General features: G+C 61.7%; 54 protein-coding genes and 3 pseudogenes (1 of these 57 only partly in view). 34 read left to right on the plus strand and 23 right to left on the minus strand.

Annotated features, from left to right (window positions below; genetic code table 11):
• From ABM562_RS09915 to ABM562_RS09925, 3 genes are all read left to right on the plus strand, one after another.
• On the plus strand, positions 1-845 hold the 3' portion of the coding sequence (locus ABM562_RS09915) for a TrkH family potassium uptake protein (protein WP_460421737.1). The gene continues 610 nt to the left of window position 1, outside the view; only the last 845 of its 1,455 coding nucleotides appear in the window; the start codon falls outside the window, past its left edge; its stop codon occupies positions 843-845.
• A gap of 465 nt (positions 846-1,310) precedes the next feature.
• Complete coding sequence (locus ABM562_RS09920) at positions 1,311-2,870, plus strand: GGDEF domain-containing protein (RefSeq protein WP_460421740.1); 1,560 nt, start codon at positions 1,311-1,313, stop codon at positions 2,868-2,870.
• 448 nt (positions 2,871-3,318) lie between these two features.
• Positions 3,319-3,687 (plus strand): histone-like nucleoid-structuring protein, MvaT/MvaU family, encoded by a 369-nt coding sequence (locus tag ABM562_RS09925; protein ID WP_460421742.1) that lies wholly within the window; start codon positions 3,319-3,321, stop codon positions 3,685-3,687.
• A gap of 1,508 nt (positions 3,688-5,195) precedes the next feature.
• Here ABM562_RS09925 and ABM562_RS09930 read toward each other — a convergent pair.
• Both ABM562_RS09930 and ABM562_RS09935 read right to left on the minus strand, forming a co-directional pair.
• A complete protein-coding gene (locus tag ABM562_RS09930; protein WP_460421744.1) occupies positions 5,196-6,449 on the minus strand; it encodes a tyrosine-type recombinase/integrase in 1,254 nt (417 codons plus the stop codon).
• 303 nt (positions 6,450-6,752) lie between these two features.
• Positions 6,753-6,881 (minus strand): annotated as a pseudogene (locus tag ABM562_RS09935) (integrase); the annotation flags it as partial.
• Between ABM562_RS09935 and ABM562_RS09940 the strand changes: the two are divergent.
• A pseudogene (locus ABM562_RS09940) lies at positions 6,882-7,226 on the plus strand (tail tape measure protein); the annotation flags it as partial.
• Between the two features lie 605 nt (positions 7,227-7,831).
• Here the strand turns inward: ABM562_RS09940 and ABM562_RS09945 are convergent.
• Positions 7,832-8,269, minus strand: coding sequence for a hypothetical protein (locus ABM562_RS09945; protein ID WP_258579046.1), 438 nt, complete (start codon positions 8,267-8,269; stop codon positions 7,832-7,834).
• 8 nt (positions 8,270-8,277) lie between these two features.
• Positions 8,278-8,619, minus strand: a complete 342-nt coding sequence (locus ABM562_RS09950; RefSeq protein ID WP_460421746.1) for a hypothetical protein — start codon at positions 8,617-8,619, stop codon at positions 8,278-8,280.
• 150 nt (positions 8,620-8,769) lie between these two features.
• Here ABM562_RS09950 and ABM562_RS09955 point away from each other — a divergent pair, with 150 nt between their 5' ends.
• Positions 8,770-9,195 (plus strand): hypothetical protein, encoded by a 426-nt coding sequence (locus ABM562_RS09955; RefSeq protein ID WP_148708550.1) that lies wholly within the window; start codon positions 8,770-8,772, stop codon positions 9,193-9,195.
• A gap of 162 nt (positions 9,196-9,357) precedes the next feature.
• Here ABM562_RS09955 and ABM562_RS09960 read toward each other — a convergent pair whose 3' ends face one another.
• Together ABM562_RS09960 and ABM562_RS09965 are read right to left on the minus strand one after the other, a co-directional pair.
• A complete protein-coding gene (locus ABM562_RS09960) occupies positions 9,358-9,834 on the minus strand; it encodes a GNAT family N-acetyltransferase (protein WP_346617612.1) in 477 nt (158 codons plus the stop codon).
• Between the two features lie 56 nt (positions 9,835-9,890).
• The gene (locus ABM562_RS09965) at positions 9,891-10,145 is read right to left on the minus strand and encodes a helix-hairpin-helix domain-containing protein (RefSeq protein WP_346617611.1); all 255 of its coding nucleotides are present in this window, start codon (positions 10,143-10,145) and stop codon (positions 9,891-9,893) included.
• A gap of 357 nt (positions 10,146-10,502) precedes the next feature.
• Here ABM562_RS09965 and ABM562_RS09970 point away from each other — a divergent pair, with 357 nt between their 5' ends.
• The 7 genes and pseudogenes from ABM562_RS09970 to ABM562_RS10000 form a co-directional block, all read left to right on the plus strand.
• On the plus strand, positions 10,503-10,949 hold the full coding sequence (locus tag ABM562_RS09970; protein WP_233674297.1) for an HIT family protein: 447 nt from the start codon (positions 10,503-10,505) through the stop codon (positions 10,947-10,949).
• A 189-nt stretch (positions 10,950-11,138) separates the two neighbouring features.
• Positions 11,139-11,915: an N-acyl amino acid synthase FeeM domain-containing protein gene (locus ABM562_RS09975; protein WP_233674298.1), complete on the plus strand. Its 777-nt coding sequence runs from the start codon at positions 11,139-11,141 to the stop codon at positions 11,913-11,915.
• Between the two features lie 38 nt (positions 11,916-11,953).
• Positions 11,954-12,352: a nuclear transport factor 2 family protein gene (locus ABM562_RS09980; protein ID WP_043859797.1), complete on the plus strand. Its 399-nt coding sequence runs from the start codon at positions 11,954-11,956 to the stop codon at positions 12,350-12,352.
• Between the two features lie 69 nt (positions 12,353-12,421).
• A complete protein-coding gene (locus ABM562_RS09985) occupies positions 12,422-13,084 on the plus strand; it encodes an iron-containing redox enzyme family protein (protein ID WP_115087697.1) in 663 nt (220 codons plus the stop codon).
• A 134-nt stretch (positions 13,085-13,218) separates the two neighbouring features.
• Positions 13,219-15,051, plus strand: coding sequence for a long-chain-acyl-CoA synthetase (locus tag ABM562_RS09990; RefSeq protein WP_115087696.1), 1,833 nt, complete (start codon positions 13,219-13,221; stop codon positions 15,049-15,051).
• Between the two features lie 233 nt (positions 15,052-15,284).
• Positions 15,285-15,500, plus strand: coding sequence for a hypothetical protein (locus ABM562_RS09995; RefSeq protein WP_460421749.1), 216 nt, complete (start codon positions 15,285-15,287; stop codon positions 15,498-15,500).
• Positions 15,501-15,660: 160 nt separating this feature from the next.
• Positions 15,661-15,798, plus strand: a pseudogene (locus tag ABM562_RS10000) (hypothetical protein); the annotation flags it as partial.
• Here the strand turns inward: ABM562_RS10000 and ABM562_RS10005 are convergent.
• Both ABM562_RS10005 and ABM562_RS10010 read right to left on the minus strand, forming a co-directional pair.
• Complete coding sequence (locus tag ABM562_RS10005) at positions 15,748-15,936, minus strand: hypothetical protein (protein ID WP_167458909.1); 189 nt, start codon at positions 15,934-15,936, stop codon at positions 15,748-15,750. The pseudogene ABM562_RS10000 and the gene ABM562_RS10005 overlap by 51 nt on opposite strands.
• A 347-nt stretch (positions 15,937-16,283) precedes the next feature.
• Positions 16,284-16,910: a histidine phosphatase family protein gene (locus tag ABM562_RS10010; RefSeq protein WP_460421751.1), complete on the minus strand. Its 627-nt coding sequence runs from the start codon at positions 16,908-16,910 to the stop codon at positions 16,284-16,286.
• 73 nt (positions 16,911-16,983) lie between these two features.
• Between ABM562_RS10010 and ABM562_RS10015 the strand changes: the two genes are divergently transcribed.
• Positions 16,984-17,166, plus strand: a complete 183-nt coding sequence (locus tag ABM562_RS10015) for a hypothetical protein (RefSeq protein WP_134063268.1) — start codon at positions 16,984-16,986, stop codon at positions 17,164-17,166.
• 40 nt (positions 17,167-17,206) lie between these two features.
• Positions 17,207-17,887, plus strand: a complete 681-nt coding sequence (locus ABM562_RS10020) for a hypothetical protein (RefSeq protein ID WP_134063266.1) — start codon at positions 17,207-17,209, stop codon at positions 17,885-17,887.
• A 23-nt stretch (positions 17,888-17,910) separates the two neighbouring features.
• On the opposite strand, the gene ABM562_RS10025 is transcribed toward ABM562_RS10020, so the two are convergent.
• Both ABM562_RS10025 and ABM562_RS10030 read right to left on the minus strand, forming a co-directional pair.
• Complete coding sequence (locus ABM562_RS10025) at positions 17,911-18,888, minus strand: tetratricopeptide repeat protein (protein ID WP_233674300.1); 978 nt, start codon at positions 18,886-18,888, stop codon at positions 17,911-17,913.
• Between the two features lie 33 nt (positions 18,889-18,921).
• Positions 18,922-19,347 carry a hypothetical protein gene (locus ABM562_RS10030; RefSeq protein WP_134063262.1) on the minus strand — a complete coding sequence of 142 codons (426 nt, stop codon included), beginning with the start codon at positions 19,345-19,347 and terminating at the stop codon, positions 18,922-18,924.
• Positions 19,348-19,646: 299 nt separating this feature from the next.
• On the opposite strand from ABM562_RS10030, the gene ABM562_RS10035 reads away from it, so the two are divergent.
• The gene (locus tag ABM562_RS10035) at positions 19,647-20,636 is read left to right on the plus strand and encodes a hypothetical protein (protein ID WP_460421754.1); all 990 of its coding nucleotides are present in this window, start codon (positions 19,647-19,649) and stop codon (positions 20,634-20,636) included.
• 110 nt (positions 20,637-20,746) lie between these two features.
• Positions 20,747-21,079, plus strand: coding sequence for a hypothetical protein (locus tag ABM562_RS10040; protein ID WP_134063258.1), 333 nt, complete (start codon positions 20,747-20,749; stop codon positions 21,077-21,079).
• Here the strand turns inward: ABM562_RS10040 and ABM562_RS10045 are convergent.
• The 5 genes from ABM562_RS10045 to ABM562_RS10065 all read right to left on the minus strand — a co-directional run bounded on the left by ABM562_RS10045 (position 21,076) and on the right by ABM562_RS10065 (position 26,289).
• Complete coding sequence (locus ABM562_RS10045) at positions 21,076-21,420, minus strand: hypothetical protein (RefSeq protein WP_115087687.1); 345 nt, start codon at positions 21,418-21,420, stop codon at positions 21,076-21,078. The genes ABM562_RS10040 and ABM562_RS10045 overlap by 4 nt on opposite strands.
• Positions 21,421-21,503: 83 nt before the next feature.
• A complete protein-coding gene (locus ABM562_RS10050; protein ID WP_460421756.1) occupies positions 21,504-22,676 on the minus strand; it encodes a helix-turn-helix transcriptional regulator in 1,173 nt (390 codons plus the stop codon).
• 140 nt (positions 22,677-22,816) lie between these two features.
• The gene (cysN, locus tag ABM562_RS10055; RefSeq protein ID WP_460421758.1) at positions 22,817-24,709 is read right to left on the minus strand and encodes a sulfate adenylyltransferase subunit CysN; all 1,893 of its coding nucleotides are present in this window, start codon (positions 24,707-24,709) and stop codon (positions 22,817-22,819) included.
• Positions 24,709-25,653: a sulfate adenylyltransferase subunit CysD gene (cysD, locus tag ABM562_RS10060; protein WP_275670885.1), complete on the minus strand. Its 945-nt coding sequence runs from the start codon at positions 25,651-25,653 to the stop codon at positions 24,709-24,711. The genes cysN and cysD overlap by 1 nt, the downstream gene beginning before the upstream one ends.
• 165 nt (positions 25,654-25,818) lie before the next feature.
• Positions 25,819-26,289 carry an SRPBCC domain-containing protein gene (locus ABM562_RS10065; protein ID WP_115087683.1) on the minus strand — a complete coding sequence of 157 codons (471 nt, stop codon included), beginning with the start codon at positions 26,287-26,289 and terminating at the stop codon, positions 25,819-25,821.
• Between the two features lie 206 nt (positions 26,290-26,495).
• On the opposite strand from ABM562_RS10065, the gene ABM562_RS10070 reads away from it, so the two are divergent.
• Genes ABM562_RS10070 through ABM562_RS10085 form a run of 4 tightly spaced genes read left to right on the plus strand, consistent with a single transcriptional unit; the run spans position 26,496 to position 30,579 of the window.
• Positions 26,496-27,611 carry a DUF1214 domain-containing protein gene (locus ABM562_RS10070; protein ID WP_134063252.1) on the plus strand — a complete coding sequence of 372 codons (1,116 nt, stop codon included), beginning with the start codon at positions 26,496-26,498 and terminating at the stop codon, positions 27,609-27,611.
• Positions 27,608-28,777, plus strand: a complete 1,170-nt coding sequence (locus tag ABM562_RS10075) for a sulfotransferase family protein (RefSeq protein WP_460421761.1) — start codon at positions 27,608-27,610, stop codon at positions 28,775-28,777. Before ABM562_RS10070 ends, ABM562_RS10075 begins: the two co-directional genes overlap by 4 nt.
• Before the next feature lie 32 nt (positions 28,778-28,809).
• Positions 28,810-29,598, plus strand: coding sequence for an SDR family oxidoreductase (locus tag ABM562_RS10080; protein WP_115087680.1), 789 nt, complete (start codon positions 28,810-28,812; stop codon positions 29,596-29,598).
• Between the two features lie 12 nt (positions 29,599-29,610).
• Entirely contained in the window at positions 29,611-30,579 is a 969-nt protein-coding gene (locus ABM562_RS10085; RefSeq protein WP_115087679.1) for a DHH family phosphoesterase, read from the plus strand.
• Between the two features lie 57 nt (positions 30,580-30,636).
• Here the strand turns inward: ABM562_RS10085 and ABM562_RS10090 are convergent, their stop codons facing one another.
• Positions 30,637-32,016 carry a DUF1329 domain-containing protein gene (locus ABM562_RS10090; protein ID WP_115087678.1) on the minus strand — a complete coding sequence of 460 codons (1,380 nt, stop codon included), beginning with the start codon at positions 32,014-32,016 and terminating at the stop codon, positions 30,637-30,639.
• A gap of 23 nt (positions 32,017-32,039) precedes the next feature.
• A complete protein-coding gene (locus ABM562_RS10095; RefSeq protein ID WP_134063248.1) occupies positions 32,040-33,617 on the minus strand; it encodes a DUF1302 domain-containing protein in 1,578 nt (525 codons plus the stop codon).
• Positions 33,618-33,874: 257 nt separating this feature from the next.
• Between ABM562_RS10095 and ABM562_RS10100 the strand changes: the two genes are divergently transcribed.
• Positions 33,875-35,611 (plus strand): FAD-dependent oxidoreductase, encoded by a 1,737-nt coding sequence (locus ABM562_RS10100; RefSeq protein WP_115087676.1) that lies wholly within the window; start codon positions 33,875-33,877, stop codon positions 35,609-35,611.
• Positions 35,612-35,622: 11 nt separating this feature from the next.
• Positions 35,623-36,501, plus strand: coding sequence for an SDR family NAD(P)-dependent oxidoreductase (locus ABM562_RS10105; protein WP_115087675.1), 879 nt, complete (start codon positions 35,623-35,625; stop codon positions 36,499-36,501).
• Positions 36,502-36,619: 118 nt separating this feature from the next.
• On the opposite strand, the gene ABM562_RS10110 is transcribed toward ABM562_RS10105, so the two are convergent.
• The 6 genes from ABM562_RS10110 to ABM562_RS10135 form a co-directional block, all read right to left on the minus strand.
• Positions 36,620-38,191, minus strand: a complete 1,572-nt coding sequence (locus tag ABM562_RS10110) for a FadD3 family acyl-CoA ligase (protein WP_115085947.1) — start codon at positions 38,189-38,191, stop codon at positions 36,620-36,622.
• A gap of 66 nt (positions 38,192-38,257) precedes the next feature.
• Positions 38,258-39,004, minus strand: coding sequence for an SDR family NAD(P)-dependent oxidoreductase (locus tag ABM562_RS10115; protein WP_115085948.1), 747 nt, complete (start codon positions 39,002-39,004; stop codon positions 38,258-38,260).
• A gap of 99 nt (positions 39,005-39,103) precedes the next feature.
• Positions 39,104-40,195 (minus strand): ferredoxin--NADP reductase, encoded by a 1,092-nt coding sequence (locus ABM562_RS10120; protein ID WP_115085949.1) that lies wholly within the window; start codon positions 40,193-40,195, stop codon positions 39,104-39,106.
• A 13-nt stretch (positions 40,196-40,208) separates the two neighbouring features.
• Positions 40,209-40,964 carry a glucose 1-dehydrogenase gene (locus tag ABM562_RS10125; RefSeq protein WP_134063242.1) on the minus strand — a complete coding sequence of 252 codons (756 nt, stop codon included), beginning with the start codon at positions 40,962-40,964 and terminating at the stop codon, positions 40,209-40,211.
• Positions 40,952-42,631, minus strand: a complete 1,680-nt coding sequence (locus ABM562_RS10130; protein WP_460421765.1) for an FAD-binding protein — start codon at positions 42,629-42,631, stop codon at positions 40,952-40,954. The genes ABM562_RS10125 and ABM562_RS10130 overlap by 13 nt, the downstream gene beginning before the upstream one ends.
• A 9-nt stretch (positions 42,632-42,640) precedes the next feature.
• The gene (locus tag ABM562_RS10135; protein ID WP_115085952.1) at positions 42,641-43,156 is read right to left on the minus strand and encodes a flavin reductase family protein; all 516 of its coding nucleotides are present in this window, start codon (positions 43,154-43,156) and stop codon (positions 42,641-42,643) included.
• A gap of 218 nt (positions 43,157-43,374) precedes the next feature.
• Here ABM562_RS10135 and ABM562_RS10140 point away from each other — a divergent pair, with 218 nt between their 5' ends.
• From ABM562_RS10140 to ABM562_RS10195, 12 genes are all read left to right on the plus strand, one after another.
• Positions 43,375-44,559: an acyl-CoA dehydrogenase family protein gene (locus ABM562_RS10140; RefSeq protein ID WP_460421766.1), complete on the plus strand. Its 1,185-nt coding sequence runs from the start codon at positions 43,375-43,377 to the stop codon at positions 44,557-44,559.
• 126 nt (positions 44,560-44,685) lie between these two features.
• Positions 44,686-45,807: an LLM class flavin-dependent oxidoreductase gene (locus ABM562_RS10145; RefSeq protein WP_115085954.1), complete on the plus strand. Its 1,122-nt coding sequence runs from the start codon at positions 44,686-44,688 to the stop codon at positions 45,805-45,807.
• 153 nt (positions 45,808-45,960) lie between these two features.
• Positions 45,961-46,860, plus strand: coding sequence for a VOC family protein (locus tag ABM562_RS10150; protein WP_115085955.1), 900 nt, complete (start codon positions 45,961-45,963; stop codon positions 46,858-46,860).
• 11 nt (positions 46,861-46,871) lie between these two features.
• Entirely contained in the window at positions 46,872-47,753 is an 882-nt protein-coding gene (locus ABM562_RS10155; RefSeq protein ID WP_115085976.1) for a CoA transferase subunit A, read from the plus strand.
• A 12-nt stretch (positions 47,754-47,765) separates the two neighbouring features.
• Positions 47,766-48,569 carry a CoA-transferase subunit beta gene (locus ABM562_RS10160; RefSeq protein ID WP_115085956.1) on the plus strand — a complete coding sequence of 268 codons (804 nt, stop codon included), beginning with the start codon at positions 47,766-47,768 and terminating at the stop codon, positions 48,567-48,569.
• A 39-nt stretch (positions 48,570-48,608) separates the two neighbouring features.
• Entirely contained in the window at positions 48,609-49,481 is an 873-nt protein-coding gene (locus tag ABM562_RS10165; RefSeq protein ID WP_115085957.1) for an enoyl-CoA hydratase, read from the plus strand.
• 2 nt (positions 49,482-49,483) lie between these two features.
• The gene (locus ABM562_RS10170; protein ID WP_115085958.1) at positions 49,484-50,551 is read left to right on the plus strand and encodes an NAD(P)H-dependent flavin oxidoreductase; all 1,068 of its coding nucleotides are present in this window, start codon (positions 49,484-49,486) and stop codon (positions 50,549-50,551) included.
• Between the two features lie 11 nt (positions 50,552-50,562).
• Positions 50,563-51,318 (plus strand): enoyl-CoA hydratase family protein, encoded by a 756-nt coding sequence (locus ABM562_RS10175; protein WP_115085959.1) that lies wholly within the window; start codon positions 50,563-50,565, stop codon positions 51,316-51,318.
• A gap of 10 nt (positions 51,319-51,328) precedes the next feature.
• The gene (locus tag ABM562_RS10180; RefSeq protein WP_134063414.1) at positions 51,329-52,495 is read left to right on the plus strand and encodes an acyl-CoA dehydrogenase family protein; all 1,167 of its coding nucleotides are present in this window, start codon (positions 51,329-51,331) and stop codon (positions 52,493-52,495) included.
• 10 nt (positions 52,496-52,505) lie between these two features.
• Complete coding sequence (locus tag ABM562_RS10185) at positions 52,506-53,561, plus strand: acyl-CoA dehydrogenase family protein (RefSeq protein WP_460421767.1); 1,056 nt, start codon at positions 52,506-52,508, stop codon at positions 53,559-53,561.
• A gap of 22 nt (positions 53,562-53,583) precedes the next feature.
• Positions 53,584-54,732 (plus strand): acetyl-CoA C-acetyltransferase, encoded by a 1,149-nt coding sequence (locus tag ABM562_RS10190; RefSeq protein WP_115085962.1) that lies wholly within the window; start codon positions 53,584-53,586, stop codon positions 54,730-54,732.
• A gap of 30 nt (positions 54,733-54,762) precedes the next feature.
• Positions 54,763-55,638, plus strand: coding sequence for an SDR family oxidoreductase (locus tag ABM562_RS10195; protein ID WP_258579061.1), 876 nt, complete (start codon positions 54,763-54,765; stop codon positions 55,636-55,638).
• Positions 55,639-55,850 lie beyond the last annotated feature (212 nt).

A 55,850-nucleotide genomic window follows, 5' to 3' on the forward strand; every position in this document is an offset into this window, starting at 1 on the left:
GAATGACACCGTTTGAAGCGGTCAACCACGCAATGTCGTTGATTTCCACTGGCGGATTCTCAACTTCTGACACCTCACTTGGGCATTGGACGCAACCTGCGATTCACTGGGTGGCGGTGGTCGTCATGATTTTGGGTAGCCTACCCTTCACATTGTACGTCGCGACGTTGCGTGGCCATCGGCGTGCGCTACTAACAGATCACCAAGTAAGGGGATTTGTCGGGTTCTTGATTGTTACCTCGCTGGCTGTGGGCACGTGGCTATGCTTCCACAGCGACTACGGGTGGTGGGATGCATTTCGTATTGTGGCTGTCAACGTGACTTCCGTCGTCACGACCACTGGAGTCGCGGTTGGGGATTACACCCTGTGGGGCAGTTTTGCTGTTCTTCTGTTCTTCTATCTGACCTTTGTTGGCGGGTGCTCAGGCTCGACTGCAGGAGGTCTTAAAATATTCCGCTTTCAGGTTGCTGCCGTCCTGCTTGTGAGTAACTTGAAGCAATTGATTCATCCGCGCGCGGTGATCCAGAAGAAATACAACGGGCATCCGATTGACGAGGAGATCGTACGCTCACTTTTGACATTCTCTTTTTTTTTCACCATCACCATTGCCATTATTGCGTTAGGCTTGGCCCTGATTGGACTGGACTGGACGACGGCTTTGAGTGGCGCCGCCACTGCTGTGTGTAATGTTGGGCCGGGAGTGGGGTCGATCATTGGGCCTGCCGGTAATTTCTCGTCACTACCTGATGCGGCGAAATGGCTTCTGACCATTGGCATGCTCCTAGGGCGGTTGGAAATTCTGACGGTGTTGGTGATGGTAACGCCTGTATTCTGGAAGTATTAGTTGCTCCAACAATTGCGAATTGTATGGGGAGGCCCAGTTGATGTTCGCTCAGAAGTGACTGTTTACTTCTGCGAAAGCAAGTATTCTTCAAGCTTCTATGGGTTATAGATGTATACAATGACAGCGCGTTTAGTGACGGAGGTGAATACAGGATTCTGAATGATGCCCTTCTTAGCAAGCAAGGCCTGGGGGCATACGCGGATACCTCACCGATACGCTGATAAGGCATCGCTTAGTCTAACTGTACACTGCTTTGCGAATGTGGGTCATTTCATGATGGAGTGAACACGTTGAGAGGGTGTAGTGTTGGTGACATGTGCCTGACGGTGCAGAGGTGTCGAATCTAAGCAGTTTTGGATAGACCTTCAGTGGGCCTAAAAATACTACGTTGGCAATGGCAAATTGGCATTATTCATTGCGAGCTACCATAATGGTTTCACGCGATTTTGTATCCACGGAGACACAATGAAGGAGCAGTCCAGCCTCAACCAGGACAAAAGGCTAGAGCAGCTCATAGCCTATGCCCGGCTGGCGGCTTTTATTGTGACAACAATAGGTGTAACCGTGCTCTTGGGGTGGGGGCTAGATGTGCCATTACTCAGGACTGTGTTTCCTGGCTGGACTGCGATGGTGGTCAACACCGCCAGTGTGCTTACGGTACTAGGGGTAGGGCTATGGTGCACCATCCAAAGATCGTCTATGGCAGCTCACTTAGTCAGGCGATGTTGTGCTGCCTTGGCGATATTGGTTGGCGGGCTTACGGCAGCCGAGCATTTCCTATCGATTGATTTGGCTATTGATCTGCTACTTCCCTTTGAGCTTCAACGCGCCCAGTCGGCTCCATTTCCGGGAAGGATGGCTTTCGCAAGTGCGTTGTGCTTTCTGCTTTCGGGGATTGGGCTGCTATTTGATGACCGCCCATTATTGCCGCAGTTCTTCGCATCTTCAGCGCTTCTTATAAGCCTGATAGCGCTCATTGGCTATTTGTTTGATGCAAGTGCGCTTTACTCGGTCGGCCTCTATAGCTCGATGGCCATCCACACAGCCATTGCGCTTATCTTATTCAATACGGGGCTATTAGCTATTCAGCAACATTCGGCCTTTGTTAGTTTGCTTGTAAGTGATACTGCGGGTGGCGAGGTTGTGAGAAATATGCTGATCAGCGTTCCTGCGGTTGTTCTCGGTATCGGTAGTGCGTTGTTGGCTGGAGAAAGATTAGGGTACTACGACAAGCATTTTAGCTTGGCATTAATGGCGACTTTAAGCATCACCATACTCGTTGTGGTGATACTGAGAACGGCCAAGCATCTACATCGACTTGATAAGTCAAGAGAAAGTGCCCAAGCACAGTTGGCGGCTTTGAATGCTGCTCTTGAGTTACGAGTGGTGGAGAGAACCTGTGAGCTTGAAGCAGCTAACGGAAAACTCATGGATGAAATATCGTATCGGCAAAAAGTCGAAGATGAGGTTCGACGGCTTTCGCTAACGGACGAGCTAACCGGACTGCATAATCGAAGGAGTTTTTTTCTGTTAGCTGAGCAAGCCATGCACTCGGCACGCAGAAATGATAAATCTTGTTTGTTATTTTTTATTGACCTTGACGGCCTTAAGAAACTTAATGACCTCAACGGCCATGAAGCTGGCGATTTGGCTATAATTGCTGCCGCGCAGGTGCTCAAGGCGGCGTTCCGAATGAGTGATGTTGTCGCTAGGATCGGTGGTGATGAATTTGTAGTCTTGGCTGTCGACGCAGGAGAGTCAGCTGGTGCTCTCTCGGGGCGTGTGCAGGAGCTGGTTGAAGAGTTCAATGGTAGTAACCGATGCCGTTACCCTATTGGTCTGAGTATCGGCGCTGTCCATTGCTCCTCAAGAGAGCTAAGAACTTTGGGAGAGCTGCTTGCCAAAGCGGATGCGGCGATGTATCTCAATAAGCAACGTCGGTGCCAGCATCAATTGGAAGATGGTACGAGTGAAGCTAAGAGTGAAAAGAATACACGTGCAGAATCGGTGCAACTGCCTAGCTAACTCTTTCTGTGGGTTGAGCGCATGTACGTAAAATGTAAGAAATGGCAAATTAGCGTTTTTCGCAGGAATGTCCAGTATTAGCCAGGTATGAAGAAGTTTGAGCATGCAGAGAAAGTTCTTGTGAGTGATGCGCTTTTCCATACTTTTAAAATTTCTGAGCGGGAGCGATCTCAGACCTGGCTGCAAATTAAGAAGGCATCTCCGAAAAGGCTTGTCGAGATGCCTTTGAAAACTGTTTTGTGCAGAAAGCCATTGTGCTACTGGGAAGCGCGGACGACGTCTGCTTACCTACTCTCTTGGAGTTTAGCCCGCCTATCTCGATTGCCAGGCTGATCAAAAAGTTTGCCCGCTCTGCAATCGGGATGTCTAAACGCTGATGCATTTGGTCAAAATCGTTTAAGATGGCGTAGCCCCTAATCAATTCTCATTCCTTGAAGGAATCCTACCTATGTCCCGCTTAGCAGAATTTCGTCAGCTCGAGCAGCAACTGGCTTCTCAGCTCGCCGAGCTTGAAGCACTAAAAGGCAGCTCCGAGCTGAAGAAGGAAATCGAATTTGAGACCAAATTGCGCGACCTGCTGGCAAAGTATGGATTCAACCTGCGCGACATCATCAATATTCTCGATCCGCAAGCTAGCCGCCGAACTGTCGCACCTGTGGACGCTGAGAAGACGCCTCGCCGGCCGCGTCAAATGAAGGTCTACAAGAATCCGAGCAACGGTGAGGTTATCGAGACCAAAGGTGGAAACCACAAGTTGATTAAGGAGTGGAAGGCCAAGTACGGCGCAGGGGAAGTTGAGTCCTGGTTGGTAAAGTGAAGACCTAACTGGTGCATTAAGCCCGAAGTACAGTTGAAATTTAGCCTTCTGGCGCCATCAAAGGGTCGACGCTAGTCCGATCAGGTCTATCGCACGTACGCCAGATCCAGTTGTGAGCAACCTCGCCGCATTTATCGCGTTCTGAGGCATGTTGTTTGCGGACTGATGCGAGCGAGGGCTTGATTCGATTGGCCTTGATTGGCAGTATTCGGGGCCTGCGATCCATTGTCAGTCCTCCATCCCTCTCAATTTGGGGGCTGCGTAGTAGGAAGCGCAGATGACCCGGCCTTGTACCGGGTTTTTTGTTTCAAATGTAAAAAGAAAAACCCGGCGCAAGGCCGGGTTCACTTCTCCTACGTCATCCCAGCTTCGTGGATGGATGGGGAACGGGCTGGATAACGTATTGAGGTCGATGATGCACTCAGCATCGCAGGACGGCAACCAATTCAAATATCATCGATGACAAAGAAATTCATGACCGCTGAACTTTTTGCTGAAACTCCTCCAAGGATTTCATCTGGGTCTCAGACTCCTGCCGCAAACGCTCAATCTCCTTCGCCGGCGCAGAGGAGTTCCGCGCATCTTGGTATCTGCACAGTGCATCCAATGCCGATTGGATCAGACGCTCGTTCGCTATGTTCAACTCCTCATGAACCATGGATCATCACCTCTCAAGCATCTCAAGGGTAGTATAGTGCTCCGAATTCCAGCATGGAGGGCAGGGGCCTGATGGTAAGCGGCTGTAAGCGTCCGGCGAAGTCATCTACCCGATCCCAGCTGTAAGCACGATGATGGTCATCTGCTCACAATTGGCATGCACTAGCGCTATCATAGGTGCATTACTAGCTCTCGGACGCTCAGGACTTCCCATTGAGAACTATGGCATCGAGCAGTCCAACCTCTCATGGGAGGTCTTAAAACTCGGCGAGAAAAGGCCGTGTAATGCGATGTGCGCCTATGGCTCCAGTCGTCAGTCGGAACGTCCTCTTACTGCTGTTACGTGCGGGGGTAGTGGCGAGGTTTTGGTGGTCTGGCCAGCAGAGACAGCTCTGAGGCACGTCAGTGGTGTAGGAGGTGTTCATTGTTCGCCTTTGAGTTCTGACGCTTAACGGCAGCGCTGATCATAGGCATTTGTATTGATTGATTTTTCATGAACTTATCCGACTATCAGTTAGTCGTTTAGGCGGGCACGCGTCTCGATAAACTGGTCTGACCAGGTGGTAACTTTGGTTATAAAGCATAATTTGTCGCAAAAAAACTCAATTTGTCTGCAAATCCAAGGTCGCTTAGGCGTACACGTGCAATGTATGGTATTACCGGTCTAACCAGTTTTTTAAGCTTCGGAACGATGACCATACGAGTGCCCGTTGAAACCGCGTAAATGAGTCCAGAATCAAGGTTATCCCTGTTTAAGGATCGTTGAACACTCTTAGATTTCAACGGCTCGGAATCCCTATGCGAGTCTCGTTTCCTTCTTGGAAACCATCGTAGTCTTCTCCACACAGCTGTCAGGTTGATTTGCAGCCTGAAAGTGCATAGCACGCCCACGCCTCCATTAGTTGCTTACGTTTTTCCAAAAGGTCGCCCCTTCTGTACGCTGCTTCCGTCGCATTACTGATTTTGTGCGCCAGCGCCATCTCAGGAACGATGTTGGCAAAATGGGTTGTTTCGGCGGCCCAGTCTCTGAAACTCGACCGAAATCCATGCATGGTGATGACTTCGCCCGCTTCGTTACGCCAGCCTGGCCCGTCGTTCTTCACCGATATCTCATCCATCCCCCGGATCTTCTGAAGCATGGCCATGTTGGAAAGTGGGCGGCCAACAGTACGACCGGGAAAGAGCAGTTCGCTATTGCTCTTATTCTTGAGACTGCGAAGCGTTTCTAGAGCAGCCTTCGATAGCGGGACTCGATGCTGGCGGCCGGCTTTCATTCGGGTGGCAGGGATGGTCCAGACCTCATCTTCGAATTCGACCTCGCCCCAACGACCACCTAGAACCTCGCTGGTGCGCAGGGCGCACAACACTGTAAGCTTGACTGCGATTGAGCTGAGGTCCGTGGATGTGTTGAGAGCTTTCATGAAGGAGGGAAGTTGCTGCCAGGCTAGTGCTGCATGATTCCCTCGGTTTGCCAGCCTTCTTCGGGGTAGTAACTTGTCAAGGTGTCCTCGCCACTGAGCCGGGTTTTCGCCTGTGCGCATCCGGCGCGCTTTTGCCGCATCTAAAACAAGCTCTAACCGATTTCTTACCCTTGCAGCTGTTTCAGGTTTTTGGGTCCATATCGGATTCAAGATTTGCAGGATGTGATCCGTTTCAATCTCGTTCACAGGCATGTTCCCTACGATGGGAAAGGCGTACGTGGAGAGTGTGTTAGTCCACTGCTGCGCATGTTTGGCATTCTTCCAGCCAGCTCTATGGGCTTCGATGTAGTCTTCGGCTACTTCCCTGAAGACCTTGGCGGGAGGCGCTGATTCTTCCTCGCGGGGACTGGAAAGTTGCTGCCTCATTAGCACAGGATCTGCCCCGTCTTTGACTATTCTCCTCGCCTGGCTGGCTGAGTCCCGGGCCTGAACGAGCGTGATTTCGTTCACGGTACCCAACCCCATGTCCCTGGATTTTCCATTCAATTTGAACCGGTAAATCCAGCTTCCGCTGCCGACAGCCGACACCTTCAGGTACAACCCGTGACCATCGCTGTGCATAGCTTTCTCGCCCGAGCGCAACAACCGCGCCACTGACTTCACCGTTAACAGGTTCGATTTCATTCGTCCTCCTCATTTCCAGCCCATACTCCAGCCCATACTTTGGACCCTGGCTAGGGTTGGCCTTCAATCTGCCTTAGTGGAAGATGGTAACGCTAGATGCCTGATTTAGAACCGCTATTCGTCGGTCCAGCGTGCAGCAGTGGAAGTCGTTGGAAGGCTATTTGGCGGACTACGCTTCCGCCACTTTCAAAGCCCTGATTAGTCAGGGCTTTTTGCGTTTCTGGGGTCTAGAAAAGCCCTTGCGGAACCCGCCTAAATACCCAAGTGTTCCATAACTATTATGGATGTGTTCCAAAACTCCTCCTATTTTGAAGGCTTCGCGATGGCGCCTACGCGCCTGTAAACGCGCTCTGTGATGTCGCCCTTGGTGTGCCCCAATAGCAGGCTGGCGTCCTCAATATCCTTGATTTCCGATGCTGCCTTCGGGCGGATACCGGAGCGGAGGATGCCGGGGATGCGCTGATGGATATGGTGACTGGGTTCGCCAAGGCAACTATCGGCGCCCTGGCTGACATGGCCGCTCAATGGCTGGTGTACCAAGCCGTGCAACTGATCGTCGGCAAAACCACGCAATCCACTGCCGGCATGGCCCTGGTAGCGAATGCACAGGCGGCATCGTTCCAGGCGCAACTCGCGGCATACGCCTCGACTGCCGCCATTCCAATGATTGGCCCCGCAGCGGCACCAGCAGCTGCGGCTGCGGCAGCTGCTGCTACCGCACCGATGGTTGCTGGTGTGGCCTCAACCGCATTCGCGGCGAGACACCAGCACGCATAGGTGTGGCGCGGTATGGTCGCCTTGTTCGAACTCCAGAGCGACGCTGGATCGCGGCCCACTTCGTGTTCTAGGCGGCTGGAACGAGCCACACGCTGATTACTCGTTTTCCTGGGCTGGGTAGTCAGTAAAGGGGAAGCAGAAGGGATGGAAAATCAGTTCCAAAACTGAAGGCGCATACCGTGGTAGAATGCGGCCTGTAGCCGGGCGGTAAGGCGAAAGTTTTGGAACTGAAATCCGGGTCAAAGGTGCAGCGGGCTTGAGTCTTCGTATCGGTCTTGAAAACCGCGTTTCTGGGGCATGGAAAAATGTCGGCGCTGACAAAACTTCGGCTACTTGGTGGGCTTTGCCAGCGCTCCTACGCGGCGGTAAACCCGCTCAGTGATTTCCCTGCTACGAACGGAAAACGATAAGGCGCTGGCGGGCAGCGCGGGAGGGTCAGTCCCGTCGGACCCTGAAGCCGAACATGCACTCAATATCGTGGTATTCGCGCTTTTGATAGGCCTTGAACTTGGCCTGCGAGGGCGTGCTGGCCAGCATCTGGGCTTCAACTCAAGCAAGGGCACAGGGCAGGACAGATGGTTTTGGCGGTGCCTTGTAATTTGAGCTTACTGGAATGGTAACTGTCTCGAGTCCGTAACTAGCACGGGCTGAACAAAGCCTTCGGTATCACCATTCAGCCACGATTGTTCTGTTCGTGATACGTAGAATTTAACGGCTGCGCCAAATTCGTCGGTTGAAGCTGCTGCGATCAATGTGTGCTGCGGATACTGCGTGCGCCACTGCTGAGACACTGCGTTGATCAACAGCAAGGCATGTGCAAGATGATCGTCCTCCAGGTAATCGTCGATACGCAGTGAGTTGACCCAGCATTCAACGCTCGTCTCGTCCGGGCAGAGCGCTCTTTGCACAGTTCGAAGTCTTTTCTTGAAAACGGTCAGTAGAAAGCACCCCTCCCACTCACTGAACCCTTCCGCGATCAGTCTAATCAGCTCATTTGGCAAATTTTTACCGCTGAGCGTTACTGCCTCAAGCTCTTGGGACATCAGCTGATTTATGACCACTCCGACTCCCCTAAGTACCTTTCCATGGCGTTGTCTGCCGAGTTGTTAAGCTTTTTGTCTTCCAACAGCATGTTGACGGATTTGGGCGCGTCTATGAAGGTTTTCGTGTCCGGATCGTCTACTTTGTGGCTGAAGGTCGCGACGGGATGTGGGTCATGGCATTTTTTCATGTAGACGCCGGCCTTCGCGGCCAGAGTGGTAGCCGCACTGTGCTTATCTGTTTGCCAATCGCCGCGCCAAGGCCCCTCCAAATGAACCAGACCAAGTAGAGCGAGGCGGCCCGGCGTCGCGCCCTTGAAGATCAGCTGCCGGCCAACAACGAAATCCACCACCCGGAAGGGCGCAAGCCACGAACCTTACGCGCCGAAGGTCTTTTCCACGGAATGAGGTTGCACAAAACAGCTGTATGTATGTACAGTTGTTTTGTGGCTGAGAATTCACTCGGCTCAACTTAACGAAACTCGTTTCTATGGAGAAACTTTATGAATGGAAGCATTGTTCGGTTTGCTCTTTTGCTCGGCATCGCTGCCGGATCTGTCGGCGCAGCTCAAGCTGATAGTTCGCCTGTTGGCCTGTGGCGAATGACGTCGTTTACCATTCCGGGCGGAGCTGTGGCGACTAATCAGACGGTCTGCCTAAAGGCCGATAGCACTTGGTATTCCACCAGTGAGCCGAACTGGAATGGCAGCTGGTACAAGAACGAAAAAGAGGTCCGTTGGTACGGAAGTATTCCTATCGCTCAGATCGGTAATGTCGCAAGCATGGCGATGGGCAAGCTGGATAGCCCCACCACCATGACTGGCAACTATTCGGAATGGACCGCCCCCGGCACTCCGCCTCTTTCCTTCGACCGGCACTTCACCTACTCGATGACCTTTCTACAGGCTGAGTGCCCACCACCGAAGTAGTGAACAATAGGCGAGGGGCATCGAGTAAAGCTGCCCCTCGCTCCATTCCTTTTAAATCGAACTGGAACGGCGGCCAGCCCAGGACGTCGGCCAGCCGGCGAAATACCAGCTATGGTCACTCGGCGGGCCCGCACGCTCACTGCACTGAGCTTGGCGTCGGGCTCAAGCACGAGTGCTTGCGAGAAGCCGGTAGCGAACAAAGCGTGTGCCGTCGACGTTGACCTCTCCGTCCGGTTGAAACCCTACTCGAAGAACACCCTTGATCCGAGTTCTAGTCGGTGCAAGCAAGACAGTGACCGATTCCAGCCCCATCTCCTGAAAGGCTCGCCGAACGATCTCATCATAAATTGCTTTGCCCAGGCCCCAGTAGTCCGGATGTAAAACCAGGGCGAGGTCTGCATCACCTTCTGTTTGCTGCAACCCACCCCAGCCGGCAAATTTTTGATCCACCATGAACGCCCAGGGGCCATATCCGTTGAGCATCCACTGTGACTCTTTTTCGGCGACCCACGCTGAGCATTTGGCTTGGTCGAAATCAGGGCGGCCCAAGGGCATGTGGCGCAAGACAACCGGGTTGTTGTTGAGGTCGATGATGTCGGCGCTGCTGATTTCACTGAGTCGCTTGAATTGCAGGTCCATGCTTTGCCTTTTCCGCGATGTTTAATGCTGGTTTGCACCCGCGCAGACGAACGAACCTAGCCGGCGGGCTTGTGCTCTGCAGTCCCTTTCGCAAGGTCAACGGCGGCGGTAATGGCTGCTCGCGCTTGCGGGCTGTTCTTCCAGCAGGTCGAGCCTAGCGCGGCTGACGCCTGAGCCAAAATGTCACTGACATCCGATTTGGCTAACCCTGCTAGCGATTCAATACCCATCTGTTCGAGCCGGGTAATGACGGTTGGGCCTACGCCCTTGAGTGTGAGCAATGCCGCTCGCTCTTTCGGTGAAAATGGCATCTGAGAAATCCTTTTCAGGGTATGAGTCTTTGGAGGATTGCATGGGAGATCATATAGGGCAGGTGGGTTCCTGTTCACTCCAAGTGCAGGTAGCCCTGTGGGATTATTCGGCCCACACGACCTGATAAAGGACGGATACAACAACCAACCTTAGGAAAACTCATTTAAATCAATCTGTTATCTTCTTTCTGGAATTCGGATACAAAAAATTTCAAAACTCCCGTGTACAGGTGTGGAATGCCAAGGGTAATTTCACCCTCAAGCTGTGCGGTCAACTGCAATGGAATGCAGCCTGTAGCAACCCGGATCTTCATGCCTCCACCGGGTTTGCACCTACTACAATAGAGGGAGCTAATCGTGAACTGCATTTTCTGTGCAATCGCCAAGAAAGAATCACCGGCTGCCGTTATCTACGAAGACGAGCAGTGCCTGGCCTTTCTCTCCATCCAGCCGATTACTCCTGGCCATGTCCTGGTCATTCCCAAGGCCCACGCAAGCGGCCTGGGTGATATCCCTCCTCAAACCTGTGGCCACATGATGCGTGTGGGTCAACGGGTGGCGGCCGCCCTGCGTGAAAGCGGCTTGAGCCTCAATGAAAACCCCTGCGAAGGTATCAACCTGCTGCTGTGCGATGGCGCTGTGGCCGGGCAGACCGTGGGCCACGCCCACCTGCATGTACTGGCCCGCTTTGTCGGTGACGGTTTCAACCTGGGTCATGCGGACCTTCCACTCGCTACGCCCCAAGTGCTGGGCGAGCGCGCAGAGCAGATCCGTCGAGCCTTGACCTCACTGCCACCGGTTTAACTGCAAGTCGCTTTAGTTTAAAGGCACGCCCGCGATAAGAGGGTTGCGTGCCTTGCTGTGCGCAGTAAGCAAATCATCAACTTGTAGGCATCTACGCAAGGAGGCGAAGCTATGTATTGTACTGTGGAAACTTAGGTCGTGCGCTGGGCTGAGTTGAACACTACAGATCACAATAAGAAGGGAATTCTCATGCCGTCACTCGCAAGTAACAAGGCTGCCTTGCCTTCGGCAAATATGCAGTTGGTAAAGGATGATTCAGCCGGATCGGCAATCTACAGTTTCTATGATTCAGTACTTCAAGACTTGTGCCAGTCTGACAAGGTCCAAGTCAGGCAGGTGGTTACGCCAGCGCAGTTTCTCGAACTGTCTCGTGCCCGCAGCCGGTTGTACGGGCAGCGAAAGGTTTACTACAAGACGTTGTTTGGTAACGCGGTCGACGACACCGTATGCCTGGATGAGTACGACCCGCGTTCCTACGTGTTTGCCTTTTATTATGATGGTGAAATTATCGGCACCCAGCGTATTACGCCTTTCCCTCACGAGTCGGGCGAGTTCATCAGCCATGAACAACTGGTGCGGTTCTCCGGGCCCAATTACGAGAATGAGTGCGTCGAACTCTCGCGACTTATTGTCGACAAGCATTCCCCGGTCAAGAACGTGGTCAACGGCTTGGCGATGACCGGCGCCTCGCTGGTCGCCCTGGAAGGCGGCTACAAAACCTTCATCACCTACGTAAAACCGCGGCTTGCGCCGAAGTTCGACAGCTTCGTCTTTGATCAGGACGGTATCTTCTTCCAGATCAAAGCCCGCGGTGATCACTACTACGCCCTGTACAAAGGCGATCTGATGCCGTCGGTCACGCCCTTCTTCGGCCTGCAAAGCTGCCCTGCAGACCTGAAGGACATTGATGATTTGATTCGCTACACCTTGGCGGCCCGTACCGCGAGGCAGTCACTGGCGGGATGAGCATCCAAAAACAACGACAACATTGAGGTTGATCCAAGATGGAAGCCAGGAACAAAGAAGTGGTCATCGAGTTTTACGAGCGCATGTTTGGCCAGCGGGAACTGGCGGTCGCCGATACGTTGATTGCCGAGGATTATGTACAACACAACAATGTATTTATCCCACCGCGCCGCGAAGGCTTCAAGACCTACTTTACGCAGTTCTTCAAAACATTCCCCGAGTCGGGTACCAGCATTGAACGGGTATGCGCCGAAGGCGATTATGTCTTCCTGTATGCCAAGCACTGGGCCAAGCACAGGTTCTTTACGGTGAATTACAAGGTGATCGATATCTATCGTGTGGAAAACGGTGTGCTGATGGAACACTGGGACACTATCGAAGGTCTGGGGTTCTTCTCCAAGTTCATCTACATCATAAAGTCTGTGCTGCGCCTGTAAGTCCGTGTTCGCTTGATATTATAAAAAGTGTCATGAATGATTTATCAACCCGCCAAGGAAGAGAGTGAAATGACTGAAGTGACCGCGTTTCGCAAAGAGCTGAAAGCCATCTGTGATGCCGAATGGGAAAAGATCAAGGCCGGCCGCTTTTTCCAGATGATGAAACGCCCCGAGTTGCAGCGTGAGCTCTACATCAAGTCGATTGTCCAGGTGTATCACTACACCAAGAACAACGCGATCAACCAAGCGGTGGCGTGCTGGAACCAGGACCATAAAAAGGTCGGCCTGCTGCGTTTTGCGATGAAGCATGCGCTGGAAGAACTGGGCCATGAAAACATGGCGTACAACGACCTGATCGCCATTGGCGTCGACAAGTCCGAGTTCGATAAGCCGATGCTGCCGGCCACAGAGGCGTTCTACGGCTACCTGGATTTCGTCTCTGTGTGCCGCGGCATCATTCCACGGCTGGGCTACAGCTTCTGGGCCGAGGACTGCTACGAGCACCTCGAGCCATTGATGGATGTCTGCAAGAACCATCTCAAGCTGACCGACCAACAACTTACCTTCTTTGTCGCCCACGCGATCATCGACGAGAAACACTCCGAGCAAGTCAACGCAGCCATCGACCGCTGGGTCGTGACCGACGAAGAAAAAGAGTCGGTCAAGCAAGTCGCACGCACCACGGTTTACTTGATGGGCAAGATCCTCGAGTCGGTCGCCGACGAGTTCTGAGGCTTGGCAACAGGCGTCCTCGCGCACCCGCTGCGCGAGGAGTTTTTACAGGGCGTGCATAACAATAAAACGATCGGCCGGACTGGCGCTTGTCCAACCGCCTGGCTGCCTCGGTCAATTCACTAGGAGGTGACATGAGTAGCAATAGCGACATGATTACCTGGGGCATGATGTTGCGCAAAATCCCCTCGATCGCCCGGGCCATTCCTCGGCTCGTCAGGGGAATCAAAGCTTCCAAGCTCAAGGTCGATCAGCCCTGCGGCCTGGGGTGGGCCTTCGAACAGGCGGTTGCGCGCAACCCTCAAGGACCGGCGTTGCTCTACAAGGACAATCGTTTCAGTTATGAACAGGTCAACCAGTGGGCCAACCGTTTCGCCCACTACCTGCTTGCCCGTGGCCTGAAAAAAGGCGATGTGGTCGGCATATTTGTTGAAAATCGCCCGGAATTGCTGGTCAGCGTGCTGGCGGTCAGCAAGATCGGCGGTATCTGCGCCATGCTCAACACCTCGCAGACCAACAACGTCCTGATCCACAGTTTGAGCCTGGTCAATCCCTCGGCGATTATCGTTGGCGAAGAGTTGGTGCCATCCTTTGACGCGGTGCGTAACGAGGTTGCCATCGATGAGTTGAGCACGTTCTTCCTGGCTGACACCGACACCACTCGCGATGCGGGCGTCGCGCCCGAGGGTTACATCAACCTGACCCGCGTCAGCGAAGCGCACTCCGCTGTCAATCCGGCGACCACCCAGCAGGTCTACCTGGACGACGCCTGCTTCTACATTTACACCTCCGGCACCACCGGTTTGCCCAAGGCCGGGGTGTTCAAGCACGGGCGCTGGATGAAAGTCTACGGTAGCTTCGGCATGATCGCCCTGGATATGCGCCCCGATGACATCGTCTATTGCACCTTGCCGCTCTATCACGGCACCGGGCTGTGCGTGAGCTGGGGCTCGGCATTGGCCGGGGCCTCGGGTTTCGCCATCCGCCGCAAATTCAGCGCCAGTCAGTTCTGGAATGACACACGCAAGTTCAAGGCCACCACCATTTGCTACGTCGGTGAATTGTGTCGCTACCTGATCGACCAGCCTCCCGCCGGCAACGATGGCGACAACCCGGTGGTGAAAATGATTGGCAACGGCCTGCGCCCGGGCGTGTGGGTCGACTTCAAGAGACGCTTCAACATCGAGCGGGTCTGCGAGTTCTATGCCGCCAGTGACGGCAACATCGGCTTTACCAACATTCTCAACTTCGAAAACACCATCGGCTTTGCCATCAACGCCTGGTCGCTGGTGGAGTACGAACACGACACCGGCGAGCCGCGGCGCAGCGCGAACGGTTTCATGCAGAAAGTCGGCAAGGGTGGCCAAGGTTTGTTGCTGGCCAAGATCGACGACGACGCCCCATTCGACGGTTACACCGATCCGGAGAAGAGCAAGAAGGTGGTGCTGTACGACGTTTTCGAGAAGGGCGATCGTTACTTCAACAGCGGCGACCTGATTCGCGATATCGGCTTTGGCCACGCCCAATTTGTCGACCGCCTGGGGGACACCTTCCGCTGGAAAGGCGAAAACGTCTCCACCACCGAAGTCGAAAACATCATGGTGCAACACCCCCACATCGCCGAAGCCGTGGCCTACGGTGTGGAAATCAAGAACACCAACGGCCGCGCCGGGATGGCCGCCATCACCCCATCGGCCCCGCTGGAGCAACTGGATTTTTGCGACCTGCTGCGCTTCGTCAAAAGCCAGATGCCCCACTACGCGGTGCCGATGTTCCTGCGCATCAGGACCTGCATGGAAACCACCGGCACGTTCAAATACCAGAAAACCAAGCTAAGGACCGAAGCCTTCGACCCCAGCCAAACCGGCGAAGACCCGGTCTACGCTTGGCTACCGGGCACCGAAACCTACGTGCGCGTGACTGAGCAGGTGCTGCAGGACATTCATGGCGGCAAGTTCCGCTACTGAAGGGCAACTGCGCGCGCGTCAAACCACAAGGCTGAACAAATGCGTAAGGCTGCTCACTCAAGCGGAGCAGCCTTACGCGTCCTGGTATCCCCGTCATAGCGCTCCGCGCCCCATTGGATGCATGCCCACGACCGCTTGATTGCAGCGCTAGGTACTCTGGCCCTTGTGGCGCAGGGCATTCCGAGGTACAGGGTAAAGTGCCTTCAGCTGTGAGATCGCAGGAGCGTTCGATGATGTCCACTCCCTCACTGCCGGCCATGCTGCCCCTCAAGCGCAATGTGCGCCTTGCGCTGACGGTCTGGAAGATCTGGTCGTCGCGCCAGCGCGCGTTGAGCGAGGTCAACGTACACAGCCTCAACCTCCCCCTGGCGCTGGACACCTATGCCGAAGGTATCAACAGGCAGAACTGGCCGCGAGCGAAATCAAGGAACTCGTCGCGCAACTCATGACGATGCAGCAAAGCAGTCCGCTGCAACCGCTCATGGACACGCCTTGTGTCGGATCTTGGGCTCGCGAACGCATGGACGCATTCCGTCGCCTCACCAGAACTTTAGCGCTGACTTTGAATCATATGGCACATCAATCATCGCCTCTGGAGGCGTTCGAATCATGAGAAAAACCTTTGTAGCTGTTTTTGCGTGTGCGTTTGCACTGGGGGCAACTGCGCTGCTGCCTGCCGAGTTTTCGCCCATTGGCTCAGCCTACGCGAAAGACGGTGGCCATGGTGGAGGAAATGGCGGCGGGCATGGCGGGAATGGCGGAGGCCGGGGCGGTCAAGGCAGCAAGGGTGATGGCTTTGGTGGAGATCATGCAGGTAAGGCAACCCGCGATCATGGCGTGAGCGGCAATCACTACGGCAGCGACCGCAACGACGATAATGGCCATGGTTCCGCCACCTCTGGTATCGCCCACTCCAAGGATACTCGTGGCCTGTCAAAGTCGACGGCTATTTCTCGAACTACTCCAGGCGATCATAATTCCAAAGGACTGAGAAATGCAGTCAGCTCGTCCTCAAAGAATGACCGTTGAGGCGTCTACTTCTATCTGTCCATCGTTAGTAAAGTAGCCCAGCCCCGCGCTGGGCTTTTTTGCATTTGGCTACCGCCCAGCCCAGCCCAGCCCAGCCCAGCCCAGCCCCGCGCCGATGCCGCCCGATGCTCATGAACGGCTGAGGGTGGCGTGTGAGCGGTCCAGGGCAACGAGCGTGGAGTAGCGGCGTCTTCAGCGATCAATCAGGGCGTGCGGGCATGTGCCCGAAACCTGGCATCGTCTGAATCCCAAACCAACTGATACCCCCCGCCATTCGGCACAGGGTTGGCAATCTCGTACTCTCGCCACTCCGTCATTGCCCGACCATCGATTTCCGTTGGCTTGCGCTCAAGCAACCACACAACGGCATTGATGAACTGCCCATGTGAAAACACTGCAATATCCTCGGCAGGATGCGCGGCGAGTCGATCCAGGAATACTTTTGCCCGAGAGACGAAGTCCAAAAACGACTCCGCTCCCACGCCATCCCGCAACGCTGGATCTGACTTGGCCCAATACGCCTCGACCCAGTTCCGCCGCTGGGTAACTGTGGTGTTGGCGCAGCGCGCCGGTTCAAGGTAGGTGAATTCTTGAACTGGCCAAGTTTCGAACGCTGCAGCAGGGAAGGCCGTGGCCGTCGCCTTGGCGGTTGCCTGGGCTCGGGAGAACGGTGAGGCAACGATCAACTGCGGCGCCTGGGTGAACGACCGGGCTACTCGTTGCGCTTGTTCGACACCCTTCTGCGTAAGGGGAATGCTTGCGTGATCGCGACTGGCTTCGCCTGCGTTTGCGGCGCTTTCACCGTGGCGAATCAGCCTGGTTTGCTTCATTGTTTACCTGTCTTTTGAAAGTGCATGGGACAATCTGGTTTAACATGACGCCAGATCAACAAGGAGGATTGATATGAACAACCCCAGCAAAAAGCCCTTCATCCTTGCCGGCGGTCCACTCATCGCCATGGGCGCAGGCTTTATTGCCGTGGGCCTGTCCGGGCAACCTGCATTCGCTTACACCGGCCTGGGCTTGCTTGTTCCCGGTGTAGTATTGGTCGCGATCGAGTTCTGCTCGAGGCGTCGACAAGCTTGAGGGGTAGGCATCAGCAGCATTGTTCACGATAAGGATATCCGTGCAAAACCCACAACCGACCGATCCATCCGATTCCCTTGCAACTTCACCCCCCGAAACGTTGATGAACTGGTCGATCAAGGCTCGCCTCATTGCGCCCAAGGACCTGCGCAATGGCATCCTGGCGATTACCATCGGGATGCTCGGGGTAGCCGGTATGCTCAGTTGGCTGGGGGGCGACAATTGGGTCTACGGGATATGTGCCGTTATGTACGTCCTGATGCTGCTGTTATTAACGGTCAGAACCCACCTCTCATTCCAGCTCACCCGCGACGGTATAACGATCAGCAAGTACGTACGCTCCGATCGCGCCGCCAGAATCACCATCGTGGTGGTTGTGGTGATCGAAGCGGTGGTGATGCTCTGGCTGGCGGTGGCGACCGGCACCTGGTGGCTGTTGCTGACGCCGCTGTTTATCGCCTACATCCTGCTCACCCGCGAGATGGCGCCGCCTTCGCCCGAAGCCTGTACGGAACATGAGCACGGCCCCGGCTGGGAGCAGTATCGCTACCTGACCATTGACCGCAAGCGCCGCATCCTGGTCCCGCATATCAGTGAGCTGTCCATCGGCTTCGAACTGCGTTTGCCCGACAAGGCAATGTTCGAAGAGTGCCTGGCGCTGTTACGTGAACTGTTGCCAGCGCAGGTCGAGTATCTGGAGCGGGATTGGGAGTACGCCTGACGCAACGCCAACAGCAGCGCCCGTTAGTTTGCCTGCTTACCCAAGCCCTGCAACTTTTCCTGTAAATGCCGGATTTGCCAGTTGTCCTCGGGGTAGAACTGTCGGGCTATCTGGAGGGCTTGCGTATAGGTGCTGCGGGCTTTGCCGGTGTCACCCCTGGCTTCATGGATTTTGCCCAGGTTGTAATAGCGCAGCGACACTTTGGGGTGACGCTCGCCAAAGAATGCGATGTCGCTGCTCAGTGCCTTGTTCAGGAAGGCTTCGGCCTTGTCGTATTGTGCAAGGCCGAAGTAGGCGTCGCCGATGTTGTTCCAGCGGATGGCGACGCTAGGGTGGTTCGCACCATGGTTGGCCAGGTCGATATCCAGTGCCAGCTGATAATAGCCCAGTGCGTCCTGGTATCGGTGCTGAAGGTGGTAGGCAAAACCCAGGTTATTCAGTGCCGTGGCTACCGACGCGTCGTGTTCACCCAGCCGCCGCTTTCTGATCGCCAGGTTCTTTTCAAGGTTGTCGATGGCCTGGTCATACTGCCCCAGTTTGCTCAACGTCGTACCTAGGTTGTTGTAACTGTCGGCGGTGTGCAGGTCATCGTTGCCAAGTACTGCGATGCGCATGTCCAAGGCTTTCTGATGCTGGCTCAGGGCAGTCTCGAAGTTGCCCAGTCGCTCGTGGAAGTAACCAAGGTTGCTCCAGTAGGTCGCCTGCTGGCTGAGCGATACTTGGCCGTTGCGTTCGGCCGCTGCAAGTGCTTGGCTCATTAGCCGTATTGCCTGGCGATCATCTCCCAAGGCCGACACTGCCCGGGCTTTGACATTCAAGGTTTCGCTATCGCCAGGATCGCTTGAAAGCACGCGATCCGCTTCCTGGATCGATGCCTGGTATTCGTCCGCCAGTAACAGGTTCAAGGCTTTTTCGCTCGGCGGGGCAAGGGCGGCGCTTGCACACGCCATCATCACCAGCAACGGGAGAGGCAGCAGCATGTTCAATACATGAATACGCATGGTGTTCCTTCTAGTCGACGTGCAGTTCCAGCATCAGCTCTGCAGCTGTTTTGCTACGGCCTGTTCTCTTTTCAGTGCAATGGCCAGCATCGCCGCCGCTGTAATCCCGGGCATCATGAAGATATAGATTGTCGTTGGGAACGTGCGGCCAAAGTAGGCCCACGGCACGCCCCAAAGTGCGGTCGCGACCACCCCGGCAATCAGCAGGCGCTTGTAGCGTACTTCGGGGGTTGTGGCCATTGAGATCGCGTAGATTTTCCAGCTCGTCCACAGGCAGAACACTGACATCGAGATCGGCAGCAGAATGATCGCCCAGGCGAGCCAGCCTGTTGACGCCAGTGAGCCGAGTGCGCCAGCGAGAAAGAACAGTGCCCCCCAGATAAACACCAGGGTGACGGGCAACAGTCCGGCAATCGCGCCGAAGGTTAGAACAATTCGAAGTTTGACCAGGTTACTCAAGAATCCGTCCATGGCTTGCGGCGCTCTCCATTCAAGCAGGGCGCCATCATACCCTTGCCGTCACCCAGGCAAAAACAAGACCTGTCGGCAAGGAATTTGGGAAGCGGGGCAGGGGCTTTGCCTGGAAACTGATTTCAGTTTAGGCCGGAGGTGTTTGGGGATAAACGCCCGGGGCTGAAAGCTTTATTGGTGAAACAGTAACAATGCCGTTTGCCGCACAAGCAATAAGCGCTAATGGCGGTTATTATCCGCGCCCGCAGTGTGTACTGCGGATGTCTTAGTCAAGGAGCAGGCTTGTAATGAGTCGACGTGCTGCATGGAAGCTGATGGTGGGTGCGGGTATCGGGCTGTGTGTATTGCTCGTTGTGGCCCTGCTCAAGGAGCCCAGGGTGGTGCTCGCGAAGTTGCAGTTCCACGGCGGTGCCCATCCTCGCGATGACGCCAGGCAAGTACACGAGGTTTACCGCCAGGCCGTCGAGCAGCTGTTGGCCGCCCAGCACATCGATACGCAACGGCTGCAGATCGAACTCGATCCCCAGCAAAGTGACACCCTCGTGCTGCGTGGCCCTGAGCCAGCCCTGAGCGCCGCGCAGCGCCAGGCCTTGGCCAGCCAGCTCGATGCCATCCTGCAGGCGCGCAAGGCGGTGGTCTCCAGTGTGCAATTGCAGCTGGACTACAGCCAGGCCAAACGAATGAATGCAGCGGGGCGGGAAATCGGCCCGGCCCCTGCCAACGTCGTCGCGATGGGACGCAAGGTAATACCGCTGTGGTTCGACTTTCCCTACGAGACGAGCCTCGATACCCGCATCAGCGACAGCGAGCGGCGCCATGCCTTCGCCGGTAGCAGCACGGTCAAGGCCGAAGTGGGCTGCCAGCTCGACAGTTTCGTGCAGAGCGCCTTGCCGTTCGTCATCACCGGCTTCAAGGCCGACAGCGCGCAACTACAGGGCGGCATGGACATTCTCACCCACGATAAGTTGACCCTGCGCGTGCCTGCCAGCCTGTATTTTGACGACCGTGACCTGCGCGAGCGCCTCGAGACGGGTGGGCTCAAGGTCAGCGTGGGAAGCGAGATGTCCTATGGCAAGTTTCGCTCGACCTGGCTGACGATTGAGTTCGGATCGCTTGGCGAGCACCCCTACCAGCCCTTCGACATGGCCGACGCCGGGCGCCAGGGCCTGCGCGAGATGTGTGGCAACTACGCGTATCAGGCCGGGCGGCCGTTTTCGTTCTTCTACGGGGTAGGGCTGGACCGGCTGCAAAAGGTCGATATTGCGCCGCAGGGCTGAAGCTGAGCAGGAGCGCCGGTGTCGTGCCCGGCGTGATAGCATGCCGCCGCGTTTCAAGGCGCGTCATCCAACCTTCTCCACTGGCGTCACCGAAAGGACTCAGCAAACCCATGTATTTCACCCTGGAATTCTACAGCGCCCTCACTTCGCAGTTCTGGACGCCGGTCCTCGCCGGCGTACTCACCTGGATTCTCCTCTGGTTCCGCAGCCAGTCCTACGACGGCACCGGCGCCTGGACCCTGGGCTTGATCGTGGTGCTGTGCGCGGTGGCGTTCTTCCCCAATGGCTATCACGCTGTGTTCAACACCGGCCCGACCTTCTACACCCATGACCGTATCTACGCGCCTGACTACTCGGCAAAGTTCACCGCCGATGTGCTGCTGACCATCGCCGGTATGCTGGTGGGCATGCTCGCACGCAAGATCGTTATCAGCTTGCGCTAATCGCGAAACTTCACCACCTGGTTGCACTCGGGGCACTCGATCAGCTTCTGGGTGAAGACCTCGTGGGGCAGTAACCCGCGGTGCATCAACAGTCCTTCTCCCGGCTTGTACAGATGGTGCATGGATTTGTTGCATTCCGGGCAGCGCACAAACAGCGCGGTGAAGAAGAACAGGCAAAGGCCGGCGATGGCAAAGACTACGTAGGCTTCGAAGTACCGCGTTGCATCACGGTCGAACAGCACCCAGATCATGTAGAGGCCGCCGGTCCAGATCGTAATGTTGAGATCGACCTGCATGAGGATGGCGAGAAAACGGTGCTTGAGGGGTTTCAACAGGATCATCCATTGATCGTTCAAAGGCGCAATTGCGCAGGGGGATGCTAGCGCTACGGCGGCTATTCTACTCAAACGGGCGGCGCCAACCACTACCCCAACGACGCCACGCTGTTGAGCAAGGTCTTGACCAGTTGCGCCTGGCGCGTGGCGCCGGTCTTGGCGAAGACACCGCGCAGGTGGGCGCGCACGGTATTGCGCGATACCCCGAGTGCTTCGGCCGTCTCATCAAGGGTCTGGCCATCCATCACCAGCATGGCCACCTCGGTTTCCGTGCGGGTCAACTGGAACAGGCTGCGCAGCAGGTTGCGCGAGGCCTGTGGCGAGTCCGCCGGGTCGCGGATGAACACCGCCACGGCCGGGCGCCGGGTGCCGTTCTGGGCCTGGTAGCTCATGGCAATCGGGCGCAGCAACAGGTTCAGCGGCATCTCGCCGCTGGGCCGTGTCAGGGTCAGCACCTGCAGGTCGTCGAGGCCGCGCTGGCGCTGTTTCAACACCGCCTGGATGGCATGCTGCAGCGCGCGGTTCTCATGGCTGGCAAAGGCACACAGCTTGTCGTGCCTGCACTCCAGGCCGTCGCGACTGTCAAACAGGCGCTGGGCGGCGCGGTTGCAGCGCATCATCCGGCCGTTCTCGTCGAGGATGGCCGTGCCGACCATCAGGCGGTCGATGGTGGCCGCATAGAGCTGGCGCTCGGCATCCAGTTGATCCACTGCCGAGTGCAGGTCTACAGCCTGTTGCAGGTGCGGCAACAACAGGCGGATCAAGTTGATCTGCGCTTGATTGAAATCCTCGCTGGCGTGGTCGCGGCAGGCGAACAGGGCGCAGTGCATGCCGGCGGCGGTGCGCATGTTGGCCACCAGTACATGGCGCAGGTCCAGCGGCCGCAGGTAGTTGCGGTAAAACTCATGGCCCAGCCAGGCCTCGGTGCCCAGCACTTGGTCGGCACTGGCGACCTGGTCCACGGGCCAGTCGATGAACGGGCAGATCGAATAGTAATGCTCGCTGTAGGAGGGCTCGCCAGGCAACAGCGGGCCATGTACCGAGGCATTGACGATCAGCCCGGGGCGCTGGTGGTCGGGATTGCGCAGCACCAGGGTGAAGAAGCTGGCGGCGAAGCGTTGGCGCAGGACGTCCAGCAAACTGGCCCAGGGCGTCGACTCCAGCGGGCCGTGATAGACCAGCCCGAGCAGGCTGCTGAGCTCGGCAGGGGCAATGTCGAGGCTGGCGTGCAGGTCCGGGCAGGTAGGAAAGGGCAGGGTCATGCGCGCCTCTTTGGCTGCGTGTCGTTATGGCTCGAGTATCGACCTGGGTCAGGGAGACAAAATCGTCCGTTTGGCTTAGATGGCCGGGCGCTGATGAGCGCAGCGCACGCACCAGGGTGCAACGCTGCGCCCGGTCGCCGTTACAACGCCAGCAGGGCCTCGACGATGCGTTCGGCAGCGACCTCGGCAGTCTCGTGCTGGGTATCGATATGGATATCCGGTGCCACCGGTGGCTCGTAGGGCGAATCGATGCCGGTGAAGTTCTTCAGCTCACCACGCCGGGCTTTCAGGTACAGGCCCTTGGGGTCGCGCTGCTCGGCCAGGGCCAGCGGCGCATCGATGAAGATCTCGAGGAAATTGCCATCGCCCGCCAGGCCCCGGGCCATGTCGCGTTCGGCACGGAACGGCGAGATGAACGACACCAGGGTTATCAGGCCAGCATCGAGCATCAGCCTGGCCACCTCCGACACCCGGCGGATGTTCTCCACCCGGTCGGCTTCGGTGAAGCCCAGGTCGCGGTTCAGGCCGTGGCGCACGTTGTCGCCATCGAGCAGGTAGGTGTGTCGGCCCAGGGCATGCAGCTTGCGCTCGACCAGGTTGGCGATGGTCGACTTGCCCGCGCCGGACAACCCGGTAAACCACAGCATTCGTGGCGCCTGGCCCTTGAGCGCGGCATGGGCCTCGCGGTTGACGTCGATGGCCTGCCAGTGCACGTTTTGCGCCCGGCGCAAGGCAAAGTGCAGCATGCCGGCGCCGACCGTGCGGTTGCTCAGGCGATCAATGACGATGAAGCCGCCAGTGTCGCGGTTGTCGGCATAGGCATCAAAGGCGATCGGCCGGTCCAGGTGCAGATTGCACACGCCGATGCCGTTCAGCTCCAGGGTCTTGGCCGCCAGGTGCTCGAGGCTGTTCACATCGACCCGGTGCTTGAGGTTGGCGCAGCTCATGCCGACGGTGCGGCAACCGATCTTCATCAGGTACGGGCGGCCCGGCAGCAGCGCTTCTTCGTCCATCCATACCAGGGTCGCCTCGAACTGGTCGGCGACGGCCGGCGGGGCGTCGGCCAGGGCGATCAGGTCACCGCGGCTGATATCGATTTCGTCCTTCAGGGTCAGGGTCACGGCCTGGCCGCACAGGGCTTGCTGCTGTTCTCCGGCACTGCCAAGGATGCAGGTGATCTCGCTCTGCTGGCCTGAAGGCAGCACGCGGATGCGCTCGCCGACGCGCACGCTGCCGGCCGCAACGTTGCCGCAATAGCCGCGAAAATCCAGGTTCGGCCGGTTCACCCATTGCACCGGCAAGCGGAACGGCGCCTGGCTCTGCCGGGCTTGCTCCAGCGGCACGTCTTCCAGGTGCGCAAGCAGGCTCGGGCCCTGGTACCAGGGGGTGTTGGGGCTGGTTTCGAGCATGTTGTCGCCGCGCAGTGCCGAGAGCGGGATGCACTGGATATCCTGCAGGCCGATCTGTGCGGCGAAGGCGCGATACTCGGCTTCAATGCGCTCGAACACTGCCTGCGAATAGCTCACCAGATCGAGCTTGTTGATCGCCACCACCACTTTGCGGATGCCCAGCAGCGACACCAGGTAGCTGTGCCGGCGGGTCTGGGTCAACAGGCCCTGGCGGGCATCGATGAGGATCACTGCGAGGTCGGCGGTGGACGCACCGGTGACCATGTTGCGGGTGTATTGCTCATGGCCGGGGGTGTCGGCAACGATGAACTTGCGCTTTTCGGTGGCAAAAAAACGGTAAGCCACATCGATGGTGATGCCTTGCTCGCGCTCGGCGCTCAAGCCGTCGACCAGCAGGGCGAAATCCAGCTCCTCGCCCTGGGTGCCGAGTTTTTTCGAGTCAGCTTCAAGCTGGCCCAACTGGTCTTCGAACAGCACCTTGGACTCATACAGCAAGCGGCCGATCAGGGTGCTCTTGCCGTCGTCGACACTGCCGCAGGTGATGAAGCGCAGCAGCTGTTTGTTCTGTTGCTGTTGCAGGTAGGGCGTCAGGTCGCCATTGCGTGCTTCGGTGATCGCGTTCATCAGAAATACCCCTCTTGCTTCTTCTTCTCCATGGAGCCGGCCGAATCGCTGTCGATCAGGCGGCCCTGGCGTTCCGAGGTGCGGCTGACCAGCATTTCGCTGATGATCGCCGGCAGGTTATCGGCGTCGCTGTCGATGGCGCCGGTCAACGGGTAGCAACCCAGGGTGCGGAAACGCACCTTGCGCAGTTCCGGGGTTTCTCCAGGCCGCAGTGGCAGGCGCTCGTCATCGACCATGATCAGCGTACCGTCGCGGCGTACCACCGGGCGTTCCTTGGCGAAGTACAGCGGCACGATGGGGATCTGTTCGAGGTAGATGTACTGCCAGATATCCAGCTCGGTCCAGTTCGACAGCGGGAACACGCGCAGGCTTTCGCCCTTGCGTTTGCGTGTGTTGTACAGGCGCCAGAGCTCCGGGCGCTGCTGTTTTGGGTCCCAGCGGTGCTGCTCGGAGCGCAGCGAAAACACCCGCTCCTTGGCCCGCGACTTTTCTTCGTCGCGCCGGGCGCCGCCGAACGCTGCGTCGAAACCGTAGTGGTCCAGGGCCTGCTTCAGGCCCTGGGTCTTCCACACGTCGGTGTGCAGGGCCGAACCGTGGGTGAAGGGGTCGATGGCCTTTTCCAGACCTTCGGGGTTGATATGCACCAGCAGGTCCAGGCCCAGACGTTCAGCGGTCTTGTCGCGAAATTCGATCATCTCGCGAAACTTCCAGGTGGTGTCCACGTGCAGCAGGGGGAAGGGCGGCTTGCCCGGCGCGAAGGCTTTCATCGCCAGGTGCAGCATCACGGCGCTGTCCTTGCCGATCGAATACAGCATCACCGGGTTTTCACACTCGGCCACCACTTCGCGGATGATCTGGATGCTTTCCGCTTCCAGCCATTGCAGATGAGTCAACATCGGATACCTCCTCGAGTTCTGCCGGGATTGGCACCGGCTGAACGTCACGGTAGGTAATGGGGGGCGGTGGCTTCTTCGTCTGCTTGGACGAAGAATGCTGGACTGGCCTCATCGCGGGTCAAGCCCGCTCCCACAGGTTTAGTGCTGTTCTGAGCATTGATGCAGTACCTGTGGGAACGGGCTAGCCCCGCAATCCAGACGACACGGACAAGGTCAAGGCGCCGACCCGAACAACCGCTCGGCATGGGCCTTGAGTGCCACGGCCACGGCGTCGAAGCCCTGTTTCACCCAGGGGCCGTGGTCGGCCATGACCTGGTCGGCGGTCGGGCCGAGGAACTGGTCAGTGGTGTGGTAGCGGCAACTCGCTGGCCCACTGCGTTCGATCAACTGCTCGCGCCGCGCCGCATCAGGGTTGTCGGCACTGGCGTGCATCTCCCAGGCCAGCAAGCGATGCGGCTCGAAGTCGGCCAGGCGTTCGACCACCTTCAGCAACTCACCAGGCCGGCGTGGGTCGGGCAGGAACAGGTTGACCGGCTCGCCGAGCACCAGGCTCGACTCGACCTTGACCGTGTAGGGGTTCCACTGCGGGTAGGCGGGCAGGTCGATGAGGATCGCCCAGACCAGTTCGGCCGGGGCATCGATGTCCACGGTCAGCGAACGGACCAGGTTTTTTTCTGCACTCATGGGTGGCTCCTGTGAGGGTGACTGCGCGCCACAAGGGGGCGCCAGTGAGCCGGGGCTCAGGCGCGATCCTCACCGCTTGTGCCCGGCGGCTCCTCGTCCAGGCGGACTAGATCGGCGGTTTAGTCCGCACGGACGAAGCCGCGCTGCCGGGCTCCTCCCTAAGGTCGGGTACAACGGCGGACCCTCCGCCGGCAGAGGAGACTGACATGGCTACAGACACACCCCAACAGGCGGTCATCAGCGGTGAGAGCTGGACCCGTTTTTGCGAGCAGTTGCGCCGCAGCGGCGAACAGATCCTGCGCGCCGAGGCTCCGGCCGACGAGCAAACCCGCGCCGAAGGCTTTCGCTACCTGACCCGCTTGCTGCGCATCGCCCTGGAGATGCACCTGGAGTTCGCCGATCCAGATTTTCCCGGGTTCATCACCCCCTCCCATGAAACCGCCAAAATCGGTGCCGATAACCCCGACAACCTGTACCGCTATGCACGCCTGAACGGTGAGCACGAGTACCGTGTCAGCGGCCAGCGCGGCAGCGTCGCCTACCTGAGCTTTGGCTCGCAAAAGGGTGGTTACGAAACCGACGGCAAGATGATCCAGACCGGCTTTATCGACGCCGGGCAATTGCAGCTGGATGCCGAGGGCAACTTCGAGATCATCCTCAGCCAGCACCCGCCGGCCAGCGGTAACTGGCTGCCCCTTGAGCCGCAGAGCAATGCCTTGATCGTGCGCCAGACCTTCCTCGATCGCAGCAGTGAGCAGCCGGCGCAACTGCACATCGAGCGCCTGAATGGCGGCCAGGCACCCGCGCCGCTGGACGCCGCACGCCTGCAGCAAAGCCTGCAGCGAGTCGGTGGTTTCGTCGAGAACACCGCACGGCTGTTCGCCGACTGGGCCCAGGGTTACCAGCAGCACAGCAACCAGTTGCCGGCCGCCGACCAGGCGTTGTGCCAGGCAGTGGGCGGTGATCCGAACATCTTCTACTACCACTCGTACTGGGCACTGGCCGACGACGAAGCGCTGCTGATCGAGGTCGACCAGATGCCGGCCTGCGACTTCTGGAACCTGCAGATCAACAACTACTGGATGGAGTCGCTCGACTACCGCTACCACCGCATCTGCCTGAACAAGCATGCGGCGCAGCTTGCGGCGAACGGCAGCCTGCGCATGGTCCTCAGCCACCGCGACCCGGGCCTGGCCAACTGGCTGGAAACCGCCGGCCACCCCCACGGCACCCTGTGCCTGCGCTGGGTTGGCGCCAAACAACCGGTTCAGCCGACCACCCGCGTGGTCAAACTCAATGACCTCAAGGAGCTGGCAGTATGAGCGGCAACGATTTTTCCCTGGACCTGCTGCTGGCCGAGGCCAGTGCTCGCGCAGGCGGTCTTGACGATTTCGGCCCGGGCGATTTTCGCCAGGGCCTTGAAGTACTGGGGCAGGCCCTGGAGCAGGAAGCGCGATTATCGCCACAAGGGCGCCTGCTGCTGCGCGAGAAGCTATTGGCGCAATTGGTCAATCGCCTGGTGATCGAAGACCACTGTCGGCGCCTCCCTGAGATTCTCGAGATTGAGATCAACGACCCGCTGGTGATCGTCGGCCTGCCGCGTACTGGTACCACGCTGCTGCAACGCACCCTGGCGGTGGACTCGCAGTTCAGCAAGGCGCAGTGGTGGGAAACCCGCTACCCGGCGCCCCTGAGCGGGGAAACCCTGGAACAGCCGCTGCAGCGCATCGGCCGGGCGCGTGCCGAAGTAGCGGCGATGGTCGAGCTCCTCCCGCAGTTGCTGGCCATTCACCCACTGGACGCCGAGCAGCCCGACGAGGAGTTCATGCTGATGGAGCACTCGTTCCTCTGCGCCATGGACTCCTACGTCAACGTCCCCAGCTATACCGCCTGGCTCGATCACCAGGACCAGACCCAGGTCTACCGTTACCTCAAGCGCACCTTGCAGTTCCTGCAGTGGCAGCAGGCACGCCGTGGCATTGCCCCGGGCCGGCGCTGGCTGCTCAAGAGCCCGCAGCACTTGCATACCCTGGAGCTGTTGTTCGAGGTGTTCCCCGGGGCGCAGGTGGTGCTTACCCATCGCGAACCGGGCAAAACCATCCCCTCGCTGGCCAGCTTCATCCATACCCTGTGGCAGCTGTACAGCGCCCAGGCCGATGCCCAAGCCGTTGGCGAGCAGTGGAACCGGCGCATGGCACGGGCACTGCGCCATGCCATGGCGGTACGCGACAGCCTGCCGGCCGGGCGCTTTCTCGATGTGCGGTTCGAAGACACCCTGGCCGCACCGCTGGCGGTGGTCGAGCGCATCTACCGCTTCGCCGGCCTGGAATGCACCGCGCCGGTCAACGCGGCCATGGACCAATGGCTGGCCGCCAACGGCCGGGAAAAACGCGCCACCCATCACTACAGCCCTGAGCAGTTCGGCCTCAGCGACGCGCTGCTGCAACGTGACTACGCCGAGTACCGCGCCCGGCATATCCACGCCTGAGCCAAACCCATAACAATAAAAGGAGTCATCCCATGCTACTCAAAGACAAAGTCGTGATGGTTTCGGGCGTCGGCCCCGGGCTGGGTATCAAGCTGGCCCTGGAGGCCGCGCGCGAAGGGGCGCGGGCCGTGGCCATCGGCGCCCGCGACCAGGGCCGGCTGCTGGAGGCACAACAGCGCATCAAGGCCGTTGCCGAACACTGCGAAGTGTTGTGCGTGGCCACCGACATCACCGATGTGCAGGCCTGCCAGCGTTTCGCCGAAGCTACCCTCAAGCAGTTCGGCCGTATCGATGCGCTGATCAACAGCGCCTTCTCCCATGGTGGTTTCCAGGCCGTGGACGAGGCGGACAACGACCCGCTGCGCGAGGCGCTGGAGGTCAACCTGCTGGGTTCGCTGAACATGAGCCGCGCGGTGCTGGCGCCCATGCGCGAACAGGGCGCGGGGGCGATCGTCATGATCAACACCCTGGGGGTGCGCAAACCGTATCAGGGCGGCGCCGCCTATGCCGCGTCGAAAAGCGCCCTGGCCGCCAGCGTGCGTTATCTCGCCAGCGAACAGGCGGCCCACGGCTTGCGGGTCAATGCCCTGGCCTGTGGCTGGATGTGGGGCGAGCCGGTGCAGGCCCTGGTGCGCCAGAGCGCGGTGGCCCGCGGTGTCAGCGAAGCGCAAGTGCGCGCCGAGTTCAGTGCCGGCATCCCTGGCGGGCGCATGCGCAGCGACGAGGAGTGCGCCCGCGCCGCAGTGTTTCTGGCATCGGACTACGCCAGTGCAATCAATGGCGCGCAGCTCGATGCCAACGGTGGCGAAGTGATGTACTGAGGAGGGCTGCAGATGAACACCATCGATCACTGCGCCTTCAATGGCGATGCCGACGGGCTCTGCGCCTTGCAGCAACTGCGTCTGGCTGGCGAACTGGCGCCAACGGTGCACCTGGTCAGCGGGGTCAAGCGCGACATCGAGCTGTTACGCCGGGTCCAGGCCGGGCCCGGCGAGCGGGTCACGGTGCTGGACGTGGCCCACGAACAGAACCGTGAGGCCACCCGGCGCCTGCTCGATGCCGGCGCCCGGGTGCGCTACTTCGACCACCACTTTGCCGGCGAACTGCCGCGCCACCCGGCGTTCGAGTCGTTCATCGACACCGCCGCCGAGGTGTGTACCAGCCTGCTGGTCAACCGTTATCTGGGCGGGCGCCATCACCGCTGGGCGGTGGCGGCTGCCTTCGGTGACGGTATGACCGGCCCGGCGCTGGCGCTGGCGGCGCAACATGGCCTGGACGAAGAGGATGTGCGCGCTCTGGAGGAACTGGGCCTGTTGCTCAACTACAACGCCTATGGCGACAGCCTGGCCGACCTGCACTTCGAGCCGTTGGCGCTGGCCGCCGAGCTGTTGCCGTATCGCGATCCGCTGGACTTCATCCGCCACAGCACCAGCTTTACCACCCTGCGCAGCGGCCATGCCGCCGACATGGCCGCCGCCACAGGCCTTGAGCCGTGGCAGGCGGGCCAGGGCGTGCTGATCTACCGCTTGCCTGCGCAACCCTGGGCGCGTCGGGTCAGTGGCGTGCTGGCCAACCAGCTGGCAGCAGGGGCGCCAGGCAAGGCGATCGGCTTGCTCAGCGCCAGGGCCGAGGGTGGCTGGGGGTTCAGTTTGCGGGTGCCGGAAGATGCCGGGCTGGCGGCAGATGCCTTCTGCCGCCAGTTCCCCTCCGGCGGCGGGCGCAAGCGTGCTGCCGGGATCAATCGCCTGACTGACGCGCAGTTGCAGGAAGTCGCTGAACGTTTGCTGGATTGCTATCGCTGAGAAAGACCAACGCCCCGACCGGATCGGGCGGGGCGTTGGGTTTTGCTGCGTGGGGGGTTAGCGGGTACCGAGCTTGCGCAGGTTGCCGGGAGTGAACTCGTCGGCGGCAAAGTTGCTGGCGTTGAGCTTGGCCGGTTTCTGCTCGTCGAGCAGGCGGTCGACCAGGTAGGAGCCGGCGATCAGGTCATGGTAGATCCCCAGGCGGGCATGGAAACGCTGGATCTCATAGGCGTACACCGAGGTCTGCATGTTGGTGCGCCACAGTTGCCCGCGGGCGTCGAAGTTGTCGGCCAGGGTCGCGGCCCAGCTGTCTTCATCGATGTAGATCAGGCGCTTGGCATAGATGTGCCGGGCAGATGGCTTGAGCGTCGCCTGCAGCACCCACACCCGGTGTTTTTCATAGCGCATCAGCTCCGGGTTGATATGGCCGCTGGTGGAGAGGATCTGCGCGGTATTCACCTCGGGGCTGTCGATCTTGTAGTTGTTGTAGGGGATGTAGATCTCTTTCTTGCCGACGATGCTCCAGTCGTAGCGGTCGGTGGCACCGTTGAACAGGCGGTCTTCATCGTAGACGCGAAAGCCGCCGGCGCCGGTTGGCGAATCGTAGCCGACGGTTGGCGCGCGGCGTACCCGGCGCTGGCCCGGGGTGTACTGCCAGGCCTGGCGCGGCTGGGCGGCGGCGTTGATGAACTCGTGGCCGACGATGATTTCGCCTTTCTTGCGCACCGGCTCAAGCGTAGTGAGCAGGAAGTCGGTGAACACGCCATTGACGCTTTCCACGCTCTGCTTGGGGTCGGACCACAGCGAGTAGATCTTGTAGTTGACCTTTTCCAGGGCCTTGTTGTTGTCGGCATAGACCACCACCTGCTGGTAGTTGGCCTCTTCGGTAGTCGCCCGCGCCTGCATGTTGTGGTTGAGGATCAGCTCGTTGCCGTTTTTCGGGATCGGGAACGGCGAGGCGCCAAAGGCGTTGATTGCATCGTTGCCGTCGGCGCTGAGCGTGGCGTTGAGCGCGTTGCGCTTGAGGGCATCCTCGCTGGCCTGGTCGACCCTGAAGTCCCGATGGCTGGGGTAGACCGGAATCTTGAACGAGCTCGGGTAGCGCTTGAACAGTGCCTTCTGGCCGTCAGTGAGGTTGGCGGCGTACTGCTCGACGTTCTGCGCGGTAATGGTGAACAGCGGTTTTTCGTCGGCGTAAGGGTCAGGGTAGGGCGTGCCGGGGCCGGCGAACTTGAGCTGTGGTGGCAGGCCGCGCCATTTTCCGGTCCAGGCCGGAATGCTGCCATCGGCGTTGCCGGCGCGTTCGGCGCCGACCGGGGTCAGGTCCTTGCCCAGGCGCGCGGCATCGTCGTTGCTGACATTGGCGTGGGCCAGGCTTGCGCCGAGCAGGGCGGCCGCGAGGGTGGTGCGCAACCAGGGATGCGTGAGAGTAGACATGCGGTGCTCCTCCATCAGGGGCTTCAGAAGCGGTACTTGAAGTTGAGGGCGACGTTGTCGCGGTCGGCCAGGGGCGAATTGTTGGCATTGCCCAGGTAGGCGTTGTAGAGCGCTTCGACGGTGAAGTTGCCGAGGTAGCGCCAGGTGGTGCCGATGCTCGCGCGCTCATCGCCTTGCCCGGCATTGATCGAGCCAGTCAGGGCGCTGTCGTGCTGGGCGGCGCTGCTGTAGGTGACCGGTACCGACATGTCCCAGCCGCTGAACACGTCGTTGTAGTCGAAGGTCGCCTGTACCGTGTAGCCCCAGGCGTCGCGGTCCAGGACCAGGCTGTCGGTGCCGGGCAGGGTCAGGCCGGGGGCCAGGGTCACCGGGGTCGAGGCGTCGTTGTCGAGCACGGTGTTGTAGACCAGCTCGCCGACCAGGGTGGTGTTGTCGGCAAAGGCGGTCGGGCCGACCACGTGGATCATCGACACCTGGGCCTGCAGGGTCTGCGCCCGCACGGGGCTGGAGAAACCGTTGTCGACCATCACCGGCGCGCCGTCGCGGTAGCTGACTTCACCGGCGATGCTGGTGTCGCCGAGCACGGTGCCGAAGCTGGCGCCGTACTGGTCGATGTTGTCGAAGTAGCGCACGCGGTAATGGCCCAGGTCGGTCTGGAAATCCAGCGACGGGTTCTTGTCGTGGTAGCGCGAGTAGTAGAGGCCGAACTCGGTGTTGTTCAGCGACTCGGCGGTGTAGCGCAGGGCCACGCCGTACTGGCCGCTGTCACTGGGTTCGTCGTCCTTGAGGCGGGTGACGAAGCCTGAGGCATCGCTGAAGCCGCCGCGGTCGATCAGGTCGGTGCTGGAAAAATAGCTGCCAACCCCGAACAGGTCGGTCTTCTCCCATTTGTACTGGTAGTAGGCCTGCAGCTCCAGGGCGTCGGTCAGGCTGAACTGGCCAAACACCTGGCCCACCGGCAGCAGCACTTCCTTGACCTCGACCCCGGGGGTGGTGGCCTTGGTCGCATCGACCGGGCTCTGGGCGGCGGAGATGCCCGGGTAGAACAGACTTTCACCCCAGCTCACCACCTGATCGCCGACTCGCAGATTGAGGTTGTGGCCGCCGACGTCCCAGCTGCCATAGGCATAGGCGTCGAGCAGGCGCAGGTCGTCGCGGTGCTGGTCGATGGTGTCCTGGGAGAAGCGGTCGGCGCGCCGGCAGTTGCCGCTGGCCAGGCAGTTGGAGGCACCGGTGCCGTTGTCGTTGCCCTGGTCGTAGACGTTGTCGTAGAAGCCGGCAGCGCGCATGAACAGGCCGAAGTCGTTCTGCCACTTGAGGTTGGCTTCGGTGAGAAAGCCGACGCGGTTGGTGATCAGGCTGCCCCTGTCGAAAGCGTTGTCGCCATCGTTGCCGTCGGCGTTGGCCACCAGCTTGTGGTCGCGGCCCTCGGTACGCCAGGCCAGGCTGTAGGTCAGGGTGGTGTCCCAGTCGATGCTCAGGTCATCGTTGGCCTGGAAGGTCAGGGCGCTGGCCGGGCTGCCCAGGCCGCCAGCCAGCATCAACATCCCCAGGCGCACGCAGGTGTTCAGTGAAGGTGGGGCGATTGTTGTTTTTATCATGTCGTCCTCATGCCGCGGTCAGACCTGCCCGACCGCCGTATTCAAGGTGGGAGGTGAAGCTGGGGCGACTATGGAATCCCCTTGGCGGCGCAACATCGTCCAAGCGGACTAAGCGAAACCGCCGAGTGAGCAGGGCGTTGGCGCTAGTCCCATCGGACGATGTTGGCCGGTGCCGGGCACCGAACAATCAGCGGGCCAATGCCCCCGGCCGACAGCCGGCGCGGCCTGTTGTCTGTTGCCCTGGAAAAGGTGAACACATGAACGAAGCCGGGATCGAGTGGGACCAATGTTGCGACGTGCTGGTGATCGGTTCGGGGGCCGGCGGCATGACCGCCGCCCTGCGCGCCCACGACCTGGGGCTCAAGGCCCTGCTGATCGAGAAAAGTAGCGAATACGGCGGTACCTCGGCGGTATCCGGCGGCGGTATCTGGATCCCGAACAACCCGCGCATCAGCGCCCTGGGCGGGCAGGACTCGGCCGAAGAAGCCATCGCCTACCTCAGGGCCGTCACCCATGGCGAGATCGACGACGGGCGCATCGAGACCTATGTCGAGCAGGGCCGGCGGATGCTCGAATACCTCGAACAACACTCGCGGGTGCGCTTCGAGGCGCAACCGCAATATGCCGACTACTACCCCGAAGTGCCGGGCGGCAAGCCCGGCTATCGCTCGATGGACCCCTTGCCGTTCGACGCGGTGCAGCTGGGCGACGAATTCCTCAAGATGCGTGCGCCGTCACCGGGCACGCTGATGATGGGCCGGATGGCCATGACCATGAAAGAAGCCCAGGTACTGCTGTGTCGCGGCAAGGGCTGGCTGCGCCTGACCCTGCGGGTGATGTGGCGCTACTGGCGTGACCGCAAGGGCCGCAAGCTGTCGCGCCGGGATCGCTTCCTGACCCTGGGCAATGCCCTGGTCGGGGCCTTGCGCTGCTCGATGCTCGACCGAGAGGTACCGCTGTGGCTCGACTGTGCGCTGGAGCAGCTGCTGATTGTCGACGGGCGGATCGGCGGCGCCCAGGTCCGCCGCGACGGCAAACTGGTGAGGATCAAGGCGCGTCACGGGGTGATCATTGCCGCCGGGGGCTTCGAGCGTAACCAGGCGATGCGTGACCAGTACCACCCGCAGCCCTCGCAAGCCAGCTGGAGCGCGACGCCGCCGAACAACACTGGCGACGGCATTCGTGCAGGCCAGGCAGTGGGTGCGCGTACCGCGCTGATGGAACACAGCTGGTGGGCGCCGACCACCCATGTGCAGGGCGAAGAGAAGCAGCGCGCACTGTTCGTCGAACGTACCTTACCGGGGTGCGTTCTGGTTAACGCGGCTGGCGAACGCTTCGTCAACGAGGCTGCGCCCTACACCGACATCGTCTACGCCATGTATGCCAACAACCGTGAAGGCGCCAGCAGCGTGCCGTGCTGGATGGTCTTTGACGCCAGTTTTCGCCGCAAATATCCCTGTGGTGCGCTGTTGCCGGGCTATGCCCAGCGCGACTGGCAGTTGCCCCGGCACCTGCGCGACTACTTTCACAAGGCCAGCAGCCTCGAAGCACTGGCGAGCAGCATCGGTGTCGACCCTGCCGGCCTGGCGCGTACCGTGCAGCGCTTCAATGCCATGGCCAGCCTGGGTCGCGACGAGGATTTCGCCAAGGGCGAATCCTTGTTCGACCGCTATTACGGCGACCCTGGCGTGCAGCCCAACCCGTGCCTGGCGCCGTTGCTGCAGGCGCCGTTCTATGCGGTGCGGGTCGACGCCGGTGACATCGGCACCAAAGGCGGCTTGCTGACCGATGTGCATGCGCGGGTATTGCACGAGGACGGCCAACCGATCCTCGGCCTGTATGCCATCGGCAACAGCGCTGCATCGATGATGGGCCGCACCTATCCGGGGGCGGGTTCGACCCTCGGCCCGGCCATGACTTTCGGCTACCTGGCCGCCAATCACATTGGCGCGCTTGCCAGTAACCCCCAGGCCCAGGTGGCACTGGTTTCTTGAGGATGCACCCCATGAATACACAACACAGGCAGGTTGCCGTGGTTACCGGCGCCAGTCGCGGTGTCGGCCAAGGCATCGCCCTGGCCCTCGGCGCGGCCGGCATGACCGTTTATATTACCGGCCGCGCTCGTGGGCAGGGCGGTTCACGTTTGTATGGCCACGCCCTGGACGGTGACCTGCAGGCCACCGCCCAGGCCATCAGCGCCGTGGGCGGGCAGGGCATCGCGGTGACCTGCGATCATGGCGACGATGCCCAGGTGCAGGCGCTGTTCGCCCAGGTTGAACGCGAATGCGGGCACCTGGATCTGTTGGTCAACAACGCGGCCTTCATCCATGACCAGTTGATCGAGCCGGGGCCGTTCTGGGCCAAGCCGCTGGAGCTGGTGCGCATCCTCGATGTCGGCCTGCGTTCGGCCTATGTCGCCAGCTACCATGCTGCGCCGTTGTTGCTGCGCAGCCGCCAGGGGCTGGTGTGTTTCACTTCCTCGTTCGGCGCTGGCTGCTACATGCACGGGCCGGCCTATGGCGCGCAGAAGGCCGGCTGCGACAAGCTGGCCGCCGACATGGCCATCGATTTTGAAGGCCAGGGCGTGGCGGCCTTGTCGCTGTGGCTCGGCCCGCAATTGACCGAACGCACGCGGGTTGCCGGCGAACAACATGGTGAGCAGTACAAGGCGTTCCTCGCCGATGCCGAGACCCCGCAGTTCAATGGGCGAGTGATTCATGCGCTGCTCAACGATCCGCAGTTGATGAGCTATTCCGGGCAAACCCTGATCACTGCCGAGATAGCCGGGGGTTATGGCATCAGCGAAGCGGGCGGGCGCCAGCCGCCTTCGCATCGTGGCTTGCTGGGGGACCCGCGCCAGCAGCATCCGGCGCGGGTGATCTGAGCGGCGGATTGCGACCCCTGCGGGCTCGATCGCCGGCAACGCCGGCTCCCACAATGGATATGCATGCACCGGCCCCTGTGGGAGCCGGCCCTGCCGGCGATGGGCTGCACAGCAGCCCTCACACCCAGCCGCGCAACACCTGCTTGGCCACCTTGCCCGTGGCATTGAGCGGCAAGGCCTCGACCACTTGCACCCGCCGCGGCACCTTGTAATTGGCCATCTGCTCTCGGCACCAGGTAGTGAACTTTGCCACGTCGATCACCTGCCCAGGCACCGCCAGCAAAAAGGCCATGGCCACTTCCCCCAGACGTTCATCGGCTATGCCGATCACTGCAGCCTGGGCCACCCCCGGGTACTGCAACAGGGTCTGTTCGATCTCCGCCGGGTAGACGTTGAAGCCACCGGTGATGAACATGTCCTTGAGCCGGTCGGTGATGCGCAGGTAACCGTGTTCATCGAGCACGCCGATGTCGCCGGTGTGCAGCCAGCCCTCGGCATCCACCGCTTCCAGGCTGGCCTGCGGGTCGTTGAGGTAGCCGCGCATCAGGTTGTAGCCACGAATCAGTACCTCGCCGGGCACGTTGGCTGGCACGCTGGCGCCGCTGCTGTTGACGCAACGGATCTGAACCCCGGGCATGGCCCGGCCGCTGGTGCTGGCGACCCGTTCGGCGCTGTCACCGGGGCGGCAGATGCTGGCAAAGCCGCAGGCTTCGGTCAGGCCGTAGGCGGTGACGATGGTGGCAAAGCCCAGCTCCTCGCGCATGCGCCCGATCATCTCCACCGGGATCGCGGCGGCACCGGTGACGGCGATGCGCAGCGAACTCAGGTCGTAGTCCAAGCGTTGCGGGTGGGCCAGCAGTGACTGATAAAGGGTCGGCGGCCCGGGCAGGATGTTGATGCGCTCGCGCTGTACACAGTCGAGCACGGCCTGCACCTCGAACACCTGCTGCGGGACGATGGTGCAGCCGCGCATCAGTGCCGCCAGCCAGCCGGCCTTGTAGCCAAAGGAATGGAAGAACGGATTGACGATCAGGTAGCGATCGCCCCGGCGCAGCCCGACGATCTCGCTCCAGTCGCGCACCACTTGCAGGTTCTGGCCGTGGGCGGTCATCACGCCCTTGGGTTTGCCGGAAGTGCCGGAGGTGAACAGCAGATCAGACAGGGTCTGCGGCCCGACGTGCTGCTCACGGGCTTGCAGCAGGGCGTCCGGCACCCGTTCTGCGAGGGCCATGAAGGCCTCCCAGGCCAGGCCGCTCTGTGGCTGATCTACCGGTCGCAGGCTGATCACCTCACGCAGCGCCGGCAGCGCTTCGCCGACGAGCATGGCGGGGTAATCGGTGTCGAGAAAGCGGCTGATGCAAAACAGCACGCAGGTGCCGCTTTCGCGCAGGATATGCCCGGCTTCGCTGCCCTTCATGCGCGTGTTCAGTGGCACCAGGGTGGCGCCGACGCTCTGCAGGGCGCCGGCGGCGACGATCCATTCCCACAGGTTGGGCGCCCACACCGCCACCCGGTCGGCCACTTGTACCTCCAGGGCCAGCAGGGCGCGGGCGGCCTGCTGGCGCAACTGGTCAAGCTGGCGGTAGCTGATGATCTGCCCACCGTCTTCGATGGCCGGCTTGTCGGCGTATTCCCGGGCCGCGTTGGCGAACAGTTGGGCGATGGTCTGAGCGTTTTCGACAGGCAGCATGATGCCTCCTCAGGCTGAGGATGAATGAGCAGGGAAGGGGCCGGGCGGGGTGCCCGGCACACGGGGTCAGGCGCTAGGCGGGGCGAAGCGGCGGCCAGCGGAAAAACCGCCGTCCACGGCAATCATCTGGCCGCTGACGAACGAGGCTTCGTCGGAGGCGAGGAACAGCGCGACATTGGCCACCTCGTCCGGCTGCCCGGAACGGTTGAGCATGTGCTGCGAGGCGAAGAAGGCGTGGAACGCCTGTTGTTCGCGGACCATGCTGGTCATCGGTGTTTCGATCAGGCCAGGGCACAGGCCGTTGACGCGGATGTTGGCGTAGCCGTAGTCGATGGCCATCGAGCGAGTCAGCTGGTTGATGCCACCTTTGGAGACGTTGTAGGCGACGTTGCCGTCGCAGCCCTGCAGGCCGAAGATCGAGCCGATGTTGATGATCGAGCCGCTGCGCTGGGACTCCATCTGCGCCAGCACGTGTTTGCTGGTGAGCATGCTGCCGGTGAGGTTGATGTCCAGCACCCGCTGCCAGTTGGCGGTCGTGGTCTGGGTCACGCTGCCCTGGTCGGCGACGCCAGCGGCATTGACCAGCACATCGATACGCCCGAAGCGGCTGATGACTTCGCTCATCACCTGCTGCACGCGGGGTTCATCACGCACATCCAGGCTCATGAACAGGCCGGGAAAGTCCGCCGGGGCCTCGCCAATGTCCAGGCCGACGACCTGGGCACCCTCGGCCATGAAGCGGCGCACGCACGCCAGGCCGATACCCGATGCGCCGCCGGTGACCACGGCGACCTTGTTGTGCAAACGAGCCATAACTGAACCTCTGTTTTATTGTTGTGGGGCTTCTGGCGCCGAGTCTAACCGCAGTCGGGGCCGCAGTGATCGTCCGATGAGACTAGCGGGCACAGGCCCTCACCCGGGGAACTTCAAGCGTACCCGCGCGCCCAGCGGCCGGCTCTGGCAAGCCAGGGTCCAGCCTTCTTCCAGCTCCCGGGCGCTGAGCACATCGTTGCGCGCCAGGCGGGTTTCACCCTCGAGCACCGTACACATGCAGGCCCCGCAAAAACCTTCTTCGCAGGATGACGGTACCTCCAGGCCCGCCGCACGGCAGCTTTGCAGCAGGGTATCGCCGGGCTGGCAGGCGACTTCGTGTTGCTGGCCGTCGAGCTCGACCAGCAGCAGCTCGCAGGCCGACTCACTGGCGGCCGCGCGGGCAATGGCTTCTTGCGCTGCGACTTCATCGGGATCGGGCGGGGAGACGAAACGCTCGACATGGATGCACTCGGCGGCCTCGCCCAAGGCCAGCAGGCTGCGCTCGACGGTGTCCATGAACGGCCCCGGGCCGCAGATGAAGTAATCGCCGCCACGCATTTCGCCCACCAGTTGCTGCACCTGGGCGTCGCGCAAAAATCCTTGCAGCGAATCGAGCAGGTGGATCACCTGCAGGCGCTGCGGGTGGTCCTGGCTCAGCTGGCGCAGTTCGTCGCGAAAGATCACCGAGGCTTCGTCGCGGTTGGCATACACCAGCCGGATCGGCCGCTCGCTGCTGTGCAGCGTCGACTTGAGGATCGAGATCACCGGGGTGATGCCCGAGCCGCCGCCGAACAGCACCAGCGGCCGCGCCGGGTCGCTGGCCTGGCTTTCATCCAGGCAGAAGTGCCCGGCTGGCGGCAGCACCTCGAGCCAGTCGCCGACCTGCACCTGCTGGTTCATCCAGTTCGATACCCGGCCCCCGGCGACCCGCTTGATGGTCACCTTGGGCCGGGCATCGCACAGCGGCGAGCTGGCCATGGAGTAGCAGCGGGTCAGCAGTTTGCCGGCACAGGGCACGCGAAAGCTCAAGAACTGCCCCGGCTGGTAGCGAAAGCGCTCGCGCAACTGCGCCGGCACCTCCAGTACCAGCGAACGCGCATCGGCGGTTTCGTCGATGACCGCGCAAACCTGCAGCCGATAGCTTCCGGTGGCCGAAACCAGCGAGTCCTGCCCAAGCGCTTGCATGCCCATGTTCATCCTCGCCTCAGATGCCGCTGATCAATTGCGCGTTGTCCACGCGCAGTTCGGCACCGTTGACGAAGTTAGATTCGTCGCTGGCCAAAAACAGCACCACGTTGGCGATATCGCGCGGCGCGCACATGCGGTTCATCGGATCCTGGTCGAGCAGCGCCTGGTCGATCGGCTGGCCACCGGCCAGGGCCTGGGTCATCGGCGTGTTGACGCCGTCCGGGTGCACACTGTTGCAGCGGATGCGATAACCCTGCTGCTTGCAGTGCAGGGCAATGGAGCGGGTCATCGCCGCCACCGCACCCTTGGAGGCCGAGTAGGCGCAGAACATCGGCATGGCGCCGAGGGCGGCTACCGAGGACATGTTGACGATCGAGCCGCCGCCGCTGTCCTTCATGGCTTCAATGGCATATTTGCAGCCGAGAAAATAGCCGTCGCCGTTGATCTTCTGCACCTTCTGCCAGGTTTCCAGCGAGGTGTTCTCGATGGTTCCGGCCACCAGGATGGCGGCATTGTTGACCAGTACATCGAGGCGCCCGAAGTGCTCCAGGGTGGTCTTGATCACCTGCTGCCAATCGCTTTCGCTGGCGATGTCGTGGCGGATGAACAGCGCATTGCTGCCGATCTGCGCGGCGACTTCGCGCCCGGCCTGTTCATTGAGGTCGGTGAGCACCACCCGGGCGCCCTGGCTGGCCAGCAGCAGGGCGTCCTCGCGGCCGATGCCGCTGGCGGCGCCGGTGACGATGCAGACTTTGCCTTCTACACGTTGCATGGTTGTTCTCCTGATGGTGCGGGGTTGGGGGCGGTGCGCGCGGCGATGTGCGCCGCGGCGCGCCGCCCGGAATAAATGCAGTCGGCCAGGGACAGGCCGGAGACATACAGGTTGGAGGCGACACCCACGGCATTGCGTCCGGCGCTGTACAACCCGGCGATAGGCGTGCTGTGCAGGTCGAGCACCGCGCCGCTGCCCTCGTCGACGCGCAGGCCGCCCAGGGTCAGGGCCGGGCAGGGGAACAGGCGGCTGTCGTAGGACAGGTCCAGCGCATACCAGGGGCCGCTGTCCAGCGGGCAGAGCATGGCTGCCGACTTGCCCAGCGGGTCGGCGATTTCGCCACGGGCCGCACGGCTGTACTGCGCCACGCTCTGACGCAGGTTGCCCACGGGCAAGCCGCAGCGTTCGGCCAGTAGTTCCAGGCTGTTGCCGCGTTTGGCGTTGAACAGCAGGTTGAGCAGCACCGGCAGGCGCTGGAAGTTCCACACCTTGCCCGGGCCGACCTGCTTGAGCGCCTGGCGCACCAGGGCGCGATTGAGGATCAGGATGGCCTTGCCGTTCTGCTCCTCGACCATGGCATGGCCGAGGGTGGCGCCGTACACCTCTTCGTTGCAGTAGCGCTGGCCGAAGCCGTTGACGATCATGCCGCGGGCCCAGGCCAGCGGTGGGTTGATAAAGCGCCAGGCGCTGACCTTGTCCATGCGTGCCAAGGTGCCCCCGGCGCTTTGGCCCAGGAGCAGGCCGCTGCCATCGCAGGCGGTGGTGCCCAGCGGCAGGCCGGCCAGGTACTGCGGCGCATGCCGGGCTACCAGGGCGCGGTTGAAGATGAAGCCGCCACAGCTGAGCAGCAGGCCTTTTTCGGCGCGGATCAGGGTGCGCACTGCATGGCGCTGCTCGATCTGCCGCAGGCGCTTGCGCAGCATGTCGGCCAGCGCCGGGGCGTACATATGGATGGCACTGGCCCAGCGCGCCAGGCGTGCATGGCGGCGGGCAGCGCGGCTATCGGCAGGCAGTTGCCAGGCCACCACACCGACTACCCGGTCGTGGTTGTCCAGAACCAGTTGGCGGACTTCGCACTGGCTGCGCAGGCGCACGCCCAGCTTCAAAGCGCTGGCGCGCAGCGGCGCAAACAGGCTGGCACCGGACATGCCCGGGCCTTTGGCCCGGTGGCCGCGCGGTGCCGGGCTGGCCTGCGCGGCGTAGGCCGGCACCGCTTCGTTGCCTGAGTAATAGAGGTAGTATCGGTCGCTGGGGTAGGAGGTTTTCTGCGGCGGCACACTGGCTTCGAAAGCCACGCCGTGGCGTTCCAGCCAGGCCAGCTGCTCGCAGCTGCGCTCGCAGAAATCGCGCAAGGTGCCGGCCGATACCGCTTCGCCGACTTCCTGGTTCAAATAGTTGAACATTGCCTCGCTGTTGTCCGGGTACCCGGCGCGCTGCTGGTAGGGCGTGCCGCCGCCGGCATAGACCACGCCACCGCTGAGCGCCGTGGCACCGCCACCGGCGAAGCGGTCCAGGGCCAGCACGCTGAGCCCGCGGCTGGCGGCCTCGATGGCGGCGCAGACACCGGCGCCGCCAAAACCGACCACCACCAGCTCGGCCTGTGCGTGCCAGTGCAACTGTTCGGCACTGTCCACTCGCAGTGGCATCAACCCGTTCAGGCTGCTCATGCGCCGGCCTCAGCCCGCTGCCGCAATCATGCGCGCCGGCGCCGCCGTGGTGGTGTAGCTGCCATCCAGGTACACCAGCGGGGTGATGGTCGGGCTGGTGCGGATGCGCAGGATGCGGCCGATGAAAATGGTGTGGGTGCCATAGGTCATGCGCCCATCCTGGCGGCACAGAATCGACGATTGGGCATCGGCCAGAAACGGAATGCCTTCTTCGCTGGTCTGCCAGTCGCCACGCTCGAAGCGCGCCTCGCCCTTGATCGCGCCGCTGCACAGGTGCGCAAGGTCCTGCTGCTCGACACCGAGGATGTTCACGCAGAAGTCGGCACCGTCTGCCAGGGCGGCATGCGGTGAGGCGCTGGTGTTCACGCAGATCAGCAGCGACGGCGGCTCGGTGCTCAGCGAATCGACCGCGGTGGCGGCCATGGCGAAGCGCTGGGTGCCGTTGCTGGTACTGATGATGGTCACGGATTTGGCCAGGCGGCGCATGGCCTGGAGCATGTCGGCTTTGAGATTGTTGTTGTTCATCGCACGGCCTCTGGTTGGCTTGGAGTGCGATGAATTCTTGCAACCGGCGCAAGGCCCAACATCGTCCGAGGGGACTAGTCGAGGCGCGCCGTCGCTGCATGGTCCGTTTGAGGGATGTTGGCCGCCGGGCGCCTTGCTTGAATGCCGGGGTAGAGGCCGGTTGCGCCTCTGCTGCACGCGCGCCCCGGCGGACGGGGTGATCAGAGGAGAACAACAACATGCTCAACCAAGACCTGATACGCCAGCGTCTGGCCCAGCGCGCCCGCGAGCTGGTGCCGATCCTGCGTGAACGTGCCGCCCATGCCGCGCAACTTGGCCAGCTGCCGGCCGAAACCCTGCGCGATTTCCACGAAGCCGGCTTTTTTCGCATCCTCCAGCCGGCGCGCTGGGAAGGCTACGAGCTGCAGCCGCGGGATTTCTTCGAGGTGCAGATGACCCTGGCCGAAGGCTGCATGTCGTCGGCCTGGGTGCTCGGGGTGGTGGCCATCCACAACTGGCAACTGGCGCTGTTCGACGACCGCGCCGCCCAGGATGTCTGGGGCGAGGATTCCAGCGTGCTGATTTCTTCGTCCTATATGCCGGTGGGCAAGGTCGAGCGTGTCGAGGGCGGCTTCAAGCTCAGTGGACGCTGGGGTTTTTCCTCGGGCAGCAAGCACTGCCAGTGGGCATTTCTCGGCGCCCTGGTACCGCCCGAAGAAGCCGGCGGGGCGCCGGACTACCGGACCTTCCTGGTGCCGCGCAGCGACTACCAGATCATCGACAACTGGAACGTCATGGGCCTGGAGGCGACTGGCTCTCACGACATCCAGGTGAGCGATGCCTTCGTCCCCGACTACCGCACCCACCGCGCTGTCGACGGCTTCATGCAATACAGCCCGGGTAACGCGGTCAACAGTGCGCCGTTGTTCCGCCTGCCGTTCGGGCAGATCTTCGTGCGCGCGGTGTCGTCTTCGGCGATTGGGGCCCTGCAGGGCGCGATCGACTTGTTCGTCGAGCACAACCGCAGCCGCGTCGGCGTCAACGACGGGCGCAAGATGCTCCAGGACCCGGCGGCGCAAACCGCCCTGGCCAATGCCATGGTCTGCGTCGACGAGTGCCGCACGGTGTTGCTGCGCAATTTCGATTTGATGCTCCAGGCCGCCGAGGCCGGCGAAGCGCTGGCCATGCAGGCGCGGGTGAAGATGCGCTACGACTCGGCGCTGGTCGCCGACAAGTGCGCCAAGGCGGTGGCCGAGCTGATGTTCAACAGCGGCGCCTCGACGATCTTTCGCAGCCACGCCATCAACCGCGCCTTTCGCGACATTCATACCGGCCGCGCCCACGTCGCCAACAACCCGGCCAAGTACGCCTGGAACCTGGGCGGCGTGAGCATGGGCCAGGACAGCAGCGACTTCTTCCTCTGAACCGGTCGAACACAGAAACCGGCTAGTCCGTTTGCGGGATTCGAGCGGCGCGGCGATCCCCGAGCATGGTGGCAAGGCGCGGGTCCCAGGCGCCGACCGAGCCGTTAACAAGAACAAGGATCAAGCATGAAATTCTCATTGATTTACGAAGCACAGACGGTGGACTCCAGTCGCGAAGGCGACCGCAAGATCTTCGATGACACCGTCGAGCAGGCGGTGCTGGCCGACCAGCTCGGTTTCGACACCTTCTGGTGCGTGGAGCACACCGCACTGAGCAACTACTCGCACATGTCGGCGCCGGAAACCATGCTCGCCTTTGTTGCCGGCAAAACCGAGCGCATCGGCATTGGTCATGGCGTGGTGTGCCTGCCGCCGGCGATGAACCACCCGGTCAAGGTCGCCGAGCGCATCGCTACCCTCGACCTGCTGTCCAAGGGCCGGGTGCATTTTGGCGTGGGCAAGGGCGGCACCCAGCAGGAGGCCGGTACCTTCGGCTACGACCTGGCGACCCTGCAGCCGCAGATCGATGAAGCCATGTACCTGATCCCGAAAATCTTCGTTCAGGACGAGATCGAGCACCACGGCGACTTCGTGCAGATCCCCAAGCGGCCGATCCATCCCAAGCCGTACCAGGACCCACACCCACCGATGTACCTGGCCTGCACCAACACCGAATCGCTGAAGAACGCTGGTGGCCGCGGCATGGGCGCGCTGGTGCTGGGCTTCGGCGGCCCGGAAGAAATCGCCAAGAAGGTCGAGGTCTATCACCAGGCCTGGGACAACCGTGACGAGAAGAAGCAGGTGGGCTTTCGTCCCAACCGGCATATTGCCGCGCTGTGCCCGGCCATCGTCCTTGACGACAACGAACTGGCGCGGCGCATCGGCATCCGTGGCCAGCGCTACTTCATGGAGTCGCTGGGCTACTGGTACGGCGGCGGCGAGCGTCCGGACCCGGAAAAGTGGAAGGACGATACCTACGTCGACGGCAACGGCCAGGCGGTGATCAAGTCGCGCTTTGCCTCCGAGGAAGTCAGCGTCGACTTCTCCGACCCGACCATGGCGATGATGAACCCCAACCATGCCTATGGCACGGTCGAAGATTGCATCGGTTACGTGCAACGCCTGATCGACGCCGGCGCCGACGAGATCCTGTTCATCTGCCAGATGGGCACCGTGCCGCAATGGGCCCAGCTGGAGACCCTGCGCAACATCGGCGAGAAGGTGATTCCGCATTTTCGCAAGCAGTAAGGGTAAGCATCGCGGGTCAAAGCCGCTCCTGTGTAGGCGCGGGCTTGTCCCGCGAAACTAGCCCGCTCCCGCTAGTCCCAACAGACGATGCCCGGCCTTGCGCGTCGGGCTTGAATAGCGCTCAACACGTCGATCAACGCGAGGATAACAAGCATGGATATCCGCGGTCTGGGTTACGTCACCCTGCTGTCCACCGACCTGGCGCAATGGCGTCATTACGCAACCCAGGTGCTGGGCATGATGGTGGCCGGCGAGGGCGCTGACAGCGCGCACCTGTACCTGAAAATGGACGAGCGCCCGTACCGTATCCTGGTGCTCCGCAGCGAGCAGGACGGCTTCGGTGCCTGCGGTTGGGAGCTGGCCGGCGAGGCCGCGTTCGAGCAGGCGATCGCCGAGCTGCAGCAGGCCGATATCGCGGTTGAGCGCGGCAACGCTGCCCAGGCTGAACTGCGCAAGGTCCAGGCCCTGGCGCAGTTCTGCGACCCGGACGGCAACCGCCACGAGCTGTTCTGGGGCCCGCGCCAGGATTTTGCCCGCTTTGTCTCGCCGGTGGCGGTCAAGGGCTTTGTCACCCATGAGCTGGGCATGGGCCACGTGGTGCTGCCGGCGCCAACCTTTGAGCGCTGCCGCGATTTTTATCAGCGGGTCATGGGCTTTGGTCTTTCGGACCTGATGAAAGTGCGCTTCACCCCAGACCCGGCCGAGCCGGAAAAACGCATTCACTTCCTGCACTGCAACAACGGCCGTCACCACTCCCTGGCGATCTTCGAATGCCCGGTGCCCCATGGCTGCGTGCACATGATGGTCGAAGTCGACGGCCTGGACGAGGTCGGCCGCGCCCTGGACCGCATGCACGCCCACGGCGTCAAGCTCTCGGCCACCCTCGGCCAGCACACCAACGACCAGATGGTCTCGTTCTACATGAAAACCCCGGCAGGCTTTGACCTGGAGTACGGCTGTGACGGCCTGGTGGTCGACTGGAACCAGCACACCCCCTTCGAAAGCACGGTGGTCAGCCACTGGGGCCACGACTTCAGTGTCGGCCGCCAATGAGGACAACGATGATGGACAAACAAATGACCACGGCGCAGATGGTCGGCCAGCTACGTGACGGCATGACCCTCGGCATTGGTGGCTGGGGCCCGCGGCGCAAGCCCATGGCGCTGATCCGCGAGATCCTGCGTTCCGACCTCAAGGACCTGACCGTGGTCGCCTACGGCGGCGCCGACGTCGGCATGCTCTGCGCGGCCGGCAAGGTGAAGAAGCTGGTGTTCGCCTTCGTCTCGCTCGATTTCATTCCGCTCGAGCCGTACTTTCGCAAGGCCCGCCAGGACGCCGCCATCGAGGTGATGGAGATCGACGAAGGCATGCTCCTGCTTGGCCTGCGCGCCGCGGCCATGGGCGTGCCGTTCATTCCCACGGCGGTCGGCCTGGGCACCGATGTGCTGCGCCACAACCCGCAGATCAAGCTGGTGGCTTCACCCTATGCCGACGGCAAGGACTGGGTGGCGATGCCGGCGCTCACGCTCGACGCCGCGCTGATCCACGTCGACCGTGCCGATGCCCGCGGGGTCTGCCAGATCAGCGGCCCCGACCATTACATGGATGACCTGTTCGTCCGCGCTGCCCGCCACAGCTACGTCACTTGCGATCACCTGGTCGACAGCGACTACTTCCACAGTGCGCCGGAGCGCGCTCATCAAGTGTTCTGGGAGCGCAACCTGACCACCGCGGTGGCCCATGTGCCGGGCGGTGCGCACCCCTCGTCGTGCGCGCCGCTGTACGGCTTCGATGTGCCGCACTTCAAGGCCTACACCGCCTCGGCCCAGGCCGAGGAGGGCTGGCAGGCCTATGTCGAGCAATTTGTCGCCTGCTCCCACGAGCAGTACCTGGAACAGGTCGGTGGCCTGGCCGCCATCCGCCAGCTTCCCCTGCCGGTTTTCTAAGCGAGTTTCCCTATGACCACGCCAGCTACGACGTACAGCCTCGCCGAACTGATGATCTGCGCCGCCTCCGAGGCCTGGCGCGACGACGGTGAAGTCCTGGCCACCGGCATCGGGGTGATCCCGCGCCTGGCCGCCTCCCTGAGCATGCTGACCAGCAACCCGCAGCTGTTGATGACCGACTCGGAAGCCTACATGGTCGCTGAACCGGTACCCCTCGGCGCGCGCAACGGCTATCAAGCCAAGCGCGATAGCTGGATGGGTTTTTCGCGAATCTTCGACAACGTCTGGGGCGGCAAGCGCCATGCGCTGGTCGGTCCGATCCAGATCGACCGCTTCGGCCAGGCCAACCTGTCGTGCATCGGCGACTACGCCCGGCCCAAGGCGCAGATGCTCGGGGTGCGCGGCCTGCCGGGCAACTCGATCAGCCATGCCAACTCGTTTTTCGTGCCCAGCCACAACCGCCGGGTGTTCGTCGAAGGCGAGGTCGATATGGTCTCGTCGATCGGCTACAACCCCGCGCGCCTGGCCCGTGGCTGGGCGCTGGACGAGGTGGACATCCGCCTGATCGTCACCGACCTGTGTGTCCTCGATTTCCAGGGCCCGCAGCACCAGGTGCGGATTCGCTCGCTGCACCCGGGGGTGAGCGTCGACGAGGTCCAGGACAACACCGGCTTCGCCTTGCAGGTGGACGCCGATTGCCCGGTCACCGCCGCGCCAAGCGAGGCGCAGCTGCAGCTGATCCGTCGCCTCGACCCGCACAACCTGCGGGCCAGCCAGTTGAAAGACAACCCCGCCGGCCAGCGCAACCTGCGTTGAGCCGGGCCCGGGCAGTACGCCTTGCCGGAGAAGCAATCGATGAGCGAGCAGAACAATAACAACCAGGCCGAGGTGGTGCTGTACGAGGTCCGTGGCGAGGTGGCCATGGTCACCATGAACCGCCCGGAGTACCACAATGCCCAGAACTCGCGCATGACCTACGCGCTGGACGCGGCGTTTCGCCGGGCCTGCGCCGACGACGCGATCAAGGTCATCGTGCTGTGCGGGGCCGGCCGGCATTTTTCGGCCGGCCACGACATCGGCACGCCGGAGCGCGACGTCAACCAGAGCTTCGAGCGCGTCAGCCTGTGGTACGACCACGTCGACAAGCCGGGCGGCGAGTTTCTCTATGCCCGCGAGCAGGAAGTGTACCTGGGCATGTGCCGGCGCTGGCGCGAGATGCCCAAGCCGACCATCGCCATGGTCCAGGGCGCGTGCATTGCCGGCGGCCTGATGCTGGCCTGGGTCTGCGACCTGATCGTCGCCAGCGAGGATGCCTACTTCACTGATCCGGTGGTGCGCATGGGCATCCCCGGGGTCGAATACTTTGCCCACGTGCATGAGCTCAACCCGCGGATCGCCAAGGAGTTCCTGTTCATGGGCACACCGATGCCGGCGCCGCGCGCCTACCAGATGGGCATGGTCAACCGGGTGGTGGCGCGCGAGGCCCTGGAGCAGGAAACCCTGGCCATCGCCGAACGCATTGCGCAGATGCCGCGCCTGGGCCTGCAACTGAGCAAGCAGGCGGTGAACAATGCCGAGGACCTGATGGGCAAGCGCGCGACCATGGACATGGTATTCGGCCTGCATCACTTCGCCCACGCCCACAACGAACTGGTGTCCGGCGACCGCCTGGGTGGCTACGACGCCCGCGCCATGGCCAGTTCCCAGCGCAAGCCGGAGGGGGCGTAAGCATGACGGTCTGCCTGCAAACACCGCTCACCGAACTGCTGGGTTGTCGCTACCCGATCATCCAGACCGCCATGGGCTGGGTTGCCGAGCCGCAACTGGTGGCCGCCACCGGCAACGCCGGCGGCTTCGGCTTTCTGGCCGGGGCAACCATTGAACCGGCGCGCATGGAGGCGGCGATCGTCGAAACCAAGCGTCTCAGCGCCCAGCCGTTCGGGGTCAACTTTCACATGTACCAGGCCAATGCCGCCGACATCGTCGAGCTGGTGCTGCGCCACAAGGTCAAGGCGGTGAGTTACAGCCGCTCGCCGGGCAAGCAGATGATCGCCCGGCTCAAGGACGCCGGCGTAGTGTGCATACCCACGGTCGGCGCCCTCAAGCATGCGCAGAAAGCCGTGGAAATGGGCGCCGATGCAGTGACCATCCAGGGCGGCGAGGGCGGCGGGCATACCGGTTCGGTGCCGACCTCGCTGCTGCTCGGCCAGGTGGTCGATGCGCTCAAGGTGCCGGTGGTGGCCGCCGGCGGTTTCAAGGACGGCCAAGGCCTGGTCGCGGCCCTGGCCTATGGCGCGGCGGGCATTGCCATGGGCACGCGCTTTCTGATGAGTGCCGAAAGCCCGGTGCCAACCGCAACCCTGGCCCGTTACCTGGCGGTCAAGGACCCGGCGGCAGTGATTGTCAGCCGCGCCATCGACGGCATGCCGCAACGGATGATCCGCAACGAGCTGCTCGATGCGCTGGAAGCCAGCGGCGGCCTCAAACGCTGGTTGCTGGCGCTCAAAAGCGGCCTGGCCTACCGCCGCCACAGCGGCACCAGCCTGGCGCAGTTGCTCGCCAGCGCCCTGAAAATGCGCGGCAGCGGCGAACTGAGCGCGGCGCAGGCGCTGATGGCCGCCAACGCGCCGATGGTGATCCAGAAGGCCATGGTCGATGGCCTGCCGGCCGAGGGCGTACTGCCGGCCGGGCAAGTGGCCGCGAGCATTCATAGCCTGCCGAGCTGCGCCGAACTGATCGAACAGATCGTCCGTGACGCCGAAGCGCGCCTGGGCGAACTGAGCCGCCGTATTTCATGAAGGGGAAAGGCATGAGCACATTTAGCGTCACTATCGACAACGGCATCGCCGAGCTGGTCTTCGACCGGCCACCGGTCAATGCCTTCGACTGCCAGGGCTGGGCGGCGATCGCCAGCGCCATCGAAGCGCTGGGCCGCGATGCGCAGGTGCGGGTGATCGTCATCCGCGCCGAAGGCCGCGGCTTCTGCGCCGGCGTCGATATCAAGGAACTGGCCGCCGACGGCAACCTGATCGTCGCGGTCAACAAGGGCAACTACGACAGTTTCAAGGCCATTCACCGCAACCCGAAACCGGTGATCGTCGCCGTGCACGGCTTTGTTCTGGGTGGTGGTATCGGTATCTGCGGCGCCGCCGACATCGTCGTCGCCGCCGACTGCGCGCGCTTTGGCGTGCCTGAGGTGGACCGCGGCGCCATGGGCGGCGGTGCCCACCTGCAGCGCCTGTTCCCGGTGCAGAAGGTGCGCCACATGTACTTCACCGGCGAGATGATCGATGCCGCCCAAGCCTACCGCCTGGGCGCCGTCGAACGGGTGGTCAAGCGCGAGGCGTTGCGCGAGACCGCCCTGCAGATCGCCCGCAGCATTGCCGCCAAGAGCCCGGCGATGATCGCCCTGGCCAAAGAAGCGCTCAACGGCATCGAGGACGGCAATCTGGAAGACAAATACCGCTGGGAGCAGGGCTTCACCCTCGAAGCCTACCGCACCCAGGATTCCCAGGAAGCGCGTGACTCGTTCGTCGAGAAGCGCGATGCCCACTTCAACGGCTGAAGGCACCGCCATGGACCTGACTTACACTGCGGCCCAACAGGCTTTCCGCGCCGAGGCACGGGCCTGGCTTGCGGCCAACGTACCAGCGCAACCGCTGCAATCATTCGACACAGAGCTTGGCTTTGCCCAGCATCGGGCCTGGGAGGCCCGGCTCAATGAAGGCCGCTGGGGCATGGTCACTTGGCCGACCGAGCTGGGCGGGCGTGGCTGCGACCTGATCGAATGGCTGATTTTCGAAGAAGAGTACTACCGCGCCGGGGCGCCAGCGCGGGTCAACCAGAACGGCATCTTCCTGCTCGGCCCGACCCTGATGGAGTACGGCAGCGAAGCGCAGAAAGCGCGCTTTCTGCCGCGCATGGCCAACGGCCAGGACATCTGGGCCCAGGGCTGGTCGGAGCCGGGTGCCGGTTCCGACATGGCGGCGATCCGCTCAAAAGCCGAGCGGGTCGGCGATCACTATGTGATCAACGGCCAGAAAACCTGGTCGACCCGGGCGGTCTGGGCTGATTGGGTGTTCGGCATCTTTCGCACCGACCCCAACTCCCAGCGCCACCATGGCCTGACCTTCATCCTGTTGCCGCTCGACACCCCCGGCATCAGTGTACGGCCGATCCCGCAGCTCAATGGCTTGCCGGGTTTTGCCGAAATCTTCTTCGATGACGTCAAGGTGCCGGTGGAGAACGCCCTGGGCGGCGAGGGCATGGGCTGGCACGTGGCGATGTCTACTGCCGGTTTCGAGCGCGGGCTGATGCTGCGCTCGCCGGCACGCTTTCAGGAAACCGCCCGGCGCCTGGTACAGCTGTACCTGGCCAACCGCGAGGCCGCCGACCGAGACCCGGCCATTGCCGAGGCGGTGATGCGCGCCTGGCTGGACGCCGAGGCCTACACCCTGGCGACCTACATGACCGCCTCGCAACTGGTCAAGGGCGGCAAGATCGGCCCGGAATCCTCGACCAACAAGATTTTCTGGTCGGAGCTCGACCAGCGCATGCACGAAACCGCCCTGAGCATCCTTGGCCTGCGCGCCGAGCTGCTGCCCGAGGCGCCGGCTGCCGGCGATGTCGGCCAGTGGCTGGACGGTTTCCTGTTTGCCCAGGCCGGGCCGATCTATGCCGGCACCAACGAGATCCAGCGCAACATCATCGCCGAGCGCATGCTCGGCATGCCCCGCGCCTGAGGAGCAGACCATGGACTTTAGTTTCAGCAGCGATCAATTGCTGTTCCAGGACAACGTGCGCAGCTTTCTGCTCAACGAAGTGACCCCGGAACGCCTGCGTGAACTGTGGCAGAGCGACAGCGGGCGCTGCGCTGTGCTGTGGGGGCAATTGGTGGAACTGGGCCTGAGCGCCATCACCGTGCCGGAAGCCTGCGGCGGCATGGGCATGAACGAACTGGATTTCATCCTCCTGGCCCAGGAGTGCGGGTACGCCGGGTTACCCGAGCCGCTGGTGGACACCATGCTGGTTGGCGTGCCGCTGCTCGCCGGCCTTGATGCGCAGCATGCGCCGCTCCAGCAGCGCTGGCTGGCGCGGATTGCCGAGGGCCGGGCGCGCCTGGCGGTGGCCGAACCGGGCAATCCGCTGGTCAGCGATGCGCATGTCGCCGACCTGCTGTTGCTGGCCCATGGCGACGAGGTGCATGCCGTGGAGCGCAGCGCGGTGAGCCTCATCCGCAATGCGTCGGTAGACCCCAGCCGCCAGCTGTTCCAGGTGCAGTGGACACCGAGTGCTTCTACCTGCGTGGCCAGCGCTGAACAGGCGCAGCACTTGTGGGCTGGCGCGTTCAACCGCGGCGCCCTGGGCAATGCCGCGCAACTGCTGGGGCTGGCCAAGCGCATGGTCGACCTGGCGGTGGACTACAGCTTCGAGCGCAAGCAGTTCGGCAAACCGGTGGGCTCGTTCCAGGCGGTCAAGCACCTGATGGCTAATGTCGCAGTGCAGATCGAGTTCGCCAAGGGCCCGCTGTACCGCGCCGCCCATGCCGTTGCCCATAACCTGCCGGGCCAGGCCGTGCAGGTGTCCCACGCCAAGCTTGCTTGCGCCGAAGCGGCGGCGCTGGCGGCGAAGAACGCCATCCAGGTGCACGGCGCCATGGGTTACACCTGGGAGGTCGACCTGCAGCTGTTCATGAAGCGCGCCTGGGCCCTGGACAAATGCTGGGGCGACCGTGGCCTGCACAAGGCGCGGGTACGCGCCGCGCTATTCGACACTGGCCTGGCGATTGGCGCCGGCAGCACATTCTGATCCTGTCTTGTTGAGGTAGACCATGCCTGAAGCCTATATCGTCGACGCCCTGCGCACGCCCACCGGGCGGCGCAAGGGCGGCCTGAGCCAGATTCACGCCGCCGACCTGGGCGCCCATGTGCTGCGTGCGCTGGTCGAGCGTAACGGCATCCCCGAAGACGACTACGACGACGTGATTTTCGGTTGCGTCGACACCATCGGCCCGCTGGCCGGCGACATCGCCCGCACCAGCTGGCTGGCTGCCGGGCTCTCCGAGCAGGTCCCCGGTACCACCATCGACCGCCAGTGCGGTTCGTCCCAGCAGGCCGTGCACTTTGCTGCGCAAGCGGTGATGAGCGGCACCCAGGACGTGGTGATCGCCGGGGGCGTGCAGACCATGACCCAGATCCCGATTTCCTCGGCCATGACCGCCGCCGGACCCCTGGGTTTTCAAGACCCGTTTAGCGGCTCCGAGGGCTGGGTGCGGCGTTACGGCGCGCAGCCACCGACCCAGTTCCGCGCAGCGCAGATGATTGCCGAGCACTGGGACCTGAGCCGCGGCGAACTTGAGGCCTACGCGCTGGAATCTCACCAGCGGGCCTTGCGTGCCATTGAGCACGGTTACTTCGAGCGCGAGATCGTCCCGCTGGCGGGGGTCGAGCATGACGAGACGCCGCGCCACACCAGCCTGGCGAAGATGGCCGAGCTGGAATACCTGTTTGGTTGTGACCGGGTGACGGCGGCGGTGTCGAGCCAGACCTGCGATGCTGCCAGTGCCTTGCTGATCGTCTCGGGGACGGCCTTGAAGCGCTACGGCCTGACGCCGCGGGCGCGCATTCATCACCTCAGCGTACGCGGCGACGACCCGGTGTGGATGCTCACCGCACCGATCCCGGCCACCGCCCATGCGCTCAAGCGCGCCGGCATGACCCTGGCCGACATCGACCGGGTGGAAATCAACGAAGCCTTCGCCTCGGTGGCCATGGCCTGGCTCAAGGAGACCGGCTACCCCCACGCGCAGACCAACGTCAATGGCGGCGCCATCGCCCTCGGCCACCCGCTCGGCGCCACCGGCACGCGGCTGATGTGCAGCCTGCTCCATGAGCTGGAGCGCAGTGGCGGCCGCTATGGCCTGCAGACCATGTGCGAAGGCGGCGGCCAGGCCAACGTGACCATTATCGAGCGCCTGTAGGCGCCAGCAACCACACAGGGGAGAGCGACAATGCACAGCTGCGAGAACCGCGTAGTGATCATCACCGGCGCCGGCGGCGGGCTCGGCCGCGCCTATGCCCAGGCCTTTGCCAGTGAAGGCGCGAAGGTGCTGGTCAACGATATCAACCGTGATGCGGCCCAGGCGGTGGTGGCGCAGATCCAGGCGGCGGGCGGCGTGGCGGCGGCCAACAGCGACGACATCACCCGCTATGACGACGCCGGGCTGATCGTGCGCCAGGCCATCGAGACCTTTGGTGGCCTGGATGTGCTGGTCAACAACGCCGGCATCTGCCGCGACCGGATGTTCGCCAGCCTCACCGAGGCGGACTGGGATGCGGTGATGGCCGTGCACCTCAAGGGCCACTTTTGCCTGGCCAGCCATGCCGTGCGCTACTGGCGCGAGCAGGTCAAGGGCGGCGCCAAGCTCACCGCGCGGATCATCAACACCAGTTCCGGCGCCGGCTTGCAGGGCTCGATTGGCCAGTCCAACTATGCTGCGGCCAAGGGCGGTATTGCTTCGCTGACCCTGGTGCAGGCGGCGGAGCTGGGGCGCTACGGCATCACCGCCAACGCCCTGGCGCCGGCGGCGCGTACCGGTATGACCGAAGCAGTGTTTGCCGAGGTGATGAAGCGGCCGGAGCAGGGCTTTGACTACTTCGCCCCGGAGAATGTCGCGCCGTTGGTGGTGTGGCTCGGTTCGGCGGCGTCCCAGGCGGTGACCGGGCAGATGTTTGAAGTCGAGGGCGGCAAGTTGTCGATTGCCGACGGCTGGCGGCGCGGGCCCCAGGTGGATAACCAGGGGCGCTGGGCGCTGGCTGATGTGGGCGCAGCGGTGGAGCACCTATTGGCTGAGTCGCTGCCAGCACAGAAAGTCTATGGCAGTTGATTGAGGTTTTGCGCCGATGAGGCGGGCCGCGCCATCCGCGAGGGTGGCGCGGTTTTTTGCATTTATGGGCTGGCTGCACTGGCCCTATCGCTGGCAAGCCAGCTCCCACAGGTCCTGCACCAACCTTGAGGGCACTGCCAATCCAGTGGGAGCCGGACTGAACTGGCCTAATGATTTTGGACACCTTCGTCGGGCGCTATTATGGCGCCCAA

The organism is Pseudomonas sp. ZL2, from assembly GCF_054788455.1.

Coding starts and splice junctions, on each gene's coding strand:
- ABM562_RS09990 (WP_115087696.1), top strand. CDS start 13,219: ATGAGTAGCAATAGCGACATGATTACCTGGGGCATGATGTTGCGCAAA.
- ABM562_RS10095 (WP_134063248.1), bottom strand. CDS start 33,617: ATGATAAAAACAACAATCGCCCCACCTTCACTGAACACCTGCGTGCGC.
- ABM562_RS09925 (WP_460421742.1), top strand. CDS start 3,319: ATGTCCCGCTTAGCAGAATTTCGTCAGCTCGAGCAGCAACTGGCTTCT.
- ABM562_RS10110 (WP_115085947.1), bottom strand. CDS start 38,191: ATGCTGCCTGTCGAAAACGCTCAGACCATCGCCCAACTGTTCGCCAAC.
- ABM562_RS10135 (WP_115085952.1), bottom strand. CDS start 43,156: ATGAACAACAACAATCTCAAAGCCGACATGCTCCAGGCCATGCGCCGC.
- ABM562_RS10195 (WP_258579061.1), top strand. CDS start 54,763: ATGCACAGCTGCGAGAACCGCGTAGTGATCATCACCGGCGCCGGCGGC.
- ABM562_RS10015 (WP_134063268.1), top strand. CDS start 16,984: ATGAACAACCCCAGCAAAAAGCCCTTCATCCTTGCCGGCGGTCCACTC.
- ABM562_RS10185 (WP_460421767.1), top strand. CDS start 52,506: ATGGACTTTAGTTTCAGCAGCGATCAATTGCTGTTCCAGGACAACGTG.
- ABM562_RS10125 (WP_134063242.1), bottom strand. CDS start 40,964: ATGCAACGTGTAGAAGGCAAAGTCTGCATCGTCACCGGCGCCGCCAGC.
- ABM562_RS09995 (WP_460421749.1), top strand. CDS start 15,285: ATGTCCACTCCCTCACTGCCGGCCATGCTGCCCCTCAAGCGCAATGTG.
- ABM562_RS10025 (WP_233674300.1), bottom strand. CDS start 18,888: ATGCGTATTCATGTATTGAACATGCTGCTGCCTCTCCCGTTGCTGGTG.
- ABM562_RS10090 (WP_115087678.1), bottom strand. CDS start 32,016: ATGTCTACTCTCACGCATCCCTGGTTGCGCACCACCCTCGCGGCCGCC.
- ABM562_RS10040 (WP_134063258.1), top strand. CDS start 20,747: ATGTATTTCACCCTGGAATTCTACAGCGCCCTCACTTCGCAGTTCTGG.
- cysN (WP_460421758.1), bottom strand. CDS start 24,709: ATGAACGCGATCACCGAAGCACGCAATGGCGACCTGACGCCCTACCTG.
- ABM562_RS09930 (WP_460421744.1), bottom strand. CDS start 6,449: ATGAAATCGAACCTGTTAACGGTGAAGTCAGTGGCGCGGTTGTTGCGC.
- ABM562_RS10140 (WP_460421766.1), top strand. CDS start 43,375: ATGCTCAACCAAGACCTGATACGCCAGCGTCTGGCCCAGCGCGCCCGC.
- ABM562_RS09980 (WP_043859797.1), top strand. CDS start 11,954: ATGGAAGCCAGGAACAAAGAAGTGGTCATCGAGTTTTACGAGCGCATG.
- ABM562_RS10070 (WP_134063252.1), top strand. CDS start 26,496: ATGGCTACAGACACACCCCAACAGGCGGTCATCAGCGGTGAGAGCTGG.
- ABM562_RS10130 (WP_460421765.1), bottom strand. CDS start 42,631: ATGAGCAGCCTGAACGGGTTGATGCCACTGCGAGTGGACAGTGCCGAA.
- ABM562_RS09975 (WP_233674298.1), top strand. CDS start 11,139: ATGCCGTCACTCGCAAGTAACAAGGCTGCCTTGCCTTCGGCAAATATG.
- ABM562_RS10175 (WP_115085959.1), top strand. CDS start 50,563: ATGAGCACATTTAGCGTCACTATCGACAACGGCATCGCCGAGCTGGTC.
- ABM562_RS10155 (WP_115085976.1), top strand. CDS start 46,872: ATGGACAAACAAATGACCACGGCGCAGATGGTCGGCCAGCTACGTGAC.
- ABM562_RS10115 (WP_115085948.1), bottom strand. CDS start 39,004: ATGGCTCGTTTGCACAACAAGGTCGCCGTGGTCACCGGCGGCGCATCG.
- ABM562_RS09920 (WP_460421740.1), top strand. CDS start 1,311: ATGAAGGAGCAGTCCAGCCTCAACCAGGACAAAAGGCTAGAGCAGCTC.
- ABM562_RS10105 (WP_115087675.1), top strand. CDS start 35,623: ATGAATACACAACACAGGCAGGTTGCCGTGGTTACCGGCGCCAGTCGC.
- ABM562_RS09960 (WP_346617612.1), bottom strand. CDS start 9,834: ATGGACCTGCAATTCAAGCGACTCAGTGAAATCAGCAGCGCCGACATC.
- ABM562_RS10010 (WP_460421751.1), bottom strand. CDS start 16,910: ATGAAGCAAACCAGGCTGATTCGCCACGGTGAAAGCGCCGCAAACGCA.
- ABM562_RS10085 (WP_115087679.1), top strand. CDS start 29,611: ATGAACACCATCGATCACTGCGCCTTCAATGGCGATGCCGACGGGCTC.
- ABM562_RS10045 (WP_115087687.1), bottom strand. CDS start 21,420: ATGATCCTGTTGAAACCCCTCAAGCACCGTTTTCTCGCCATCCTCATG.
- ABM562_RS10190 (WP_115085962.1), top strand. CDS start 53,584: ATGCCTGAAGCCTATATCGTCGACGCCCTGCGCACGCCCACCGGGCGG.
- ABM562_RS10050 (WP_460421756.1), bottom strand. CDS start 22,676: ATGACCCTGCCCTTTCCTACCTGCCCGGACCTGCACGCCAGCCTCGAC.
- ABM562_RS09945 (WP_258579046.1), bottom strand. CDS start 8,269: ATGTCCCAAGAGCTTGAGGCAGTAACGCTCAGCGGTAAAAATTTGCCA.
- ABM562_RS10100 (WP_115087676.1), top strand. CDS start 33,875: ATGAACGAAGCCGGGATCGAGTGGGACCAATGTTGCGACGTGCTGGTG.
- ABM562_RS10180 (WP_134063414.1), top strand. CDS start 51,329: ATGGACCTGACTTACACTGCGGCCCAACAGGCTTTCCGCGCCGAGGCA.
- ABM562_RS10065 (WP_115087683.1), bottom strand. CDS start 26,289: ATGAGTGCAGAAAAAAACCTGGTCCGTTCGCTGACCGTGGACATCGAT.
- ABM562_RS10120 (WP_115085949.1), bottom strand. CDS start 40,195: ATGGGCATGCAAGCGCTTGGGCAGGACTCGCTGGTTTCGGCCACCGGA.
- ABM562_RS10080 (WP_115087680.1), top strand. CDS start 28,810: ATGCTACTCAAAGACAAAGTCGTGATGGTTTCGGGCGTCGGCCCCGGG.
- ABM562_RS10035 (WP_460421754.1), top strand. CDS start 19,647: ATGAGTCGACGTGCTGCATGGAAGCTGATGGTGGGTGCGGGTATCGGG.
- ABM562_RS10145 (WP_115085954.1), top strand. CDS start 44,686: ATGAAATTCTCATTGATTTACGAAGCACAGACGGTGGACTCCAGTCGC.
- ABM562_RS09955 (WP_148708550.1), top strand. CDS start 8,770: ATGAATGGAAGCATTGTTCGGTTTGCTCTTTTGCTCGGCATCGCTGCC.
- ABM562_RS10170 (WP_115085958.1), top strand. CDS start 49,484: ATGACGGTCTGCCTGCAAACACCGCTCACCGAACTGCTGGGTTGTCGC.
- ABM562_RS10165 (WP_115085957.1), top strand. CDS start 48,609: ATGAGCGAGCAGAACAATAACAACCAGGCCGAGGTGGTGCTGTACGAG.
- ABM562_RS10005 (WP_167458909.1), bottom strand. CDS start 15,936: ATGGCCATTATCGTCGTTGCGGTCGCTGCCGTAGTGATTGCCGCTCAC.
- ABM562_RS10075 (WP_460421761.1), top strand. CDS start 27,608: ATGAGCGGCAACGATTTTTCCCTGGACCTGCTGCTGGCCGAGGCCAGT.
- ABM562_RS10160 (WP_115085956.1), top strand. CDS start 47,766: ATGACCACGCCAGCTACGACGTACAGCCTCGCCGAACTGATGATCTGC.
- ABM562_RS09985 (WP_115087697.1), top strand. CDS start 12,422: ATGACTGAAGTGACCGCGTTTCGCAAAGAGCTGAAAGCCATCTGTGAT.
- ABM562_RS09965 (WP_346617611.1), bottom strand. CDS start 10,145: ATGCCATTTTCACCGAAAGAGCGAGCGGCATTGCTCACACTCAAGGGC.
- ABM562_RS10150 (WP_115085955.1), top strand. CDS start 45,961: ATGGATATCCGCGGTCTGGGTTACGTCACCCTGCTGTCCACCGACCTG.